This window comes from Klebsiella sp. CN_Kp113 (assembly GCF_040064585.1).
Taxonomy (GTDB): domain Bacteria; phylum Pseudomonadota; class Gammaproteobacteria; order Enterobacterales; family Enterobacteriaceae; genus Klebsiella; species Klebsiella michiganensis.
The window spans coordinates 57672-113337 of sequence record NZ_JBEAID010000010.1; the positions used below are offsets into that span (position 1 = coordinate 57672).

A 55666-nucleotide genomic window follows, 5' to 3' on the forward strand; every position below is an offset into this window, starting at 1 on the left:
ATAGGTAAACTGCGGAGTGGTTTCCAGAAGCTGGAACGGCTCAGTTGACTTCAGCTCTTTCGGATAATCCAGAAGCAGCGCTTGCTCAACATCACCACCGCGGGTGTTGATGGTCAGGTCAAGCACATCGGTTTTTACCGTAATCAGTTTCCCCTGGCCACTGGCCGGTACGCCCTGGTCGGCGGCGCTACCCGTTGCTGTGGTCGTTGTCTGCGTGGTCTGCTGCTGGGGTTGAGGATTGTTATCCTGCTCCCAGGCTTGCCAGATCATGAAAGACACGAACAACAAAGCGATGATAAGAAGATTGCGTTGCGAATCCATCGTTAGTGTTCTCTGGTATCAAATGGTCCAGGCGGGACGGGATCGTCACCACCAGGGTGTAAAGGGTGGCATTTTAATACGCGTTTCACCGTCAACCAACTGCCTTTTATCAATCCAAACCTGCGCAATGCCTCAATTCCGTATTGAGAACAGGTCGGCGTGAAACGACAGTGCGGCCCGAGTAGCGGACTAATCAGGCGCTGATAGACCCGAATCAGGCCTATCAGGACCCGCGAGCCAGGCGACAGTGGCGGCGCCATAATTTTTCCAACGCTTCCGAGAGAGCACGGTTATCGAGGTCGGCAACCCCTTTCTTCGCCACCACCACGAAATCCATTGGCGGGAGTTCATGTTGACGTAAACGGAAGCTTTCACGCGTCAGACGTTTAATCCGATTGCGTTCATGCGCGCGCTTGACGTTTTTCTTGGCGACGGTAAGACCGATGCGGGGATGCCCCAGCGAATTTTGGCGGCCGAGGATGGTGATTTGCGGCGTGCCAGCCCGTAATGGCTGCTGGAAGACGAAAGTGAAATGACTGGGAGTTAACAAGCGTAACTCCCTGGGAAATGCGAGCTTAACCACTCAGGGTTAGCTTTATTACTTGGAAACGGTCAGACGAGCGCGGCTTTTAGCACGACGACGTGCCAGAACCTGACGACCATTTTTAGTAGCCATACGAGCACGGAAGCCGTGAGAACGGTTGCGCTTCAGTACAGACGGTTGAAAAGTGCGTTTCATGGCGATTTCTACCTAAACTTGAATAATTTCACTGACTTTCGCGTAAATCCGAACGAATTTCGAACGGCCTACGCCTCAGCGTGGGTGATTAAAGAGGCCGGATTGTAATAATTGTACACTCCGGAGTCAATTCTCTTTCCTTATTTCTCGCACCTTGCCGCACAAAAAACAGGCGATGGCACGCTGCGGAAAACGGGCTTTACGCGCCGGGTGGTGGATTATACGACCTGGTGGATAAAGCGCAAGGATCGCAAAGGATCTTTGTTAGATCGATTAAGCCCAAAACCAGGATAGTTCATTAATTTTTCCAATATGCGGCTGAAATCGTGCCCCACTCCAGCCAGGATCGATTACACTTACCCAGCTTCGATCCTTCCTGTGGATAAATCGGGAAGAATCTGTTGAGAAACACAAGATCTCTTTCTCAGTTTAGGCTATGATCCCCGGTCCCGATCGGGATCCAGAGATCCGCATCGGGTAATAACCGCAGATAGCGGTTCGCACGTCACCCCTTTTGTGCAGGGGCTTTTCGGCTATGCAGGGTCTTGTCGACGTGTGCCAACAATCACGATTGTTTCAGTTTCTCTTTATATATCGATTTTTGTTCGAGTGGAGTCCGCCGTGTCACTTTCGCTTTGGCAGCAGTGTCTTGCCCGATTGCAGGATGAGTTACCAGCCACAGAATTCAGCATGTGGATACGCCCTTTGCAGGCGGAATTGAGCGATAACACGCTGGCACTGTATGCGCCAAACCGTTTTGTGCTCGATTGGGTAAGGGATAAATACCTCAATAATATCAATGGACTCCTCAATGATTTTTGCGGTGCGGATGCCCCACAGCTGCGGTTTGAGGTGGGCGCTAAGCCTGCCGTTCAGATGCAGAGAGGTACGGTAAGCGTTGCGGCCGCAGCACCTGCGCAGCAGATCCAGACGGCGCGCGTTGCGCCCACTATCGTGCGTCCGGGCTGGGATAACGTTCCGGCGCCGGCAGAACCGACCTACCGCTCTAACGTCAACGTCAAACATACGTTTGATAACTTCGTCGAAGGTAAATCCAACCAGCTGGCTCGCGCGGCGGCGCGTCAGGTTGCGGATAACCCCGGCGGCGCGTACAACCCGCTGTTTCTTTATGGCGGCACCGGCCTGGGTAAAACGCACCTTTTACATGCGGTGGGTAACGGAATTGTGGCGCGTAAACCCAATGCAAAAGTGGTTTACATGCACTCCGAGCGTTTTGTACAGGATATGGTAAAAGCCCTGCAAAACAACGCCATTGAAGAATTTAAGCGCTATTACCGCTCCGTTGACGCACTGCTGATCGATGACATTCAGTTTTTTGCTAATAAAGAGCGCTCGCAGGAAGAGTTTTTCCACACCTTTAACGCCCTGCTGGAAGGCAATCAGCAGATCATCCTGACGTCGGATCGCTATCCGAAGGAGATCAACGGGGTTGAAGATCGTCTGAAATCACGCTTCGGATGGGGGCTGACGGTTGCGATCGAGCCGCCTGAGCTGGAAACCCGCGTGGCGATCCTGATGAAAAAAGCCGATGAAAACGACATCCGCCTGCCGGGCGAAGTGGCGTTCTTCATTGCCAAGCGCCTGCGCTCTAACGTACGTGAGCTGGAAGGGGCGCTGAACCGCGTTATCGCCAACGCCAACTTTACCGGCCGGGCGATCACCATCGATTTCGTACGCGAAGCGCTGCGCGATCTGTTGGCTTTACAGGAAAAACTGGTCACCATCGACAATATTCAAAAGACGGTGGCGGAGTATTACAAAATTAAGGTAGCGGACCTGCTGTCTAAACGCCGCTCCCGTTCGGTGGCGCGCCCCCGCCAGATGGCGATGGCGCTGGCAAAAGAGCTGACCAACCACAGTCTGCCGGAAATCGGCGATGCGTTTGGCGGCCGCGACCATACCACCGTCCTGCACGCTTGCCGTAAGATTGAGCAACTGCGTGAAGAAAGCCACGATATCAAAGAAGATTTTTCCAATTTAATCAGAACATTATCCTCGTGACGCTATGAAATTTACCGTAGAACGTGAACATTTATTAAAACCGCTGCAACAGGTGAGCGGTCCTTTAGGTGGTCGTCCGACGCTACCGATTCTTGGCAACCTGCTCCTTCAGGTTACCGATGGCGCGCTGTCGCTGACCGGTACCGATCTGGAAATGGAAATGGTCGCGCGCGTTGCGCTGATTCAGCCGCACGAAGCGGGAGCAACAACCGTTCCGGCGCGTAAATTTTTTGATATCTGCCGCGGCCTGCCTGAAGGCGCGGAGATTGCGGTACAGCTGGAAGGCGAGCGTATGCTGGTGCGTTCCGGTCGCAGCCGCTTCTCGCTCTCTACGCTGCCTGCAGCGGATTTCCCCAACCTTGATGACTGGCAGAGCGAAGTTGAATTTACCCTGCCGCAGGCGACCATGAAGCGCCTGATCGAGGCGACGCAGTTTTCGATGGCTCACCAGGACGTTCGCTATTACTTGAACGGCATGCTGTTTGAAACCGAAGGCAGCGAACTGCGCACCGTGGCGACCGACGGCCACCGCCTGGCGGTTTGCTCGATGCCGCTGGAAGAGTCCCTGCCCAATCATTCGGTGATCGTACCGCGTAAAGGCGTGATTGAGCTGATGCGTATGCTCGACGGTGGCGATACTCCGCTGCGCGTGCAGATCGGCAGCAACAATATCCGCGCTCACGTTGGCGACTTTATCTTCACTTCAAAGCTGGTGGATGGTCGTTTCCCTGACTATCGCCGCGTACTACCGAAAAACCCGGATAAGCACCTGGACGCCGGCTGCGATATTCTCAAGCAGGCCTTTGCCCGCGCGGCGATTCTTTCTAACGAAAAATTCCGCGGCGTGCGCCTTTACGTCAGTGAAAATCAGCTGAAAATCACCGCCAATAACCCGGAACAGGAAGAAGCGGAAGAGATTCTGGACGTCACCTATGCCGGGACTGAGATGGAAATCGGCTTTAACGTCAGCTATGTACTGGATGTGCTTAACGCGCTGAAGTGCGAGAATGTGCGTATCCTGCTGACCGATTCCGTGTCGAGCGTGCAGATTGAGGATGCGGCTTCCCAATCCGCAGCCTATGTCGTCATGCCTATGAGGCTGTAGAAAATATCGGGCTATCTTACTTGTTATTCTGGCTCCGGGCAGTGCTCGCAATCCTCACGTACTTTAGTACGCTCCGGTTGCTGCGCGCTGGCCGTAACCAGACTAACTGCGCCGATAACGCCCTGGTTATGAGCTGATATGTCGCTATCCCGACTTCTAATCAAAGACTTCCGCAATATTGAAAATGCGGATCTCGCCTTATCCCCCGGCTTTAACTTCCTGGTTGGCGCCAACGGCAGCGGCAAAACCAGCGTACTTGAAGCTATCTACACGCTTGGCCACGGTCGGGCGTTTCGTAGTTTGCAGATTGGCCGCGTGATTCGTCACGAGCAGGAGTCCTTTGTCCTGCACGGTCGCCTGCAGGGCGAAGAGCGAGAAGTATCTGTCGGCCTGACAAAAGATAAGCAGGGCGACAGCAAGGTGCGTATCGATGGTACCGACGGGCATAAAGTGGCGGAGCTGGCGCACCTGATGCCGATGCAGCTGATTACGCCCGAGGGGTTTACTTTACTCAACGGCGGCCCCAAATACAGAAGAGCGTTCCTTGACTGGGGATGCTTCCACAACGAAGTCGGATTCTTTACCGCCTGGAGCAACCTGAAGCGCCTGGTGAAGCAGCGCAACGCCGCGCTGCGTCAGGTCAGCCGCTATGCGCAGCTGCGGCCCTGGGATCTGGAGCTGATACCGCTGGCGGAGCAAATCAGCCGCTGGCGGGCCGAATACAGTGCCGCTATCGTCGAAGACATGGCGGATACCTGTCGGCAGTTTTTACCGGAGTTTGCTCTCACCTTCTCTTTCCAGCGCGGCTGGGAGAAAGAAACGGATTATGCCGAGGTGCTGGAGCGAAATTTCGAACGCGACCGCATGCTAACCTATACCGCCCACGGCCCGCACAAAGCGGATTTCCGCATTCGTGCCGACGGCGCGCCGGTAGAGGATACATTGTCACGCGGGCAGCTTAAGCTGCTGATGTGCGCCCTACGACTGGCGCAAGGCGAGTTTCTGACCCGTGAAAGCGGGCGGCGCTGCCTGTACCTGATAGATGATTTTGCCTCGGAACTTGACGACGCGCGGCGCGGGCTGCTGGCCAGCCGCTTAAAAGCCACGCAGTCGCAGGTTTTCGTCAGCGCCATTAGCGCTGAACACGTTATGGACATGTCGGACGAAAATTCGAAGATGTTTACCGTGGAAAAGGGTAAAATAGCGGATTAACCTAAGATGAAATGAGCGAGAAACGTTGATGTCGAATTCTTATGACTCCTCCAGTATCAAAGTCCTGAAAGGGCTGGATGCGGTGCGTAAGCGCCCGGGTATGTATATCGGCGACACGGATGACGGCACCGGTCTGCACCACATGGTATTCGAGGTTGTGGATAACGCTATCGACGAAGCGCTCGCAGGTTACTGTAAAGACATCGTTGTTACTATCCACAGCGACAACTCCGTCTCCGTACAGGATGACGGCCGCGGTATTCCGACCGGTATTCACCCGGAAGAGGGCGTGTCGGCGGCGGAAGTGATCATGACCGTTCTGCACGCGGGCGGTAAATTCGATGATAACTCGTATAAAGTTTCCGGTGGTCTGCATGGCGTAGGCGTTTCCGTTGTTAACGCCCTGTCGCAGAAGCTGGAGCTGGTCATTCAGCGCGATAACAAAATTCACCGTCAGATTTATGCCCACGGCGTGCCGCAGGCGCCGCTGGCGGTTACCGGCGAAACCGAAAAAACCGGCACCATGGTTCGCTTCTGGCCGAGCTACGAAACTTTTACCAACGTGGTCGAATTCGAATACGAGATTCTGGCAAAACGCCTGCGCGAGCTGTCGTTCCTGAACTCCGGAGTGTCGATTCGCCTGCGCGACAAGCGCGACGGTAAAGAAGATCATTTCCACTACGAAGGCGGTATCAAAGCGTTCGTCGAATATCTGAACAAAAACAAAACGCCGATCCACCCGAATATCTTCTATTTCTCCACCGAAAAAGACGGCATCGGCGTTGAAGTTGCGCTGCAGTGGAACGATGGTTTCCAGGAAAACATCTACTGCTTTACCAACAACATTCCGCAGCGCGACGGCGGTACCCACCTTGCAGGCTTCCGTGCGGCAATGACCCGTACCTTGAACGCCTACATGGATAAAGAAGGCTATAGCAAAAAAGCGAAAGTCAGCGCCACCGGCGACGATGCCCGTGAAGGCCTGATTGCCGTGGTCTCCGTGAAGGTGCCGGATCCGAAATTCTCCTCGCAGACCAAAGACAAGCTGGTCTCTTCCGAGGTGAAATCGGCGGTCGAACAGCAGATGAACGAACTGCTGAACGAATACCTGCTGGAAAACCCGTCTGACGCCAAAATCGTGGTCGGTAAAATCATCGACGCGGCGCGCGCGCGCGAAGCCGCACGTCGCGCGCGTGAAATGACTCGCCGTAAAGGCGCGCTGGATCTGGCTGGCCTGCCGGGCAAGCTGGCGGACTGCCAGGAACGCGACCCCGCGCACTCTGAACTGTACTTAGTGGAAGGGGACTCTGCGGGCGGCTCTGCGAAACAGGGGCGAAACCGTAAGAACCAGGCGATTCTGCCGCTGAAAGGTAAAATCCTTAACGTTGAGAAAGCGCGCTTTGACAAAATGCTCGCGTCTCAGGAAGTGGCGACGCTGATTACCGCGCTGGGCTGCGGCATTGGCCGCGATGAGTACAATCCGGACAAACTGCGCTACCACAGCATCATCATCATGACCGATGCGGACGTCGACGGCTCGCACATTCGTACGCTGCTGCTGACCTTCTTCTATCGCCAGATGCCGGAAATCGTTGAGCGCGGACACGTCTACATTGCCCAGCCGCCGCTGTACAAAGTGAAGAAAGGCAAGCAGGAACAGTACATTAAAGACGACGAAGCGATGGATCAGTACCAAATCTCCATCGCACTGGATGGCGCCACTTTGCATACCAACGCCAACGCGCCGGCCTTAGCCGGCGAGCCGCTGGAGAGACTGGTTGCCGAGTATAACGCCACGCAGAAAATGATTACGCGTATGGAACGTCGTTATCCTAAAGCCCTGCTGAAAGAGCTTATCTATCAGCCGACGCTGGCGGAGGCCGACCTGGCGAACGAGCAGACCGTAACGCGCTGGATCAACGCCCTGGTGAGCGAGCTGAACGAGAAAGAGCAGCACGGCAGCCAGTGGAAATTTGATGTCCGCGAGAACGCCGAGCTGCAGCAGTTTGAGCCGATCGTTCGCGTGCGTACCCACGGCGTGGATACCGACTACCCGCTGGATCACGAGTTTGTCACCGGGCCGGAATACCACCGTATCTGCGCGCTGGGCGAAACGCTGCGCGGTCTGATTGAAGACGATGCCTTTATTGAGCGCGGCGAACGTCGTCAGCCGGTGGCCAGCTTCGAACAGGCGCTGGACTGGCTGGTGAAAGAGTCCCGTCGCGGACTCTCTATCCAGCGCTATAAAGGTCTTGGTGAGATGAACCCGGATCAGCTGTGGGAAACTACCATGGATCCGGACAGCCGCCGCATGCTACGCGTGACCGTCAAGGACGCGATTGCCGCTGACCAGCTGTTCACGACCCTGATGGGGGACGCCGTTGAACCGCGTCGCGCCTTTATCGAAGAGAACGCCCTCAAAGCGGCAAACATCGATATTTAATCGTCGTACACCGCCATACTCAGGCCGCGCGTTTAGCGCGGCTTTTTTGTGGGCGCAGGCCTGTCCAGCGACATTATGGACGGTAAACGGCTGGCGAGCGTATCGACGGCAATTCTCACCCTCAGCGGTAGATGCGGCGTCTGTTGCCAGACCGCGTGAACGTCGAAGCGCACATCCGGCGCCTGCTTTAACAGCGGAACGAGTTTTCCCTGATGAATTTCTTTGCTGACCATCCAGCAGGGCAGCCATGCAATGCCGTGTCCGGCCAGCGCAGCATCGCAGATCGCCTGCAAATCATCCATATTGAGCGATGAACGGGGAGTGAAGGTGTGCGAGGCACCTTCGCTATCCATAAGCTGCCAGGAGAGCACTCTGCCTGCCTGCAGATAGTTAATGGCCGCATGATGGAGTAAATCATCAACGCTTTGCGGCGTGCCCTTCTTCAGCAGATAATCCGGCGCGGCGCACAGCACCATGCGGTGTTCTCCCAGCCTTCTGGCGACCAGAACGCTGCTGTCCTGAAGCGTGCCGTTACGCACCGCCATATCAAACCCTTCCTCGACGAGATCCACCACGCGATCGCTGAATGACATCTCCAGCTCAAGGCCTGGATGTTCCTGCGCCAGCGCGATCAGCAGCGGGGCGACGCACTGGCGGCCAAACAGCACCGGCATGGCCACGCGCAGGCGGCCACTGACCTGCTGTTTCCCCGTTTCCAGCAGCGATTCTGCGCCCCGAATTTCCTCCAGCGCGCGCAGGCAGTGTTCATAAAAAAGGGCGCCGTTGTCGGTCAGGCTCTGGCTGCGGGTCGTTCGTTGAAACAGACGTACCCCCAGTCGCTCCTCAAGGCGAGCGATGCTCTTTCCTACCGCCGAACGCGACAAATGCAAACGGATTGCGGCCTGAGCAAAACTCCCAGCCTCAACGGCGGCCACAAAAACCGGAATATCCTTCAGCGTATCGGTCATGGATTGTATCTTTTCTTTCATCAATAATGGGAAAAATTATCGCCACTGGCGACCCTGAGTCAACGGTAGACTGTCGCTCCTGAAGCTTATTTAATGGCAGGAGAGAAAAAATGACTGAGACAATGCAACGCTGGTCCATGGACGCCCTCGGGCGCGACAACCTCAAACTCATCCAGGCGCCTGTTCCGCAGCCAGGGCCGGGTGAAGTCTGCGTACGGGTGAACGCCGTTGCGCTCAACTATCGCGATAAAATGGTCATTGAAGGCACCATGCCGATTGCGCTTTCCTTCCCGTTTACGCCGGCGTCCGATATGGCGGGAGTGGTGGAAAGCACGGGCGAGGGCGTCACGCGTTTCACACCCGGCGCTCGCGTCATCTCGACCTTTTTCCCGGAGTGGATCGACGGTAGGCCAACAGCGGACGCCCGCACTTTGCCCTATAAAACGACCGGCGGTTACTTCCAGGGCATGCTGTCTGAGTACGTGATTGTGAATGAAAACGGGCTGGTGGCCGCCCCGGAAACCCTGGATGACGCAGAGGCCAGCACGTTACCGTGCGCCGGGCTTACCGCATGGTTCGCGCTGGTGGAGCGCGGTCATTTACGCGCCGGGCAATCGGTACTGGTGCAGGGCACGGGCGGTGTGGCGATATTCGCTTTGCAAATTGCCAAAGCGCAGGGGGCAGAGGTTTTTGTCACGTCCGGGAGCGATGAAAAACTGGCGCGGGCCAAACAACTCGGCGCCGATTATGGCATCAACCGGCTTAAAGGCGACTGGGCTGAAGGGATATACGAACTGACGAACGATCGCGGCATCGACCACATCATTGAAACCGTTGGCGGGGAGAACCTGAGGCATTCCCTGCGCGCCGTGGCGGTTCATGGGCGTATTTCGGTCATCGGCGTGCTGGCCGGCAGTGAAATCTCGCTGCCCGCGGGCGAACTGTTGCTGAAATCCCCGGTGATTCAAGGTATTGGCGTGGGGCACCGTCGCGCACTGGAAGATTTTGTCCGCGCCGTTGACGTGACCAGGCTGAAACCGGTGATTGAGCACCGTTACCGCTTTAACCAGCTTGCACAGGCGCTTGAACACCTCGATCGCGGTGCGTTTGGCAAAATCGTGCTCACCCGCGAGTAAGACCCCGTTCCCCGGATCTTGCCTAAAAGGGGGGGTTCTGCTGCGCAATGTAGCTCTATTTTTGTGGGCTTAATCGCGTTAGCATGAGTAAGGACTCATCTTACCCGGGGATTTCATGGCTATTAAACTGATTGCAATCGATATGGACGGCACGCTGCTGCTGCCTGACCATACTATCTCTCCTGCGGTGAAAACCGCGATTGCCGCAGCCCGTGAACGCGGCGTCAACGTGGTGCTGACCACCGGCCGTCCTTACGCTGGCGTGCACAGCTATCTGAAAGAACTGCATATGGAGCAGCCTGGAGATTACTGCATCACCTATAACGGTGCTTTAGTGCAGAAGGCGAGCGACGGCAGTACCGTTGCGCAAACCGCGCTGGGCTACGACGACTACCGCTATCTGGAACAGCTGGCCCGCGATGTCGGCTCCCATTTCCACGCGCTCGATCGTAACACCCTGTATACCGCGAACCGCGATGTGAGCTATTACACGGTACATGAATCCTACGTGGCGACGATCCCGCTGGTCTTCTGCGAAGCCGAAAAGATGGATCCGAATATCCAGCTGCTGAAAGTGATGATGATCGATGAGCCGGCGATTCTGGACAAAGCTATCGCCCGTATTCCGGCTGAGGTGAAAGAGAAGTACACCGTGCTGAAAAGCGCGCCGTACTTCCTTGAAATTCTTGATAAACGCGTCACCAAAGGTACCGGCGTGAAATCGCTGGCCGATGCGCTGGGCATCCAGCCGGAAGAGGTGATGGCGATTGGCGATCAGGAAAACGACATCGCGATGATTGAATACGCTGGCGTCGGCGTGGCGATGGATAACGCGATTCCGGCCGTCAAAGAAGCGGCAAACTTTATCACCAAATCCAACCTGGAAGACGGTGTGGCATATGCTATTGAAAAATATGTCTTAAACTAAAAATCTCTTTCTGAAAAACCCGCGTTAATCGCGGGTTTTTTTATGCCTTGAGTTTACCCCGCCGCAAAATCACCAAACCGAATTGTCGTTTTTGTGATCTAAATTGTAGTACAACATGTTTGTGTTGTACTACATTGTGTCCATGGCGATGACGAGTGACATCACGTTAGTACTACAAAGTTGCGGTTAAAACCGCCTGTCGCGGTAAAGTAGAGAGACATCCAGAGCACAAGGACTTTCCATGACTCTCAATAAAACCGATCGCATCGTCATCACGCTGGGCAAGCAGATTGTCAGCGGCAAATACGTTCCCGGCTCTGCGCTGCCCGCTGAAGCCGACCTGTGTGAGGAGTTTGCCACCTCGCGCAATATCATTCGCGAAGTGTTCCGTTCGTTGATGGCTAAGCGGCTGATTGAAATGAAGCGCTATCGCGGCGCGTTCGTTACCCCGCGCAACCAGTGGAATTATCTCGACACCGACGTTTTACAGTGGGTGCTGGAGAGTGATTACGACCCGCGGCTGATTAGCGCGATGAGCGAGGTACGTAACCTGGTTGAACCCGCGATCGCCCGCTGGGCGGCAGAGCGCGCGACGTCGAGCGACCTGGCGCAAATAGAAGACGCGCTCAACGACATGATCGCCAATAACCAGGACAGGGAAGCGTTTAACGAAGCGGATATTCGCTATCACGAGGCGGTGCTGCAGTCGGTGCATAACCCGGTTCTGCAGCAGCTCAACGTGGCGATCAGCTCGCTACAGCGGGCGGTATTTGAAAGAACGTGGATGGGCGATGAGGCCAACATGCCGAAAACGCTCCAGGAACATAAGGCGCTGTTTGACGCCATCCGGCATCAGGACAGCGAAGCGGCGGAGCAGGCGGCGCTCACCATGATCGCCAGCTCGACACGAAGGTTAAAGGAAATCACATGACATCTCGCTACATCGCAATTGACTGGGGATCGACCAACCTGCGCGCCTGGCTCTATCAGGGCGAACGGTGCCTGGAGAGCAGGCAATCGGAAGCAGGCGTCACGCGTCTGAACGGACACTCCCCCGCCGCGGTGTTTAGCGAAATAACCCGGGGCTGGCGCGACGGCGTGACCCCGGCGGTGATGGCAGGAATGGTCGGCAGTAACGTCGGCTGGCAGGCGGTACCCTACTTGCCGGTTCCCGTTCATTTCTCCGCCATTGGTGAACAATTAACTGCCGTTAGCGACAACGTCTGGATTATTCCCGGACTCAGCGTCTCTCGCGACGATAACCATAATGTGATGCGCGGCGAAGAGACTCAGCTCCTCGGCGCGCGGGCGATAGCCCCTTCTTCCGTCTACGTGATGCCCGGCACCCACTGCAAATGGGTGCAGGCAGACCGCCAACAAATTAACGACTTTCGCACGGTGATGACCGGCGAACTTCACCACCTGCTGCTGCGCCACTCGCTGGTCGGCGCCGGGTTACCGGAGCAGGTCTCCGCTCCTGACGCGTTTAATGCCGGGCTTGAGCGCGGCCTGCATTCGCCAGACATCCTGCCGCAGCTTTTTGAAGTTCGCGCTTCACACGTGCTGGGTTCGCTGCCGCGCGCGCATGTCGGCGAGTTTCTGTCGGGACTGCTGATTGGTGCGGAAGTCGCCACCCTGAGCCAACGCTTTCGCGACCAGCAGGTCACCATTGTCGCCGGCGAGGCGCTGGCGAACCGCTATCAGCAGGCCCTGAGCGCCATTGGCCGTCAGACCACCGTGGTGTCGCGCGACAACGCATTTCAGACAGGAATAAGGAGCATCATCCATGCAGTGGCAAACTAACTTACCGCTTATCGCTATCCTGCGCGGGATTACGCCGGAAGAGGCGCTGGCGCACGTGGGGGCGGCGATCGACGCCGGCTTCGACGCCGTTGAAATTCCGCTCAACTCACCGCAGTGGGAAAAGAGTATTCCTGCCGTTGTTGAGGCTTATGGTGATAAGGCGCTGATTGGCGCGGGCACCGTGCTTAATGCAGAGCGGGTGGACCAGCTTGCCCGAATGGGCTGCAGGCTTATCGTCACGCCCAATATTCAGCCCGAGGTCATTCGCCGAGCGGTGAGCTACGGCATGACGGTTTGTCCCGGATGCGCGACGGCGACGGAAGCGTTCGCCGCGCTGGACGCCGGGGCTCAGGCGTTGAAAGTCTTCCCATCTTCGGCTTTTGGCCCTGACTACATCAAAGCGCTAAAGGCCGTTTTGCCGCCGGAGGTGCCCGTTTTTGCGGTGGGCGGCGTGACGCCGGAAAATCTGGCGCAGTGGATAAAAGCAGGCTGTACCGGTGCCGGGCTGGGCAGCGATCTCTATCGCGCTGGCCAATCCGTAGAGCGTACCCAACGGCAGGCGGCAGCATTTGTTAAAGCGTATCGAGAGGCAGTGCAATGAAAATAACCAAACTCACCACGTATCGTTTACCCCCGCGCTGGATGTTTCTAAAAATTGAAACCGACGAAGGCGTGGTTGGCTGGGGCGAGCCCGTGATTGAAGGGCGCGCGCGCACCGTAGAGGCGGCGGTGCATGAGCTCGGCGAATATCTCATAGGCCAGGATCCGGCGCGGATTAACGACCTGTGGCAGGTGATGTACCGCGCGGGCTTTTACCGCGGCGGCCCGATTTTAATGAGCGCCATCGCCGGTATCGACCAGGCGCTGTGGGATATTAAAGGCAAAGTGCTGAACGCGCCGGTCTGGCAGCTAATGGGCGGCCTGGTGCGTGACAAAATCAAAGCCTACAGCTGGGTTGGCGGCGACCGTCCGGCAGAGGTGATTGATGGCATCAAGAAGCTGCGCGGTATTGGTTTTGATACCTTCAAATTAAACGGTTGCGAAGAGCTGGGGCTGATCGATAATTCTCGCGCGGTGGATGCGGCGGTGAATACCGTGGCGCAAATTCGCGAAGCGTTCGGCAATGAAATTGAGTTCGGTCTCGATTTTCACGGCCGCGTTAGCGCGCCAATGGCGAAGGTGCTGATTAAAGAGCTGGAGCAATATCGCCCGCTGTTTATTGAAGAGCCGGTTCTTGCCGAGCAGGCGGAATATTATCCGCGGCTGGCGGCGCAAACCTCGATTCCTATCGCGGCGGGCGAACGCATGTTCTCGCGCTTCGAGTTTAAACGCGTGCTGGAAGCCGGTGGGCTGGCCATTCTCCAACCCGATCTGTCGCACGCGGGCGGTATTACCGAGTGCTATAAAATCGCCGGAATGGCCGAAGCCTACGACGTGGCGCTGGCGCCGCACTGCCCGCTGGGGCCTGTTGCGCTTGCCGCCTGCCTGCACGTCGATTTTGTCTCCTATAACGCCGTCTTCCAGGAGCAAAGTATGGGCATTCACTATAACAAGGGCGCGGAATTACTCGACTTTGTGAAAAATAAAGACGACTTCAATATGGAAGGCGGTTTCTTTAAACCATTAATGAAGCCCGGGCTTGGCGTAGAAATCGATGAAGCGCGGGTCATTGAATTAAGTCAGAATGCGCCGGACTGGCGTAATCCGTTGTGGCGGCATGAGGATGGTAGCGTCGCCGAATGGTAAATGCGCGTCATACTTTGCGCTGCTGATGCGTTGGCTGCATTTTCTTATCCCAGTCACATACTAATGTATGCTCCTGGGAATGCGAAAATTTGCCGCCTTTCCCCAGCACAAATTATTTAGCGCATTACGGTTAAGTTATTAATAAAAAATTTAAATAAACCCTCTGTAAATTACCGGGCATGGTGAGCGGCCTCGCTATGCCCAAAATCTGGAGACAGATTGCGATGGATATTTCAGTTACAGCTGCAAAACCCGGGCGTCGTCGTTATTTGACGCTGATTATGATCTTTATTACCGTGGTGATTTGTTATGTTGATCGCGCCAACCTTGCCGTGGCATCGGCGCATATTCAGGAAGAGTTTGGTATTACCAAAGCGGAAATGGGATATGTATTTTCCGCCTTCGCGTGGCTGTATACGCTTTGCCAGATCCCCGGCGGTTGGTTCCTTGACCGCGTGGGATCGCGACTAACCTACTTTATCGCTATTTTTGGCTGGTCAGTGGCGACGCTACTGCAGGGATTTGCCACGGGACTGATGTCGTTGATTGGTCTGCGCGCGATTACCGGGATCTTTGAAGCCCCGGCGTTTCCCACTAATAATCGCATGGTGACCAGCTGGTTTCCGGAGCACGAGCGCGCATCAGCCGTCGGTTTTTACACCTCAGGCCAGTTTGTCGGGCTGGCATTCCTGACCCCGCTATTAATCTGGATTCAGGAAATGCTGAGCTGGCACTGGGTATTTATCGTTACCGGCGCTATCGGGATCGTATGGTCACTGATTTGGATTAAGGTTTATCAGCCGCCGCGTCTGACGAAAAGCATCAGCAAAGCCGAGCTGGATTATATTTGCGACGGCGGTGGTCTGGTGGACGGCGATGCGCCCGTTAAAAAAGAGGCGCGGCAGCCGCTGACCAAAGCCGACTGGAAGCTGGTATTCCATCGCAAACTGATAGGCGTTTACCTTGGGCAGTTTGCCGTGACCTCGACGCTGTGGTTCTTCCTGACCTGGTTCCCTAACTATCTGACCCAGGAAAAGGGGATTACGGCGCTGAAAGCGGGCTTTATGACCACAGTTCCGTTCCTTGCCGCCTTTGTTGGCGTGCTGCTCTCCGGCTGGCTGGCGGACAGGCTGGTGAGAAAAGGTTTCTCATTAGGCGCCGCGCGTAAAACCCCGATTATCTGCGGCCTGCTGATCTCGACCTGCATCATGGGCGCAAACTATACCAACGATCCGGTGTGGATTATGGTCCTGATGGCGCTGGCCTTCTTCGGTAACGGCTTCGCCTCCATTACCTGGTCGCTGGTCTCTTCGCTTGCGCCGATGCGGCTTATCGGGTTGACCGGTGGAATGTTTAATTTCGTCGGCGGGCTGGGCGGTATCACCGTTCCGCTGGTGGTGGGCTATCTGGCCCAGGACTATGGTTTTGCTCCTGCGCTGGTTTATATTTCCGTTATTGCGCTGGTGGGCGCGCTCTCTTACATCCTGCTGGTGGGGGATGTCAAACGAGTAGGCTAATTCTTTCCGATACGATACCCTGATGCGAAAGTCTCGCATCAGGGTATGTTTATGAAACAAGTCACCTTTGCTCCCCGTCATCATCAACTTACCAACACGCGCGCCTGGACGGCGGACAGCCGGTGGCTGGTCTTTGACGTTCGTCCCTCTGGCGCCTCTTTTACCGGCGAAACCATCGAGCGGGCGAATGTCGAGACGGGAGAGGTTGAGATCCTCTACCGTGCCGGACAGGGCGCGTACGTTGGCGTGGTGACCGTTCATCCATCGATAGATAAATATGTCTTTATCCACGGCCCGGAAAACCCTGACGAGCGCTGGCATTACGATTTCCACCATCGTCGCGGCGTGGTCTCCTGGCAGGGCGAAACGCACAACCTCGATGCGATGGATATTTCCGCTCCCTATACTCCCGGCGCGCTGCGCGGCGGCAGCCATGTGCATGTCTTCAGCCCGAGCGGCGAATTTGTCAGCTTTACCTATAACGACCACGTGCTGCATGAACGCGATCCGGCGCTGGATTTGCGCAACGTTGGCGTGGCGGTTCCCTATGGCCCGGTAGTACCGCGTGGGGATCATCCACGAGAATACGGCGGCAGCCACTGGTGCGTGCTGGTCAGCCGCACAACGCCGACCCCCGCGCCGGGCAGCGACGAGATTAATCGCGCCTATGAAGAGGGCTGGGTGGGCAACCGGGCGCTGGCGTTTATTGGCGATACGCTGGCGGTAAATGGCGACAAAGTGCCGGAGCTATTTATTGTCGAGCTGCCGGAGAGCGAACAGGGCTGGAAGCAGTCTGGCGATGCGCCATTGGCAGGAACGGAAACCACGATGCCGGCTCCCCCTGCCGGCGTTATTCAGCGTCGCTTAACGTTTACCCACCAACGCCGTTACCCGGGACTGGTGAATACGCCGCGTCATTGGGTGCGCGCTAATCCGTCGGCAACGGACATCGCTTTTCTGATGCGCGACGAGGCCGGCGTGGTGCAAATGTGGCTTATCTCGGCGCAGGGAGACAAGCTGCGGCAGCTGACCCACAGCCGATCCGATATCCAGTCGGCGTTTAACTGGCATCCATCAGGAAAATGGCTGGGCTTTGTGCTGGAAAACCGCATCGCGCTTTGTGATGCGCGGAGCGGGGAAATCGGCTTTTTGACCGATGAGCATGCCAATCCGCCTTCGGCCGACGCGGTCGTCTTTTCGCCAGACGGCAAACAGCTTGCCTGGATGGAAGAGGTGGACGGTTACCGCCAGCTGTGGGTAACCGCAACGGCGCGCTAAATCAGGGGTTCGGCATTGGCGCTGGCGGGATCACTGCGTTGGTCGCCAGCGTCTCTTTTTCGCTCTTTTCCACGCGCGATTTAACCGAGCTATCGGTGCGGAACATATCCCACGGTAGCAGCAGCGTGTCCATAACGGCCGTGAGCGGCATATCCAGCGCCACCAGGGATTTCGTACCCCAGTTGGCATCGCTATCTCCCAGCATTTGCGCGCTGGCGCGCGTTCCCGGATAGGTTCCTTCCTTACCGCCGGTATGTGACATCACGCTGGAGCAACCGCCTAAACTTATCATCCCGCTAAACAGGACCAGCTTTAACAGACCGTTTTTCATCATTTTTCCGTCATCGTTACGGGCGTTGATAGAACCTTCTATGTACAAAATCATGCAGGGCGCAGCCAACAGAGCCGCGGCCTGAAGAATGGCGTACATATCGGTTATATCGGGCCATTCCATGGATGCATAGTGCCATTGCGCCGCACTGTGGCAGGCGTCGCACTTTGCCTTTTGTGCTGTCCCTCCAGTCTAAGCAATAGACCGCAAACTGCAAAAAAAATTGCCCTTTTCCCCTTGAAAAGGTCATGGATATACCCATTTTAGGAATGTGTCTCCCGGAGAATACGCCGAATGGGTATTCCGGGTAATAACGGCCTGTCCATGATGGAAGGTCAGATAATTCTCGCTGATTTCAGGAGCTATGTATTATGCGTAATTTCGATCTCTCCCCGCTGTATCGTTCTGCTATTGGTTTCGACCGCCTTTTCAATCTGTTAGAAAATAATCAAAGCCAGAGTAATGGCGGCTATCCTCCGTACAACGTTGAGTTAGTAGACGAGAACAACTACCGCATCGCGATTGCCGTTGCAGGTTTTGCCGAGAGCGAACTGGAAATTACCGCGCAGGATAATCTGCTTATCGTAAAAGGCGCCCATGCCGCCGAGCAGAAAGAGCGCACTTACCTGTATCAGGGCATCGCTGAACGCAATTTTGAGCGTAAATTCCAGCTTGCGGAAAATATTCATATTCGCGGCGCCAACCTGGTAAACGGTCTGCTGTATATCGACCTTGAGCGAGTTATTCCTGAAGCGAATAAGCCGCGCCGTATCGAGATCAACTAATTTGTTGGGCCGCGAAGGCGGCCCGGTATTCATTCAAAAAAACTGCCCGCCGTCAGGGGGCAAAGGCGAATCCACAGGATTTGCAGATATCCACTCGCTTCTTAGAAGGAGAAAGACTATGCGTAACTACGATTTATCCCCGCTGCTGCGTCAATGGATCGGTTTTGACAAACTGGCCAACGCGCTACAAACCGCCGGTGAAAGCCAGAGCTTCCCGCCCTATAACATCGAAAAAAGCGACGACAACCACTATCGCATTACCCTTGCGCTGGCCGGTTTCCGTCAGGAAGATTTGGATATCCAGCTTGAAGGCACGCGCCTGACGGTAAAAGGCGCGCCGCAGCAGCCGGAAAAAGAGACCAAATGGCTGCATCAGGGGCTGGTTAACCAGGCGTTTAGCCTGAGCTTCACGCTCGCCGAAAATATGGAAGTCTCCGGGGCAACCTTTACCAACGGCCTGCTGCATATCGATTTGACCCGCAACGAGCCGGAACAGATCGCACCGCAGCGCATCGCCATCAGCGAGCGCCCCGCGTTAGATAGCTAATTAAGCTAACCACCTATAAAGCCCCGATGTTCGGGGCTTTTTTGTGCGTGATACGCATTACTTTGTCCTTTCTTGCTGTGTTCAACAAAATGGCCGTTGGCTGATCCCGTGATTATTGTGCGCCAGGCGGCATACAGCCTGGTGAGTACCGGTCATAATCCTCATTGTGAGTAATGTTATACACAGGGAAGAGACGATGAGTGATATAGCATTGACCGTTAGCGTATTGGCGCTGGTGGCGGTCGTCGGATTGTGGATCGGCAATGTAAAAGTGCGCGGTGTCGGCTTTGGTATCGGAGGCGTGCTGTTTGGCGGTATTATCGTCGGCCACTTTGTGGACCAGGCGGGCATTACGCTCAGCAGCCCTATGCTGCACTTTATTCAGGAATTTGGCCTGATTCTCTTCGTGTATACCATCGGTATCCAGGTGGGGCCGGGCTTCTTCGCCTCGCTGCGCGTCTCCGGCCTGCGGCTGAACCTCTTCGCTATTCTGATCGTCATTCTCGGCGGCCTGGTCACCGCGGTCCTGCATAAACTGTTCGATATCCCTCTTCCCGTGGTGCTCGGCATCTTCTCCGGCGCGGTAACCAACACGCCTGCGCTGGGGGCCGGGCAGCAGATCCTGCGCGATCTTGGCGTGCCTCTTGATACCGTCGATCAGATGGGGATGAGCTACGCCATGGCCTATCCGTTTGGCATCTGCGGCATTTTGCTGACCATGTGGCTGGTGCGACTGTTTTTCCGCATCAACGTCGAGAAAGAAGCCCAGCAGTTTGACGAGGTCAGCGGCAACGGCCACGCGCATCTCCAGACCATCAACGTCAGGGTTGAAAACCCCAACCTGAACAATATGGCGATTCAGGATGTGCCGATGCTTAACAGCGACAAGCTAATCTGCTCGCGCCTCAAGCGTGAGGAGATGCTAATGGTGCCCGCGCCGAATACCCTGATTCAGCTTGGGGACCTGCTGCACCTGGTCGGGCGACCGGAGGATTTACACAATGCCCAGCTGGTGATTGGCAAGGAGGTTTCCACTTCGCTCTCCACGCGTGGCACCGATCTGAAAGTCGAGCGCGTGGTGGTCACTAACGAAAAAGTATTGGGTAAACGCATACGCGATCTGCACTTTAAGCAGCGCTATGACGTGGTGATCTCGCGACTCAATCGCGCCGGGGTTGAGCTGGTCGCCAGCAGCCATGCCAGCCTGCAGTTCGGCGATATTCTTAACCTCGTCGGCCGTCCGGAGGCGATTGACGCGGTGGCCGCCGAGCTAGGCAACGCCCAGCAAAAACTGCAGCAGGTGCAGATGCTGCCGGTATTTATCGGTATCGGCCTGGGGGTGCTGCTGGGCTCCATTCCGCTGTTTATTCCGGGGTTCCCGGCGGCGCTGAAGCTGGGCCTGGCAGGGGGGCCGCTGATTATGGCGCTGATCCTCGGGCGTATCGGCAGCATCGGTAAGCTCTACTGGTTTATGCCGCCCAGCGCTAACCTTGCGCTGCGCGAGCTGGGCATTGTGCTGTTCCTCGCGGTGGTTGGCCTGAAATCCGGCGGCGATTTTGTGGCGACGCTGATTGACGGTGATGGCATGAGCTGGATTGTCTACGGCATCTTTATCACCGCTATCCCACTGCTGGCTGTTGGTATTCTGGCGCGGATGCTGGCGAAGATGAACTACCTGACCCTGTGCGGGATGCTGGCCGGTTCAATGACCGACCCGCCCGCGCTGGCCTTTGCCAACAACCTGCATGCCACCAGCGGCGCGGCGGCGCTCTCTTACGCGACCGTTTATCCGCTGGTCATGTTCTTACGTATTATCACGCCGCAGCTACTGGCGGTGCTGTTCTGGGGGATAGGTTAACGGATTCTCCGCCTGGACGCGCCGCAGGTGGTAGTCCACCTGATACTCGCTGGCGTTACGGAACATCACCGAATAGTTAAGAAACTCGCCGCTGTCGCTGTAGGAAAGGGAGGTTATACGCAGCAGCGGCGTCTGCTCCGGCACGTTCATCGACTGCGCCAGCTGCCTGTCCGCCAGCACCGGCGACAGCGTTTCATAGTTGCCGCTAATGGTTATGCCACACTCCTTCTCGATGTAATCGAACTTCGACCCTTCCAGATGCACCAGCGACAGATTGCGAAAAAGCTTCACCGGCATATAGCTGTCCTCCAGCATTAGCGGCTTGCCATCGACATAGCGCACCCGGCGCGAGAAGTAGATCCGTTCATCAATTTGTATCCGTAGCAGGCTGGCGATAGCCGGGGGGGCGGGCATCACCTCAAAAACCAATACCCGGCTGACCACCTCTTTACCCTGCTTGCGCAGCACCTCGGCCAGCCCGGTCAGATTGCTGGTTTCATGATGCAGGTCTTTGCGGGCGACGTAGGTGCCGGAGCCGTGCCGACGCACCACCAGTCCCCAGGTGACCAGCAGATCGATGGCTTTGCGGATAGTCATGCGTGCGACGCCGAACTCTTCCGCCAGCTTTTTTTCCCCGGGGAGCGGGCTGCCGACTTCGAAATCGGAGGAGTTGAGGCGCAAACGTAATCTGTCGGCGATGGATTTGTAGATCACCAGTAGACCTCTATTCACTCAGTTGAAAACGATGATGCACGGATTATTAGCTTTAAAAATAGAGTTAATACATATGGATAAATACTCTTCGTTACAGAGGCGTAATCAGCGCAATTCAGAATGTCTAATTTTTAATTAAAAAGTAGACAACATTGGCGCAATTAAAACCATGAAAGCGATCACGAATCGTAACGGCGCCGCATGTTGTCGACCGGGCAAATTTCTATTCTCGTTTCAGGCCAGTACAAATAATTACCCTGAATCATTCACCGCGGTACGTGAAGCATGCCGGGTATGGATAAGGCCACTCACCCTATGAGTTGTTATATGAGGATTTTCAAATGCTCAGTCAAATACAACGCTTTGGCGGCGCCATGTTTACCCCGGTTTTACTCTTTCCTTTCGCCGGGATCGTGGTGGGTATCGCCATTATGCTGCGCAACCCGATGTTCGTCGGGGAAGCGCTCACAGCACCCGATAGTTTATTTGCTCAGATCGTTCACATTGTTGAAGAGGGCGGCTGGACCGTCTTTCGTAATATGCCGCTGATTTTCGCCGTCGGTCTGCCGATCGGCCTGGCGAAACAGGCCCAGGGCCGGGCCTGCCTGGCGGTACTGGTCAGCTTCCTCACCTGGAACTACTTCATCAACGCCATGGGAATGACCTGGGGCCACTTCTTCGGCGTCGATTTTTCCGTGGAGCCGACGCCAGGCAGCGGCCTGACGATGATGGCCGGGATTAAAACGCTCGATACCAGCATTATCGGCGCGATTGTTATCTCCGGGCTGGTGACCGCCCTGCATAACCGCTACTTCGATAAACCGCTGCCGGTGTTTCTGGGGATTTTCCAGGGCTCCTCGTTTGTGGTGATTGTCGCCTTCCTGGCGATGATCCCCTGCGCCTGGCTGACCCTGCTTGGCTGGCCAAAAGTGCAGATGGGCATTGAATCGCTGCAGGCCTTCTTACGCTCGGCCGGGGCGCTGGGGGTCTGGGTCTATATTTTCCTTGAGCGCATTCTGATCCCGACCGGTTTACATCACTTTGTCTACGGACCGTTTATTTTCGGCCCGGCGGTAGTGGAAAGCGGTATTCAGGTTTACTGGGCGCAGCATTTACATGAGTTCAGCCAGAGTACCGAGGCGCTGAAAACCCTCTTCCCGGAAGGCGGATTCGCGCTGCACGGTAACTCGAAGGTCTTTGGTTCTGTGGGTATCGCGCTGGCGATCTACTACACCGCCGCGCCGGAAAATCGCGTGAAAGTCGCCGGTCTGCTGATTCCCGCCACCTTGACCGCCGTACTGGTGGGAATAACCGAGCCGTTAGAGTTCACCTTCCTGTTTATCTCGCCGCTGCTGTTTGCCGTCCATGCGGTGCTGGCGGCCACTATGGCGACGGTGATGTATATCTGCGGCGTGGTAGGCAACTTTGGCGGCGGCCTGCTCGACCAGTTCCTGCCGCAAAACTGGATCCCCATGTTCCACAACCATGCCTCAATGATGTTTATCCAGATAGGCGTTGGCGTGTGCTTCACCGCACTCTACTTCGTCATCTTCCGCACGTTGATTCTGCGCCTGAACCTGAAAACGCCGGGCCGCGAAGAGAGTGAAATTAAGCTCTATAGCAAAGCGGATTATCAGGCCGCGCGCGGCAAAACCAGCGCCGCGGGGGCCGCGGACACCAAACTGGGCCAGGCCGCCGGCTTCCTGCAGGCGCTGGGCGGAGCGGGCAATATCGAAAGCATTAATAACTGCGCCACCCGACTGCGCATCGCGCTGGTCGATATGGCGAAGACGCAAAGCGACGACGTCTTTAAAGCGCTGGGCGCCCACGGCGTAGTCCGCCGCGGCAACGGAATTCAGGTCATCGTCGGCCTGCACGTCCCTCAGGTCCGTGACCAGCTGGAAACCCTCATCAAAGATTCTCTACAGACCGAACAAACCACCATGACGGAGGCAGTATCATGAAAAAATTCTCAGTTGTTATCGCAGGCGGCGGCAGTACCTTCACCCCGGGCATCGTGCTGATGCTGTTAGCGAACCAGGATCGCTTCCCGCTGCGGTCGCTGAAATTTTACGACAACGACGGCGCGCGTCAGGAGACCATCGCCGAGGCGTGCAAAGTGATCCTCAAAGAGCAGGCGCCGGAGATTGAATTCAGCTATACCACCGACCCGCAGGCGGCTTTTACCGACGTTGATTTCGTGATGGCGCATATCCGCGTGGGCAAATACCCGATGCGTGAAAAAGATGAAAAAATTCCGCTGCGCCACGGCGTGCTGGGGCAGGAAACCTGCGGCCCTGGCGGTATCGCCTACGGTATGCGCTCCATCGGCGGCGTCCTGGAGCTGGTGGACTATATGGAAAAATATTCGCCGAACGCCTGGATGCTGAACTACTCCAACCCGGCGGCCATTGTGGCGGAAGCGACCCGTCGCCTGCGTCCGAACGCCAGAATTCTCAACATTTGCGATATGCCGATCGGTATCGAAGGGCGGATGGCGCAAATCGTCGGCCTCAAGGACCGCAAGCAGATGCGCGTGCGCTACTATGGGCTGAACCACTTCGGCTGGTGGACCTCGATTGAAGATCTGCAGGGTAACGATCTGATGCCGAAACTGCGCGAACATGTGGCGAAATTCGGCTATGTTCCGCCATCAAACGATCCCCATACCGAGGCGAGCTGGAACGACACCTTCGCCAAGGCGAAGGACGTGCAGGCGCTGGATCCGGATACGATGCCGAATACTTACCTTAAGTATTATCTGTTCCCGGACTACGTCGTGGCGCACTCCAATCCGGAACGCACCCGCGCCAACGAGGTGATGGATCACCGTGAGAAAAACGTCTTTAGCGCCTGCCGGGCCATTATTGCCGCGGGCCACTCGTCCGCAGGCGATCTGGAAATTGACGAACACGCGTCCTACATCGTCGATCTGGCGGCGGCGATTGCCTTTAATACTCAGGAACGCATGCTGCTGATTGTGCCGAACAACGGGGCGATTCATAACTTTGACGCCGATGCGATGGTGGAAATTCCGTGCCTGGTTGGCCACAACGGACCGGAGCCGTTGACGGTAGGCGATATTCCCCACTTCCAGAAAGGGATGATGAGCCAGCAGGTTGCGGTGGAAAAACTGGTGGTGGATGCCTGGGAACAGCGCTCTTATCACAAGCTGTGGCAGGCCATTGCGCTGTCGAAAACCGTGCCGAGCGCATCCGTTGCGAAAGCGATTCTTGATGACCTGATTGCGGCCAATAAAGCGTACTGGCCGGAACTGCATTAATCCTGCTGACCGGCAGCCACAGGGTGCCGGTTATTCATTTATCGGCCTGATAGCTCGACTTTATACGGTTATCAGGCCTGAGCTTCCTCTGAAACGGGGCGATTATTAATGCCCTCCGCTTTGGCAGTCAGGTAGAATCGGCGGTATTTTACGCAACCGGGAATCCATCAAGGAGTCATGATGAAAATATCCCGCCTTGGTGAAGCGCCGGATTACCGCTTCTCGCTGGCGAATGAACGTACCTTTCTGGCGTGGATCCGCACTTCGCTTGGCTTTTTAGCCGGTGGCGTCGGCCTGGACCAGCTGGCGCCGGATTTCGCTACGCCGCTGATTCGCGAAATTCTGGCGCTGCTGCTGTGCCTGTTTGCCGGCGGTCTGGCGATTTACGGCTATATACGCTGGCTGAGCAACGAAAAGGCGATGCGGCTGAAACAGGATCTTCCCTATACCCGCACGCTGCTGCTGATCAGTATTCTGCTGACCCTCGTCATCGTGGTGGTGATGGCGCTGGTGCTCTATGCCGGATAATCGCCGGGCGCGTCGCGAGAGCGATCCGGGCCTGCAGCCGGAGCGTACGTCGCTGGCCTGGTTTCGCACCCTTTTAGGCTATGGCGCGCTGCTGGCGCTGGCGATTAAGCACCACTGGCATCAGGCGGGGATCGCATTCTGGATTTCGCTGTGCATATTGCCGTTCGCCGCCCTTATCCTCTGGCGCTATACCCGCAGCCGCAATCTGATGAACGTTGAGCAAAGCGATTTTGCTCAGCCGCAGGCGGTTCGTGACAAATTTTTGATCGCATTCGCAGTACTTTCCCTGTCATTGTTGTTTGCTGTAACCCATATACGACAGGTGATTTTGTTTATTAAGGATATGACATGACAGGATGTCAGGCCGATTACGGTGCCGATCGGCACTGCGGTAACTGCAAATCGCTGGCGAGCGATCTTCCGGTACAGGAAGTCATTATCGATCGTCAGGCGTGCCAACGCCCCGAGCGTGTCTACCATCAGCTGAGCGCTCAGGGAGCCGTGGCCATCAAGTTTATTCCCCATCTGCAACCTTCCGACGCCCGGCTGTGGGGGGATTTCCTCTGCGCGGTGTTTGCGATTTGGGTTAAAGAAGATGCTAACCGCATCGTCGTGCCGCTGTTTGAGGCCACGCTGCGCGCCTGGCGCGGCGAGTCGGTGCAGTATGCCAACAATCCGCCGGGGCCAGCCTGCGCGGGCTGCGCCTGGCTAAGATTATGCGGTGGGGGCTGCCCGCAGCTGCGTCTGGAGGATGGCTCCAATGCGCTATGCGAGGGTTACCGGCAGTTTTATAGCTGGAGCGCCCCCTATATGCGCGTTCTGCGCGATCTACTCAATCAGCACCGTTCGCCGGTTGAGCTTATGCATCTGCTGCGCTAAAAAATGGCGACGAAAGAAGCTTCGTCGCCATCGCGTTGACCTGACGGGAGGTTTACCGTCCTTTTGCCAGATACTGCGCCATCTCCTCTTCCGGCACCATGCCGCCGCCGGTTGCCCACACAAGGTGGGTCGCATTGCGCATCTGCCCGGCGGTGAAACCGTGCATCTGCTGATACGCCTGGCTGGCGCAGACCCGCTGCGGCCCGGCCATGCCGGCCAGCGCGGACGGCTCCAGGCGAATACCTTCTTCCTCGGCTAACCAACCCAGCATGTCGTACATTGTCTGGTCATCGAGAGAGTAGAACCCATCCAGCAGGCGCTCCATTGCCCTGCCAACGAAACCGGAAGCGCGGCCTACCGCCAGACCGTCCGCGGCGGTCAGATTATCAATTCCCAGATCCTGAACCGAAATCTGGTCATGCAGGCCGGTATAAACCCCCAGCAGCATGCAAGGGGAGTGGGTCGGTTCGGCGAAGAAGCAGTGGACGTTATCGCCAAATGCCAGCTTCAGGCCAAACGCCACGCCGCCGGGGCCGCCGCCAACGCCGCACGGCAGATAAACAAACAGCGGATGACTGGCGTCCACCACGCGCCCTTCGCGGGCAAACTGCGCTTTTAGCCGCTCGCCGGCCACGGAGTAGCCGAGGAACAGGGTGCGCGAGTTCTCATCATCGATAAAGAAGCAGTTCGGGTCGGACTCGGCGGCTTTACGCCCCTGCTCAACCGCCACGCCGTAATCCTCTTCATACTCCACCACCGTCACGCCGTGGCTGCGCAGTTTGGCCTTTTTCCATGCCCTGGCGTCGGCGGACATATGGACCGTCACCTTGAAGCCGATGCGCGCGCTCATTATGCCAATCGACATCCCCAGGTTGCCGGTGGAGCCAACGGCGATGCTGTACTGGCTGAAGAACGTCCTGAACTCGGGGGTCAGCAGCTTGCGGTAGTCGTCGGCTGTGTTTAACAATCCCGCGTCGATCGCCAGTTTTTCCGCGTGGGTCAGGACTTCATAAATGCCGCCGCGGGCCTTAATCGAGCCGGAAATCGGCAGGTGGCTGTCTTTCTTCAGCAGCAGATCGCCAGCAATGGGCTGACGAAAGGTTTTTTCCAGCCGGACCTTCATTGCCGGGATGGCCACCAGCTCGGATTCGATAATACCGCCGGTGGCGGCGGTTTCCGGAAAGGCTTCCGCCAGATAGGGCGCAAAACGGTCGAGGCGGGCGTGGGCGTCCTGAACGTCTTCTGTCGTCAGGCCAACGTAGGGTAACCCCTCCGCCAGCGACGTCGTTGACGGGTTAAACCAGGTGGTTTCTTTCAGGGCTATCAGCTCCTCCAGTAGAGGAAACTGGGCGAGTAAAGTGGTCATGTCAGCGTTTTTCATATTACGTCTCTTTGCGCTCAGATGATGAAAGAAAGCAGGAATGTACCGGCCAGTGCAAGCAGCGAAGCGATAAAGGTCGCCGTGGTATAGTATTTGAACGTTTCGTTAAGGCTTGCCCCGCAGTACTGCTTAACCAGCCAGAACAGGGAATCCGTCACGATAGTGCAGCCAATCGCGCCGGAGCCGATGGCGATAGCGATGATTTCAGGGCTCACGCCGGGATAGAGCGGCAGCATCGGCGCGACGATGGCGGTTGCGCCCATCATGGCGACGGTGGCGGAACCGACGGCGGCATGCAGAATCAGCGCCACCAGCCAGGCCAGCAGAATCGGGTGCATATCGAGGTTCGACAGAATCACCGCCAACGTATCGGCCAGGCCGCTGGTTTTCAGAATGGCGTTAAAGGCCCCGCCTGCGCCGATAATCAGCAGGATATTGGCGATAGAACCGAAACAGTTTTCCGTATGCGTCAGCAGGGTGCTCATGCCCATATTCTGGCGGATGCCCAGCACGTAGTAGGCCACAAAGACGGCGATAAACATGGCGGTGATCGGGTTGCCGATAAACTCCAGCAGCATATACAGCGTGCCGCCTTTGGTCATATTCAGTTCGGCGATGGTTTTTACCAGCATCAGGCCGATCGGCAGCAGCACCGTAAACAGCGTGGCGCCCAGCGACGGCAGGGTCTCTTCTTTGCGTACTTCGAGGTTGGCAAACTCAGCCGGCACCGCTTTAAACGGCAGGCGGTTGCCGAGCAGCCGCAGGAACAGCGGGCCGCCGACCAGCGAAGCCAGCAGGCCCACCAGCAGACCGTAAACGATCACCGTTCCGATATCCGCGCCCAGCTTGTTGGCGACGAACAGCGCAGCCGGATGCGGCGGCACCACGCAGTGCACCGCCATCAGCGCCGTACACAGCGGGATGGCCAGCTTCAGCAGCGACGTGTTGGTCTTTTTGGCAATGGAAAATGCCAGCGGAATCAGCAGCACCACGCCCACTTCAACGAACAGGGTGATCCCGCAAATCAGGCCCACCAGCACCATAATGACGTCGGCGGACAGCCAGCGGCAGCGCTGGAGCGTCAGGCCGATACGTTCCGCTGCGCCGGAGACCTCCATCATTTTGCCGAGAATCGTTCCCAGCCCAATCACCGCCGCAAGGAAGCCCAGCGTGCCGCCAATCCCGCTCTCAATGGCGTTAACCATATCCAGCGGGCTCATGCCCATCATGGCGCCGACGAAAAAGCTTGCCAGCAGTAGCGCCAGAAACGGGTGAAACTTCAGTTTGACGATAGTTAATACAATCAACACGATGCTGATCAGCAGCGTGCTCACAACCCAGATCTGAGATTCCATACCCCACCTCGCCTGTGAATAATCTATGGGTATTGAACAGAAAAACGGCACGCGCTGACAAACGATATAAACGGCCCTTCAGGTGAATTAGATTGAATCAAAAAGGTGATTTTGCTCTAAAATTGTCTGTTATGTGTGCTATGCATCACTTTTATTCATCTTTAACGCGCAGCTGGCGCGAAAAATTTCTTACACTCGGCGGGGAATAGTGAAGGAGTAAGAGATGGAGACGCTAAAAGAGTTAGGCACTCGCCTGCTTAACGGCTGGCAGCTATCGAAGCTGTATACCTTTGAAGTCGCCGCCCGGCATGAGTCGTTTGCGCTGGCGGCGGAGGAGCTGTCGCTGACGCCCAGCGCGGTGAGCCACCGTATCAATCAGCTGGAAGAAGAGCTGGGGATCCAGTTGTTTGTGCGTTCGCACCGCAAAGTAGAGCTGACGCATGAAGGTAAGCGGGTGTTCTGGGCGCTGAAGTCCTCGCTGGATAGCCTGAACCAGGAAATTCTGGATATTAAAAACCAGGAGCTGTCGGGGACGTTAACGGTCTATTCGCGCCCGTCCATCGCCCAGTGCTGGCTGGTTCCCGCGCTCGGCGATTTTACCCGCCGCTATCCGTCGATCTCGCTTACCGTGCTGACCGGCAACGATAACGTCAATATGCAGCGCGCGGGCATCGATCTGGCAATCTACTTCGATGATGCGCCTTCCTCGCAGCTGAGCCACCATTTTCTGATGGATGAGGCCATCGTACCGGTCTGCACGGCGGATTACGCGCGCCAGCATCAGCTACAGCAGAACCCCGGCAATCTTCGTCACTGTACGCTGCTGCACGATCGTCAGGCGTGGAGCAACGATTCCGGCACCGATGAGTGGTTCAGCTGGGCGCAGACATTTTGCGTAGATTTGCCGCAATCGTCGGGTATTGGCTTCGATCGTTCGGATTTAGCGGTGATTGCCGCGATGAATCACGTTGGCGTGGCGATGGGGCGTAAGCGGCTGGTGCAAAAGCGCCTGGAGAGCGGCGAGCTGATCGTACCGTTCGGCGAGATGACCCTGAAGTGCCATCAGCACTACTACGTGACGACCCTGCCGGGCCGTCAGTGGCCGAAAATTGACGCCTTTATCCACTGGCTGCAGAGTCAGGCGCAATTATGATGACCGGCTTAGTTTCATCCCGGTGGCGCTGCGCTGACCGGGCTACGGGTTTACCTCCGTTTGCGGGCCGGTAGCCCGGACAGGCGCGTCAGGCGCCGCCTCCGGGAAATATGCCGGGGCTGATAATTCGCCACCGCTTCCCGGCTTGCGCTGCGCTTAGCCGGACTACGGGTTCATCGGCGTCCGTCATTTTGTAGCCCGGGTAAGACGCCCCGCGTCGCGACCCGGGGAACCCGCAATGAAGCCTTAAACCGGCTGCTGGTGTTGATGAAAGCGCGACGCCAGCGGCAGCCAGCACAGCAGAATCAGCAATCCCATCAGCATCATCAGCAGGCCGAGGCTGCCCTGACCGGTTTGCGGCATCATCGCCGACAGCCACGCCAGCACGCCGGAACCGATATTCTGCAGCCCGCCCACCAGCGCCCCGGCGGTGCCGGCGAGGAACGGGAAGGGCTCCATCGCGCCGCTGGTTGCCAGCGGGAACAGCATCCCCGCGCCAAAAAAGAATAGCGCGGCGGGAACCAGCAGGGTCCAGACGGTCATCACGCCCAGCAGGCCAGGGATCCACATCAGCACCCCCGCCAGCAGGCAGCAAATCACCGACTGCCACATCAGCGTCGGGAAGCGTTTGTTCGGCCGGCCGGCAAACCAGGCGCCAAAGAACGCCGCCGGGATCGGCAGAATAAACAGAATGCTGACCGACATACTGCTCAGACCCAGTACCGCGCCCATCAGCACGCCGGAACAGGCTTCGAACACGGCAATGCCCGCCAGGCCGCCGATCAGCATCAGCAGATAGCAGTTGAACGCGCCGGTACCGAACAGCGTTTTATAGTTGGTGATGAGCCGGGTACGCGGCGCGCCGGTGGGCCGGGTTTCCGGCATCCAGCGCGCCATGCTGAAGGTGACGCCGGCGCAAAGTACCAGCAGAAATACGAAGCAGGCCCGCCAGTTCCATAAGGTATCGAGAATGCCGCCAATCAGCGGCGCGAGCAGCGGGCTAACCAGAATCCCCATATTCAGCAGGCTATTGGCGTGCCTGAGCTGCGCCCCTTCATACAGATCGCGCGGCAGGGTTCGCGCCATCACGCCGCCGACGCCGGTACCCATCCCCTGCATTGCGCTGGCGGCAATCAGCACCGGCAGGCTATGGGTGGTAATGGCAACCAGCGTCGCCAGCATAAAAATGGACATTCCCACCAGGATCACCGGGCGGCGGCCAACGCGATCGGAGAGCGGGCCGTAGAAAAGCTGCGAGACGCCGTAGGTCAGCAGATAAGCGGCCATCACGCTCTGCACCGCGCCTTCGCGAACGTTGAGCGATATCGCCATATCGGCAATCGCCGGAATATAAATGGTCTGCGCCATCTGGCCTACGGCCACCAGCAGCACCAGCATCAACAACAAATTGAAGTTCTTATGCCGTTTCATGTCGATGAATACTTTGTATAAAGTTGAAGATGAAGAATATGTGACTGGCACACCCGCTAAACGATGGAGGAATCTACCACATAAAAATGACAGAACAACCCTGTAAGGGGGGATTGTCGGGGATGTTCAGGCAGGTTTTGTAAACGAAAGTCGGCAACTAATGTTGCCATGTGTGGATTAAGACAGCCGCAGCAGAATCGCCCCGGCGGCAATGCCGCAGGCGGCGGCGATGCGCAATGGAACTACCTTCTCTTTCAACAGGATAAACGCGATAACTGCGCCAAAAAGAATCGAGGTTTCGCGCAGGGCGGCCACCACCGCCAGCGGCGCCTGGGTCATTGCCCACAGCGCCAGGCCATAGGAGCCCATGGTACCGACGCCGCCGACCATGCCTTTCTTCCAGTGCTGGCGCAGATAGCGGCTGGCCTGCGGGCGCCGGGCAATCATCGCCCAGCACAGCAGACAGAAGCCGTTCATAAAAAAGGTCCACAGGGTATAGCCCAGCGCGGTTTCTGAAAGCCGCACACCGGTTCCGTCAACCAGCGTGTAGCCCGCAATGAAGCAGGCGTTGATCAGCGCCAGTACGATACCCCGGCTCGAACTGGCGCGCCCGTTAAAGGCCATCGCCAGAATCGCCAGGCAGATGACGCCGATGCCCAGCCACGCCAGCGGGGAGAGAGTGTCGCCAAGAAAGGCGACGCTGATTATCGCCACCAGTAGCGGGGCGGTCCCGCGCATCAGCGGATAGGTCTGGCTCATATCCGAGACCTGATAGGTTTTTGCCACCAGCACCGTATACACCACCTGTAGCGCGCAGGAGACGGCAAGAAACGGCACGCTGGCGAGCGTGGGTTGGGGGGCAAAAGGGAGCAGAACCAGGGCGATGAGCGAGGCAGAGCCGCTAACGCCTACCGCTGCGTACATTTTATCGCCGCTGGCTTTAACGATAGCGTTCCAGCTGGCGTGAAGCAGGGCGGCGAACAGCAAAATACAGAATACGGTAATGGTCATTGCGGCCTGGCGCTGGGGAATAAATCGTCAACGGACTGTAACATGCGCACTCTTCAGCAGCCAGTGGCGGCTAGAGCGAACAGAACAGACGATGGGTGACCCGGGGTTCATCATATATCGGGCGAAATCCCAGATTTTCATAAAACGACCAGGCCGTTGACGGCGCATGGGTGTTGAGAAAATCAAAGCTGCTGCCGGAGTGGGTGATAACCGAGACCAGCAGCTGATGCCCGATCCCCTGCCGACGATGGCGATCGGCGATATACAAATGGCGGATGCGACCGGCCCGCGGCTGCTGGCTAAAAGGGTCGATGTTAAGCCCGCACACGCCGACCAGCTGCCCGTGCGCAAAAGCCCCCAGCAGCTTTTCTCCCGGCGCGTTAAAACGGTTTTCCCCGTTCTGCCAGTTCTCCGCCAGGCGACGCAGCATGTTCAGGTTTTGCGCCAGGCTTTCGGCGCGGAGCGCCGAAAAACCGGGTTCGTCCGGGGTGATAGCGGCGATCAACAACGGTGCCATAATTTTTCTCCGTCAGGTTAGCCTGTAGAGGGGCGGTTTCCCGCCCCTCTCAGGTGCGACTTGAACCTGAATCAGCGGAACTGCTTCAGGACTGCATCAAGTAGTTGCAACACGGCAACCATGAGTTTCAGGATCAGAACAACGATATCCACTCCGCCCATACGCGTCTCCTCTGGTTCAGGAGCACAACCGGCTGGCGTACCTTTCCGCCGCCTGTTGCCAGCCAGGGTATACCCGTCATATTCAGGCGCCACCTGCCGGTGGCGGACTCAATAATTCGGGGTATTTGTTGACGTAACACAGTGTGCTCTTCTGGGGTTAAGGCGCTGACGGCACCACCCGTTTCAGCCAGGACTTTTTTGCGCCGGTAAAAGTGCGGCCCCAGATTCCCCCTGCGTACCCCCTCAGTATAGAATGAATACTGTATATATGAACAGTATTTTTTGGACAAATTTGTATATGCGATCCATACTCTAAATCAGCAAAAACCATCGTGAAAATTGCGCCTTCTTCCCCGATCGCGTATACTTTTTTCGTTGACGTAATACAGTGTGCTTGCGGCTACCAACCGTAAAAACACCGAACAGAAAACCTCGCCGCGGCGGGGTTTTTTGTTTTTATCCCGCCGCAAATTAATGTGATCTTCCGCGCAGTTTCTCCTGGTTGAAAATAAATCCATTGTGAAATGACAAAAGCTGTGTTTGTATAAATTCATTCCTTTTTTGAGACAACAGGTCCCTCATGAACGCTACCACGCTGACTTCGACCCTACTACTAACCGCGCCTGCCGCGGTGGTCGTCGTGTCTGTGGTGGTCGTCGTCGGCAACGCGCCGTAGGGTCCGGAACAACACGAATTCCAAACCCCGCCGGCGCAAACCGAGCGGGGTTTTTCGTTTCATGCCCCCCGGTAAGTCGGCCCAGAATAAAAGGACTGGAGCATGGCAAGTTCGGGCACAACATCACAAAAAATGCGCTTCACTGGCGCACAGTTAGTCGTTCATTTACTGGAGCGTCAGGGGATCACCACGGTCAGCGGCATTCCGGGCGGCTCCATCCTTCCCATTTACGATGCGTTAAGCCAAAGCACGCAGATCCGCCATATTCTGGCGCGTCACGAGCAGGGCGCGGGGTTTATTGCCCAGGGCATGGCGCGCACCGAGGGCAAACCGGCGGTGTGTATGGCCTGTAGCGGCCCGGGAGCCACTAACCTGATCACCGCTATCGCCGACGCCCGTCTGGATTCGATTCCGCTGGTGTGCATTACCGGCCAGGTTCCGGCCTCAATGATCGGCACCGACGCTTTCCAGGAAGTCGACACCTACGGTATCTCTATCCCCATCACGAAACATAACTATCTGGTCCGCAACATTGCTGAGCTGCCGCAGGTGATAAGCGACGCGTTTCGCATCGCGCAGTCCGGGCGACCAGGGCCGGTGTGGATAGATATTCCTAAGGATGTTCAGGCCGCGACCATTGAGCTTGACGCCCTGCCGGAACCCGGCGCCCGTACGGCGCCTCCGACGTTCGATAGCGCCAGCGTGCGTGAAGCGGCGGCGATGATTAACGCCGCGCAGCGTCCGGTACTCTATCTGGGCGGTGGGGTGATCAACGCGCCTGAGCCCATTCGCCAGCTGGCGGAAAAAGCCAACCTGCCAACCACCCAGACCCTGATGGCGCTGGGGATGCTGCCGAAAGCGCATCCGCTGTCGCTGGGCATGCTGGGGATGCACGGCGCGCGCAGCACCAATTTTATTTTGCAAGAGGCTGATTTATTGGTTGTTTTAGGCGCCCGTTTTGATGACCGGGCGATTGGTAAAACCGAGCAGTTCTGCCCGAACGCGAAAATTATCCACGTTGATATCGACCGCTCTGAGCTGGGTAAAATCAAACAGCCGCACGTAGCGATTCAGGGCGATGTTGGCGAAGTGCTGGCGCAGCTGATCCCGCAGGTCGAGACGCAGCCGCGCAGCGAATGGCTGCAGCTGGTGGCCGATCTGCAGCGGGAGTTCCCCTGCACCATTCCGCAGGAGCAAGACCCGCTTACCCACTATGGCCTGATTAACGCCGTTGCCGCCTGCGTTGACGATGAGGCAATCGTGACCACCGACGTCGGCCAGCACCAGATGTGGGTCGCGCAGGCGTATCCGCTCAACCGCCCGCGCCAGTGGCTGACCTCCGGGGGCCTCGGCACCATGGGCTTTGGTCTGCCTGCCGCGGTAGGCGCGGCGCTGGCTAACCCGCAGCGCAAGGTCATCTGCTTCTCCGGCGACGGCAGCCTGATGATGAACATTCAGGAAATGGCTACCGCGGCGGAAAATCAGCTGGACGTAAAAATCATCCTGATGAATAACGAAGCGCTGGGGCTGGTTCACCAGCAGCAGAGCCTGTTCTATAAGCAGGGCGTGTTCGCCGCGACCTATCCTGGCATGGTCAACTTTATGCAGATCGCCGCCGGTTTTGGTCTGCAAACCTGTGATTTAAATAACGAAGCCGATCCGCAGGCGGCGTTGCAGGCGATTATCGACCGCCCGGGTCCGGCGCTGATCCACGTGCGTATCGATGCCGAAGAAAAAGTGTATCCGATGGTACCGCCGGGTGCGGCCAATACTGAAATGGTGGGGGAATAAGCCATGCAACAAGCGACTCATGAAAACGTTATTCTACAGCTCACCGTGCGCAACCACCCTGGCGTGATGACCCACGTTTGCGGCCTGTTTGCCCGCCGCGCATTTAACGTGGAAGGCATTCTTTGTCTGCCGATCCCGGACAGCAACCAGAGCCGCATCTGGCTACTGGTCAACGACGATCAGCGCCTCGGGCAGATGATTAGCCAGATCGAAAAGCTGGAAGACGTTGAGAAGGTGGTGCGCAATCAGTCCGATCCCTCCATGTTCAGCAAAATCGCGGTGTTCTTCGAATAATCGCTCGCGGCTTGATCCGCGGCGCGCGATAAACAAAATCACTCAAGCCGCATCAGGGCGGCAAGTCTGAGAATCCCCCGGGAGCTGAGTGAAGTCAGTGACTGGGGGGAACAGAGGCAGCTTGAAGGATGACGTTTATACCGTTAAGGTAAGCGCGTTTTTTATCCTCCCCAGGAATCGCCATGACCACAATCGCCCTTATTGACGATCATCTTATCGTCCGCTCCGGCTTTGCCCAGCTGCTGGGGCTGGAAGCCGATTTTCAGGTCGTCGCCGAATTCGGTTCCGGGCGCGAAGCGCTGGCGGGGCTGCCCGGCCGCGGCGTGCAGGTCTGTATCTGCGATATCTCGATGCCGGATATCTCCGGGCTTGAGCTGTTAAGCCAGCTACCGAAAGGGATGGCGATCGTGATGCTGTCGGTGCACGACAGCCCGGCGCTGGTGGAGCAGGCGCTGAACGCCGGCGCGCGCGGCTTTCTCTCCAAGCGCTGCAGCCCGGATGAGCTGATCGCCGCCGTCCGCACCGTGGCGGCCGGCGGCTGCTACCTGACGCCGGATATCGCCATGAAGCTGGCGGCCGGGCGACGGGATCCGCTCACCAAACGCGAACGCGAGGTGGCGGAAAAGCTGGCGCAGGGGATGGCGGTAAAAGAGATTGCCGCCGAGCTGGGCCTGTCGCCAAAAACCGTGCACGTTCATCGCGCCAATCTGCTGGAAAAGCTGGGCGTCAGCAACGACGTCGAGCTGGCGCGCCGCATGTTCGATAGCTGGCAATGAACGCCTTTCTCTCCCGGCTGCTCTCGGTTATCGGCTGTTGCTTTATCTTTTCCGCCGCGTGGTTTTGCCTGTGGAGCATCAGCCTGCACCTGGTGGAGCGTGCCGACCTTGCGGTGCTGCTTTTCCCCTTTGGCCTGCGTCTTGGCCTGATGCTGCAGTGTCCGCGCGGCTACTGGCCGGTTCTGCTGGGCGCTGAGTGGCTGCTGATCTTCTGGCTGACGCAGGAAGTGGCGCTGGCGCACCCGATAATATTGATGACCGGAAGCCTGTTGACCCTGCTGCCGGTGGCGCTGATTTCGCGCTATCGTCAGCAGCGCGACTGGCTCACCCTGCTGCGCCAGGGAGGGGCGCTGATCGCCGCTGCGCTGCTTCAGTCGCTGCCGTGGCTGCCGGAAGGCAAGGAGGGGCTGAACGCGCTGCTGCTGACCCTGACCGGCGGCCTGACGCTGGCGCCTACCTGCCTGGTTATCTGGCACTACCTTACCAGTACCGTCTGGCGGCCGCTGGGGCCATCGCTGGTCTCGCAGCCGGTAAACTGGCGCGGGCGGCATCTTATCTGGTATCTGCTGCTGTTCAGCGTCAGCCTCTGGCTCCAGCTGGGGCTGCCCGCCGAGCTCTCGCGATTTACGCCCTTCTGCCTGGCGCTGCCGATTATCGCCCTGGCCTGGCACTACGGCTGGCAGGGCGCGCTGATCGCGACCCTGATGAACGCCATCGCGCTGATTGCCAGCCAGAGCTGGCACGATCATCCGGTGGATTTGCTGCTTTCGCTGCTGGCGCAAAGCCTGACGGGCCTGCTGCTGGGCGCTGGCATTCAGCGGCTGCGCGAGCTGAATCAGTCGCTGCAAAACGAGCTGGTGCGCAACCAGCGGCTGGCGGAACGCCTGCTGGAAACCGAAGAGAGCGTGCGCCGCGAGGTGGCCCGCGAGCTGCACGATGATATCGGCCAGACGATCACCGCCATCCGTACTCAGGCGGGGATCGTCCAGCGTCTGGCGCCCAACAGCGCCAGCGTCAGGCAGAGCGGCCAGCTGATTGAGCAGCTTTCGCTCGGCGTCTATGATTCGGTGCGCCGCCTGCTGGGCCGCCTGCGCCCGCGCCAGCTGGACGACCTGACGCTTGAACAGGCGGTGCGTTCGCTGATGCGCGAAATGGAGCTGGAGGACCGCGGTATGGTCAGCCATCTGGCGTGGCGTATTGATGAGTCGCTGCTGAGCGAAAACCAGCGCGTCACCCTGTTCCGCGTCTGCCAGGAAGGGCTGAATAATATCGTCAAACACGCCAGCGCCAGCGCCGTCATGCTGCAGGGCTGGCAGCAGGAGCAGCGGCTGATGCTGGTGCTGGAGGACGACGGCTGCGGCCTGCCGCCGGGCTCCGGTCAGCAGGGCTTCGGCCTGACTGGCATGCGCGAGCGCGTCAGCGCGCTGGGCGGCACCTTAACCATCTCCTGCACCCACGGCACCCGCGTCTGCGTCAGCCTGCCGCTGCGCTACGCCTGAGGAGCGACGATGTTTGCCTTTTTGAAATCCCCGCCCGATGCTCCGCCGATTACCGACAAACCGGCGCTGGACGCGCGCTACCGCTACTGGCGTCGGCATATTCTGCTGACCATCTGGCTGGGCTATGCGCTGTTTTATTTTACGCGTAAAAGCTTTAACGCCGCCGTGCCGGAAATCCTCGCCAGCAACGTGCTGACGCGCAGCGATATCGGCCTGCTGGCAACGCTGTTCTACATCACCTACGGGCTGTCGAAATTTTTCTCCGGTATCGTCAGCGACCGCTCTAACGCCCGCTATTTTATGGGCATCGGTTTGGTCGCTACCGGCGTGGTGAATATTCTGTTTGGCTTTTCCACTTCGCTGTGGGCCTTCGCGCTGCTGTGGGCGCTGAACGCCTTCTTCCAGGGCTGGGGCTCGCCGGTGTGCGCCCGTTTGCTGACGACCTGGTATTCGCGCACCGAACGCGGCGGCTGGTGGGCGCTGTGGAATACGGCGCATAACGTCGGCGGGGCGCTGATCCCGATGGTGGTTGGCGCGGCGGCGCTGCACTACGGTTGGCGAACGGGGATGATGATTGCCGGCATGCTGGCGATCCTCGCCGGGCTGTTTCTCTGCTGGCGGCTGCGCGACCGGCCGCAGGCGGTAGGACTGCCCGCCGTGGGCGACTGGCGGCACGATGAACTGGAGATTGCCCAGCAGCAGGAAGGGGCTGGCCTGACCCGTAAAGAGATCCTCACCAAATACGTGCTGCTGAATCCCTATATCTGGCTGCTCTCGCTGTGCTACGTGCTGGTGTACGTGGTGCGCGCGGCGATTAACGACTGGGGCAACCTGTATATGTCGGAAACGCTCGGCGTCGATCTGGTCACGGCGAATTCGGCGGTCACCATGTTCGAGGTGGGCGGCTTTATCGGCGCGCTGGTGGCGGGCTGGGGCTCGGATAAACTGTTTAACGGCAACCGCGGGCCGATGAACCTGATTTTCGCCGCCGGTATTTTGCTGTCGGTGGGCGGCCTCTGGCTGATGCCGTTCGCCAGCTACGTGATGCAGGCGGCCTGCTTCTTCACGACCGGCTTTTTCGTTTTTGGCCCACAGATGCTGATCGGCATGGCGGCGGCGGAGTGCTCGCACAAAGAGGCGGCGGGGGCGGCAACCGGCTTTGTTGGCCTGTTTGCCTATCTTGGCGCATCGCTCTCCGGCTGGCCGCTGGCGCAGGTGATGGAAATCTGGCACTGGAGCGGTTTTTTCGTGGTTATCGCCATTGCCGCCGGTATTTCCGCCCTGCTGCTGCTGCCGTTTTTAAACGCCCAGGCGCCGCGAGAAGCGTGACCCACTTCACCTTTCTTCGCCGAAGGGCGTAAAACTAAGAAATTTTCCCGGTTTCGCCTGGACGCTGTCTCAGGCGAGTCTCCCGGCTGATTTTTACAATGCCTGCCATTCGCAGGTACTAAATCAGCTCAGGAGTCACCCAATCATGCTGGCCTTCTTAAACCAGGTGCGTAAGCCAACCCTGGACCTGCCGCTCGAAGCGCGGCGCAAAATGTGGTTCAAACCGTTCATGCAGTCGTATCTGGTGGTTTTCATCGGCTATCTGACCATGTACCTGATCCGCAAAAACTTTAACATCGCGCAGAACGACATGATCTCCACCTACGGGCTGAGCATGACGCAGCTGGGGATGATCGGTCTCGGATTCTCAATCACCTACGGCGTGGGTAAAACGCTGGTTTCTTACTACGCAGACGGTAAGAACACCAAGCAGTTTCTACCGTTTATGCTGATCCTTTCGGCCATCTGTATGCTTGGCTTCAGCGCCAGCATGGGTGCAGGGTCGACCAGCCTGTTCCTGATGATCGCCTTCTACGCTCTGAGCGGCTTTTTCCAGAGCACCGGCGGCTCATGCAGCTATTCGACTATTACCAAGTGGACGCCTCGCCGTAAGCGCGGCACCTTCCTCGGCTTCTGGAATATTTCTCACAACCTCGGCGGCGCCGGCGCGGCGGGCGTAGCGCTGTTTGGCGCCAACTACCTGTTCGACGGCCACGTGATCGGGATGTTTATCTTCCCGTCGATTATCGCGCTGATCGTCGGTTTTATCGGCCTGCGCTTCGGCAGCGACTCCCCGGAATCCTACGGCCTCGGTAACGCCGAAGAGCTGTTTGGCGAAGAGATCAGCGAAGAGGATAAAGAGACGGAAGAAAACGCCATGACCAAATGGCAGATCTTCGTCGAGTACGTACTGAAGAACAAAGTCATCTGGCTGCTGTGCTTCTCCAACATCTTCCTGTACGTGGTGCGCATCGGTATCGACCAGTGGTCCACCGTTTACGCTTTCCAGGAGCTGAAGCTCTCCAAAGAGGTGGCGATTCAGGGCTTTACCCTGTTTGAAGTGGGCGCGCTGGTCGGCACGCTGCTGTGGGGCTGGCTGTCGGATCTGGCAAACGGTCGTCGCGCTCTGGTGGCCTGCATTGCGCTGGCGCTGATTATCGCCACGCTGGGGGTTTATCAGCACGCCAGTAACCAGTACGTTTATCTCGCCTCGCTGTTTGCGCTGGGCTTCCTGGTGTTTGGCCCGCAGCTGCTGATCGGCGTTGCCGCGGTAGGTTTCGTGCCGAAAAAGGCGATTGGCGCTGCCGACGGGATCAAGGGCACCTTCGCCTATCTGATCGGCGACAGCTTCGCCAAGCTGGGCCTCGGGATGATTGCCGACGGTACGCCGATTTTCGGCCTCACCGGCTGGGCGGGCACCTTTGCGGCGCTGGATGCGGCGGCGATTGGCTGCATCTGCCTGATGGCCATCGTCGCGGTATTTGAAGAACGTAAAATCCGCCGTCAGAAAAAGACGCAAACGTTGCAGACTGCCTGAGTCATTGGGTGTGAGTCACGTTGCCCGGCCCCTGCGCCGGGCTTTTTTATGCCTCTTGCCGGGCGGTTTGATGATAGCGATACGGGGCCGCGATAAGTCACATTATGGTACGTCCGGCAGTCGACAGCGGGCAATTTCCCATTATGATAGTGGGGCTGCGATTGAATGAGAGGATGCATGATCTGGTTAGGACTGGCCACGCTGATAGTGGTATTTGTTGTGGGATTTCGGGTGCTTACCTCTGATTCACGCCGTGCGATTCGTCGTCTGAGCGAACGATTAGGCATTACGCCGGTACCGCTGGAATCGATGATCGATCAGCTGGGAAAAACCGCCGGCAACGAGTATCTGCGCTACCTGGAGCGGCCGAATGAAGCGCATTTGCAAAATGCCGCGCAGGTGCTGCTGATCTGGCAGGTCGCTATCGTCGACGGCAGCGAGCAGAACCTGCACTACTGGTATCGGCTGATGAAAAAGTCCCGCCTCGCGGCGCCGATTACCGAAGCGCAAATCCGCCTGGCACAAGGTTTTCTTCGCGAGCTGGAGCCGGAAGTGAGCGACCTGCACGCTTTGCAGGAGCGCTATAACGCGCTGTTTTTGCCGGAGGATGGCGTCCACTGGCTGCACTGATATCACTTTCCGGTGCACTGTTGGCTTCGTTAAACGTCACGCCGACGAGGCCACCGGTGCATAAGTCATCGCAACAAAGCCATCATGCCAGTACCTCTAACCCATGTTTTTGCACGATGGTGAGTAATTTCAGTGCCAGCCCACCGGGGCGTTTTGCCCCGCTTTCCCATTTTTGGACCGTGGAAACGCTGGTGTTCAGATAGCGGGCAAAAACCGGCTGACTGACGTTGAGTTGGTCACGTAGAGCCTTAATTTCACCAGGTTGGAAATCGCTTACGCGGCTGATGCATGTTTCATCAAAGCTGCGCATTGTCTCCTGCGCGATCGCATCAACACTGTATAAACCTGCTGCAGCGCTATGGATAGCTTCAAAGGCGGGGCTTTTGAATTTAGTTTTTGCAGTCATGACAAATCTCCACCAATTCTTTTCTCTTAACCAATGCCGCCATTTTCTCCTCGCTGAGAAGGGAATAATGCCTGGCTAACTCACGGAACGCCGCGAGTTCTCGGTTATCGATATTGGCGATATCCTGTTTGGCGTATAAAAATGTGTAAAACCAATGCTCAGCGCCCTTTGCCAGAATAATTGCGCGATCGCGATTTTTATTGAGGCGTTTTTTGTAAACGCCGCCACCAAGGTTATCTGCTTTTCCCTGGAGAGTGGCTTCAATCGCTTTGCAGAGTTCGCCATCATCAATCGCATGGGCCCGGGCTTCCCTGGTAAACCATTTCGTTTTAAAAACACGCATTGGCTGACATCCTGTAACCATAAATATAGCACTAAGTGCTATGTTATTTCTTCCTCTTACTGTTCTGAAATACCTAAGAACGTGATTTTCCGGTTATGCGAGCAGCTACGCAGGAGCTTTGCAAGGCCTGAAAAGTTGTCAAAACGTTAAATTCGTCACATTTAAAATGTTACACTGCGCGGCTTCCCCGTGTTCAACCATGCAGGTAACTTATGACTCCTTCGAATGCCTCTACGCCACAGGCTCATCAGTCGGCGCGACCCAACTGGTCGGCGGTTTTTGCGGTGGCCTTCTGCGTGGCCTGCCTGATTACCGTTGAGTTCCTGCCGGTAAGCCTGCTCACGCCGATGGCGCAGGATTTAGGCATCTCCGAAGGGGTTGCCGGACAGTCGGTCACCACCACGGCGTTCGTGGCGATGTTTGCCAGCCTGTTTATCACCTCGATCATCCGCAGTACCGATCGCCGCTATGTGGTGATTCTGTTTTCGGTTCTGCTGACCCTTTCCTGCCTGCTGGTCTCTTTTGCTAACAGCTTTGCGTTATTGCTGCTCGGCCGCGCCTGCCTCGGGCTGGCGCTGGGCGGTTTTTGGGCGATGTCGGCGTCGCTCACCATGCGGCTGGTGCCGATGCGCGTGGTGCCCAAAGCCCTGTCGGTCATTTTTGGCGCGGTATCGATAGCGCTGGTGATCGCCGCGCCGCTGGGCAGCTTTCTCGGTGGGATTATCGGCTGGCGTAACGTCTTTAACGGCGCCGCGGTGATGGGGGTGGTCTGTACGATTTGGGTGCTGAAGGCGCTGCCGTCTCTGCCGGGCGAGTCGACCTCGGCGCAGCAAAATATGTTCGGCCTGCTAAAGCGCCCCGGCGTGATGGCCGGGATGTGCGCCATTTTTATGGCCTTCGCCGGCCAGTTCGCCTTCTTTACCTATATTCGCCCGGTGTATATGACGCTGGCGGGCTTTGACGTTGACGGCCTGACGCTGGTGCTGTTGAGCTTCGGCATCGCCAGCTTCGTCGGCACCTCGCTCTCTTCGATGCTGCTCAAAAGATCGGTGAAAGCGGCGCTGGCGGTTGCCCCGGTGGTGCTGGCCATCAGCGCGGCGGTGCTGGTACTGTGGGGGGAGAGTAAAATCGTGGCGTCGACGGTTGCCGTTATCTGGGGCTTTGCCTTCGCGTTGATACCGGTTGGCTGGTCAACGTGGATCACCCGCTCCCTGTCCGATCAGGCGGAGAAAGCCGGGTCGATTCAGGTGGCGGTGATCCAGCTGGCCAACACCTGCGGCGCCGCGGTTGGCGGCGTGGCGCTGGATCACCTTGGTCTGCTCTCGCCGCTGGTCCTCTCCGGTACGTTGATGCTGCTGACCGGCCTGCTGGTGGCGACGAAAGTACGAGTGTAATGGGGCCGCAGTCAGGCGAATCGTCAATAAAACTACGGGCGTTCGCCCTGCGCCAGACGACGGTTGATGTCGGCAATCACGCCCGGCAAATCCGCCAGCGTATCTACCACATAGTGCGCCCCGGCGGCGTACAGCTTCCCGGCGGCGTGCTCGCGGCGGGCGGCGATCTCTTCGGCGCTCATCTGCTGATATTCCTCCCAGCTGGCGCCGAATTCGTTACCGGAAACCGCCAGACCCACGCTCCACATTCCGGCGTTTAATCCTTCGGTAATGCCGGGAGCGGAATCATCAACCTTGACGCAGTGGGCTACCGAGTCGATGCCGAGGACAATGACGTTCTGTAACGCCATCCACGGGCCTGGCCGCCCCCCGACGGCGAGGTCGTCCGTCGCCACCCAGTGGTCAGGCGCATAGCCCTGCGCGGCGGCGGCCGGCGCCAGCTTTTCCATCACCAGACGCGGATAGCCGGAACAGGAGCCAATTTTTATGCCTTCGGCGCGCAGCGCGGCAATGGTGTCGACAACCCCGGCGATCGGCGCAGAAAAATCGACAACTTTGGCAATCTGCAGCGGCATAAAAGCAGCATAGATCGCGTCGATATCGGCAGCGTTCATCGCCCGGCCAAACTTCGCTTGCCAGCGGGCGTCCACGGCGGGCAGTTTCCCCAGCGCTTCAATATGCTGCCATTTGCCGAGACCCATCGGCACCCTGGCTTCTTCGAGCGTAATCTCCACGGCAAAAGCCTGACGGAAGGCCTCAACGAAAATCTGCGTCGGCGCGAAGGAGCCAAAGTCGACGGTGGTGCCTGCCCAATCAAGAATAACGGCGTTAATACGGTTCATGACGGTTCCTTAGCATTGCCAGTACATGGCGTTTTTGATGGCCGCCAGCAGGGCGGTGATGTCGGCGTCGTACACTTCGCCGATGTTGCCGATACGGAAGCAGTCGCTTTGCGACACCTTGCCCGGATAGATCACGAAACCCTGCTCTTTAAGCCGCTGGTAGAAATCCTTAAAGCGATACTGCGGCGCATCCGGGGAGTAAAACGCGGTGATGATCGGCGAGTGCAGGCTATCGTCGAGCAGCGGCTGAAAGCCTAGCGTACGCATTCCCGCCACCAGACGCCGCTGGTTCGTGCTGTAACGCTGATGACGTGCGCGCACGCCGCCTTCCTCCGCCAGCTCCTTCAGCGCCTGGGCAAAGGCCAGCACGGTATGGGTCGGTGAGGTGAAGCGCCACTTGCCGTGGTTATCCTCCATGCAGCGCCACTGGGCGTACAGATCCAGCGACAGCGAGCGCGAGCGGCCCTGGCAGTTTGCCAGTTCCGCCTCCCGGGCAATGACGAAGGCAAAGCCCGGCACACCCTGAATGCATTTGTTGGCGGAGCTGATCAGATAATCGATATTCAGGGCGGCGACGTCCATGGGAATGCCGCCGAAGCTGCTCATGGCATCGACGATGTAGCGTTTGTCGTAACGTTTCGCCAGCGCGGCGACCTCTTCGATCGGGTTGAGCATGCCGGTCGTGGTTTCGCTATGCACCATGGCGATATGGGTGATCGCCGGGTCGGTTTGCAGGATCCGTTCGATCGCCGCCGCGTCCGGCCGCGCCACTTCGCCGCAGTCGTAGGGATGGTGCGCAATGCACATCAGTTTCGCCATCTCGATCATGCGCGCGCCGTAGGCGCCGTTGCTGATAATCAGCACTTTCCCCTGCGCGCCGATCGCGCTACCGAGCACCGCTTCAACCGCGTAGCTGCCGCTGCCTTGCAGCAGCACTGAGGTGTAGCCGTTAGCGGGCGTCGCCAGTTCCACCAGCCGTTGGCGAATGACCTGAACGACGCCGAGATTGTAGTCGTCGTCCCAGGTACAGCTATCGAACAGCATCGCCTCTTTTACCGTACGGGAAGTGGTTAGCGGTCCGGGCGTCAGCAGCAGATAATTACGCGAAGTCATTGTTTTCACCATTTGGTCTATACCAGATGTTTTTTATAATGACGATCGTGCCCCGAAAAGGTCAAAGGGAAAGTAGCGCTGCAACAAAAAATTCATCTGGTTATGTATAATGAGCGCATCAAATTTGGCCGCGAGCGAACATGAAATCACCCTCTGGCGAGACGCCACAGTATCTGCTGATCAAGGCGCAGCTTCAGGCGCGTATTCAAAACGGCGCGTTGAAGAGCGGCGATAAGCTGCCGTCCGAGCGCGAGCTGTGCGCGCTGTTCAACACCACGCGTATTACGGTGCGTGAGAGCCTGGCGCAGCTTGAGTCCAGCGGCGTGATTTATCGCGCCGACCGCCGCGGCTGGTTTGTTACGCCGGAGCGCTTGTGGTTGGATCCGACGCAGAATACCAACTTCCACAAGCTGTGCCTGGAACAGGGGCGGGAGCCGAAAACGGTGCTGCTCGACGGTCGTCTGGCCGCCGTTCCGCTGGACGTTATGGCGCCGCTGGCGCTGCAGCCGTTCGACCAGATCTACCTGCTCACCCGACTGCGCCATGCTGACGGGCGGGCAATCTGCTACTGTGAAAATCACTGCCTGCCGGCCAGGGTTCCGGAGCTGCTGCGCCATGATTTAAACGGCAGCCTGACCGAAATTTATCAGACCCACTATGACCTGATATATACCAGTATGCATCTGTCGTTCTGGCCCACCTCAATGCCGCCCCAGGCCGCGGAAGCCCTGGGGGTGATGGAAGGGCGGCCGGCGCTGCTCTTGCGCCGCCTCAACTACGATCAGCACGGGCGAATTCTCGATTACGATATTGAGTACTGGCGCCACGACAGCCTGCGTATTGAAGTCGATACCCATTGATTTTATTGGTCCAGCCCGAGCGTTTTCCCGGGTTGCGGCTGGCGCCTTACCCGGGCTACGGGTTTACCGCCGTTTGCGGACGGGTAGCCCGGGTATTGAATGCCTGTCGCGGGCGCCCCAGTGGCGCTGCGCTGACCGGGCTACGGGTTTACCGCTGACTGCGGACGAGTAGCCCGGACAGGCGCGTCAAGCGCCGCCTCCGGGAGGGAGTCTTCTGCTCCGGCGTCATCCTTTCGCCACACTTCATTCATCGTTTTGTCATAAACCCCGGGTAGCGTGAAAAACAATCTGGTCTACACCAGAATGACTAACTACTCGATGAGGCATATACGATGAAACTCTCCCGACTTGCCCTGCTGTCCCTGTTCGCGCTGACCAGCTCTCCGGTCTGGGCAGATGGCATCGTCACGGTTTACTCCGCTGACGGCCTGCACGATGGTGATAACAGCTGGTACCAGCACCAGTTCGCCGCTTTCACCAAAGCAACGGGCATCAAGGTGCAGTACGTGGAAGGCGGTTCCGGGGCGATTGTTGAACGCCTGGCAAAAGAGCGCACCAACCCTCAGGCCGATGTGCTGGTGACGGTGCCGCCGTTTATCCAGCGTGCCGCGAAAGAACAGCTGTTGGCCGAATTTCAGCCGCAGGACAGCGCCCGGATCCCGGGCGTACACGACCGCTACTCGCCGCTGGTGAATAACTATCTGACCTTTATCTATAACAGTAAGCTGCTGAAAACCGCGCCGGCCAGCTGGCAGGATTTGCTCGATAGCCGCTTCAGGAACAAACTGCAGTACTCGACGCCGGGGCAGGCGGGTGACGGTACGGCGGTCATGCTACAGGCGTTTCACAGCATGGGGAGCAAAGAGGCGGGGTTCGATTATCTCGGTAAGCTCCAGGCCAATAACGTTGGTCCGTCTGCTTCCACCGGTAAGTTGACCGCGCTGGTCAATAAAGGCGAGCTGTACATCGCTAACGGCGATCTGCAAATGAACCTGTCGCAGATGGCGCGTAATCCGAATGTGCAAATCTTCTGGCCAGCGGACGCGCAAGGCGAACGCAGCGCGCTGGCGCTGCCCTATACCATCGGCCTGGTGCAGAACGGTCCGAACGGCGAAAACGGTAAAAAGCTGATTAACTTCCTGCTCGATAAATCCGCTCAGTCCAGCGTCAGCGCGCTCTCCTGGGGTCTGCCGGTGCGCAGCGACGTGACGCCGGAAGACGCTAACTTTAAAGCGGCGAAAGCGGCGCTTAACGGTGTGAAAAGCTGGGAACCCAACTGGGACGACGTTGCGGTTTCGCTGTCGGCGGATATTGCCCGCTGGCATAAAGTGACGGACAGCGAGTAAGCGTGATGTTAATGAAAACGACCGCTCCCCCCACCCCGTCGCTGGCGGGGACGTCCGGAATTACTCTCGACGCGCTGCGCGTTTCTTATCACGGCAACGTGGTGCTGAAGCCGCTGACATTAACCATTGAACCCGGTGAGGTGCTGGCGCTGATCGGCCCTTCGGGCTCCGGGAAAACCACGGTGCTGCGGGCGATAGCCGGTTTTGTGCAGCCTGCCGGTGGTCGAATTTTGCTTGGCGACACGGATATCACCCACCTGCCGCCGTATCAACGCGGCCTTGGTATGGTGGTTCAAAACTACGCCCTGTTTCCGCACATGAAGGTAGAAGATAACGTCGCCTTCGGCCTGCGGGCGCAGAAGCAGCCCAAAGCGCAGATCGCTGAACGGGTTCAGGAAGCCCTGAAAATCGTCGGCATGGCGGATTACGCCAGCCGCTATCCGCACCAGCTTTCCGGCGGCCAGCAGCAGCGCGTCGCGATTGCCCGCGCCATCGCCGTGCGTCCGCGGGTATTGCTGCTTGATGAGCCGCTCTCGGCGCTGGATGCGCAAATCCGTCACAACATGGTGGAGGAAATTGCCCGTCTGCACCGCGAACTGCCGGAGCTGACCATTCTCTACGTCACCCACGATCAGACTGAAGCCCTGACCCTGGCGGACAAGATTGGCATCATGAAAGACGGCTCGCTCATTGCCCACGGCGAAACCCATCAGCTTTACCACTATCCGCCTAATCGTTTTAGCGCTGAGTTTCTCGGACGTGCCAATATCCTGCAGGCGACGGCGCTGACAGATACCGCGGGACCTGGCCTGGTCAGCGTCAGCTGCGGCGGCGGATTGATCGCCGCGTTCAGCCGCGGCGGCCAGCATGGCAACAATAAGCTGCTCTGTATTCGCCCGCAGCATATGAGTCTCGCGCCGCGATCGGCCACCAGCAACCGGCTGAACGCCATCCTGACCTCCGTGCACTGGCAGGGCGATTTGACCCATCTGCTATGCGACGTGGCGGGGGAGGCGGTGCGTATCGTGATGACCCACGTGAACCCGCTGCCGCGTGCGGGCGACAGGCTGGCGCTCTATTTTGAACCCAACGATGCGGTCCTGATTGAGGTGTCATAATGTCGCAGATCTTAACGCTCCCGCGTCGCTCTGTTCATCTGCGGCCCTTACTGTGGCTGCTGCCGCCGCTGCTGGTGCTGGCGACCCTGTTTTTCTACCCGCTGCTGCTCATCGGCGAACAGGCGCTGCGCGATACCGAGGGTCATCTGGGCCTCGAAACCTTCTGGCAGGTGGTGGAGTCCCGGCGCTTTCTCAGAGCATTGCTCAATACCTTGCAAATCGCGGTTATCGCGACATCAGGCTGCCTGCTGCTCGGCAGCGTACTGGCGCTGATTCTGGTGTTTATCCCGTTTCCCGGTAGCCAGCTGATTAGCCGGATAATTGATACCTTTATTGCGCTGCCGACCTTTCTCATCACCCTGGCTTTCACCTTTATTTACGGCTCCGCTGGTCTGCTGAACGGGACGCTGATGTCGCTGTTTGCTTTTGAACTGCCGCCGGTGGATTTTCTCTATTCGATTCAGGGGGTCATACTGGCGGAAATGACCGTCTTCACCCCTCTGGTGATGCGCCCGCTGATGGCCGGGCTGCGGCAGATTGATAAAAGCCAGCTTGAAGCGGCGAGCATCCTCGGCGCGCATCCGCTGCGGGTCATCGGCCAGGTGATTTTTCCGGCGGTGCTGCCGGCGCTAATGGCGGGCGGCAGCCTGTGTCTGCTGTTGACCACCAACGAGTTCGGCATCGTGCTGTTTATCGGTGCCAAAGGGGTAAATACTCTACCGATGATGGTCTACAGCAAGGCTATTCTCGAGTCGGACTACAGCGTCGCCTGCATGATTGCGCTGATTAATATTCTGCTGTCGCTGGGGCTGTTTATGCTCTATCGGCTGGCCGCCGCGCGTACCGGCGTGAGGAGCTAACGATGTTGATTTGGTCGCGTAAAGGCCGTACGGCGGCGGGAGCGCTGGCGGTGACGCTGTTTGCCGGGTTTTTCTTCCTGCCGCTGGCGGTGATTTTGATGTCCAGCCTGAGCCAGCAGTGGAACGGCCTGCTGCCGTCCGGCTTTACCCTCGGACACTTTGTTAACGCGTTTCGCGGCGCCGCGTGGGATGCGCTCTTTTCCAGTCTGATGGTCGGGTTTTGCGCCAGCCTGTTTGCTCTGCTGTGCGGCATGTGGGCTGCGCTGTCCCTGCGGCAGTACGGTGCGAAGCTGCAAAAATACCTTGGGCTGATGTTCTATCTGCCAAGCGCCATCCCATCCGTTTCTGTGGGTCTTGGCATTCTGGTGGCCTTCAGCCAGGGACCGCTGCAGATGAACGGCACCTTTTGGATCGTTCTGGCGGCGCACTTCGTGCTGATTTCCGCGTTTACCTTCAGCAACGTTTCCACCGGTCTGGCGCGGATTTCCGCCGATATTGAAAACGTCGCCTCCAGCCTCGGGGCATCGCCGTGGTATCGTCTGCGCCACGTCACGCTGCCGCTGATGACGCCATGGATGATTTCGGCACTGGCGTTAAGCCTGTCGCTATCGATGGGGGAGCTGGGCGCGACGGTGATGATCTACCCGCCGGGCTGGACAACGCTGCCGGTGACGATTTTTAGCCTGACCGATCGCGGCAATATTGCCGATGGTTCGGCGCTGACCATCGTGCTGGTGGGCGTCACGCTGCTGCTGATGATTAAGCTTGAACGCATCGCCCGCCGGATGAGCCAGAGGTAATCTCCGGCTCCTTTTGCAAACCGCCTAAGCCAGCGGTAGCCGGGGTAAGGCGTTACGCCGCAACCCGGGGAATGCGCCGGGATGAATATATCGATGCGGCTTCTTCCCGGCTCGCGCTGCGCTTAGCCGGGCTACAGGTTACGATCTGATAGCCCGGATCGGGCTCTGACGCCGCGACCCGGGATGGTTTCACTCTCTTAGAACCACGCCTCAAACATGCCGCCGACGTTCAGCGAATCCAGCTGCTCGTCTTTGGTGCCGTTAACCTTCGCGGTGCGCTTGTTATCCACCTGGCCGCCGGTCACGTAGAAGCGCAGCATCGGGCGGAACTCCGGCCCCATACCGATGGCGATGTTCTGCGACAGCGTCAGCTTCCAGCCGTGGTTATCGCCGCCCTGGTCGTAATCGACGCGCTGGTAGCCCGCTTCCAGCCAGGTGGAGTGCACATCGTTCCAGAAGTACATCGGACGGACAATGGCGCCGTAGTTTTTACGGTTATCGGTGTTGTCCTTGCCGTTGTCATAGTCGTGGAAGGCCAGCAGATATTCGATCTGCGCCTGCTGGGTGAATTTATGCAGCCCTTCAAAGCTGGCGTAAATCGCGGTCAGGTCATCGGTTTTGTTGTAGACGCTGTTATCCGAGTTATCGGAGTAGCGCAGGATCACTTTATTGACGCCGCTGTCGTTGGTGTGGCTGAGCACCAGCCCGCCCTGCCAGGCGTCGAGACGTTCGTCGCTGTCCACCGCTTTCGAATCGAAACCGTAGTTGGCGTAAACCTCAACGTCGATCGGCCCGGCCTTGATGTTGTGGGTTTTGGTGGTCAGGGCGTAGTGGCCGTTATCGCCGGTACCGGAGCCGCCGGTACAGGTGATGCGCGACGGGTTGGCCTCGTCGGCCATCACTTCCGGGCTACAGGACTCCACCTGCGACACTCCCGCCACGTCAAACTGCACGCCGCCGATATCAAAGTTCTTCACCCCGGCGCCCTGGCCGTCGTGGTTCATCCAGAAGTAGTCGTTGATCCCCTGTTGCGGGCGCTGATGGAAGTCGCGGCCGGCCCAGATATAGGCGTTGGGGTTAGACTCCAGCACGTTGGTGACGCCGACGTAGGCTTTTTTCAGGTTAACTTCATCGCTCCAGTGGTCAAACATGACGTTGATATCCCAGATAGCGCCTTTACTGCTCTTGAAGGCTTTGGTTATCTGGAATTCGCCGCCGTTGCCTTCGTTGCCTAAACGGCCGATCGCCGAAGCGCCGTTATAGGAGCCATCCACGCCGACAAACTTCTGATCGCCGGTCTGGAACTGCGCGCCGTAGCGGGCGTAGCCGCTGAACTTCAGGCCGAAGGGGATCGCCATATCCGGCGTGGCCGCGGTGGTCTGCGGGTTGGTGATAACATCCACTTTTTTATCAGCCGCGGCGTCGATTTTCGCCTGGCGTTCGGCCAGGGCTTTATCGACGGCTTTCGCCACAATGGCGTCGATCTGTTCTTGAGTAAATTCTTGTGCGAATACGGAAATTGGGCACAGCGCGGCGACGACCGCCATGGTTAATGGCAGCATTTTTACAGTTTTCATCATTATCTCGCTTTTAATAATTTATATATATCCTAAATAGTTCGAGTTGCAGGACAAAACGGTTAACCGTTTTGAACAGCGCTTGCGCTGGCCCCGTAAGGGGCGAGGCCTTAGGCCGAGTAACGCGGCAAGGGAGTGAATCCCGATGAGCTTACTTTGGTAAGTGATTCGGGTAAGCGAGCGCAGCCAACGTACATGCAGCTTGAAATATGACGGATATATTTAGATAATAGCTATCCCGCCAGGATAAGCTGGTATATTTAGTTCGGGTACAGTTGCTAAATATTGATATAAATTAACGCTGGTATAAATGAATTAACTCTTCCGAAAATTCACGGACGAGCAGTGAATTCATTAAGTGATCCTGAGCATGGACCATAATTAACGTCATCTGCTGGCGCGCTTCGCCAGCGTCCTGCTCGATAAGCCGGGTCTGCATCTGGTGCGCCCGGCGGGCGTAGCCATCGGCTTCATTCAGAAGCAAGCGCGCTTCATCTATATTACCGTTGCGGGCGCAATGGAGCGCTTCAAAACATAATGAGCGTGACTGGCCCGCATTAACGATAATTTCCATTACCGCATCTTCTAATTCAATCATGATAGATCCTGAGGTCATTAACTTTATTCTTTAAATAATGCAGTGAAAGTCCCTTTTCCACATTATTTATGCCGTCATTTTAAATATAATATTAAATATAGAGATTAATTATTGGCTGACCGTTTCGGCAACCGGCACTGCGGCTTTTGCTTTTTCAACTTCAGTTTTCATTAACGAGCGTTCATAGGCGCGCAGGAAGGGCAGGTAGATTACCGCCGACATCACCATGCAAATTAAACACATCACCACCGGGCTTAGCGTCCAGTTTGCAGCCCATGATGCGCCGATAGGCGCCGGCGTCGTCCACGGCGTCAGCGAAACGACCTGGCTGAGCCAGCCGAGGCGCGTCGCCCCGTAAGCCAGAACGGCGTTAATCATCGGCACAAAGACGAACGGGATAAACATCATCGGGTTCATGATAATCGGCGCGCCGAACAGAATCGGTTCATTGATATTAAAGAAGCTCGGTACGATACCCATTTTGCCAATGGTGCGCAGGTGGGTGACGCGGCTACGCAGCAGCAGGAACGCCAGCGGAAGCGTGGAGCCGACGCCGCCAATCAGCAGGTAGTGGTCCCAGAAACCCTGCAGATAGACATGCGGCAGAGCCGCACCGGCCGCCAGCGCTGCCTGGTTCGCCGACAGGTTGGCCATCCAGAAGGGGTTCATAATGCCGGTCACGATCAGCGAGCCGTGGATCCCGGCGAACCAGAAGATCTGGCACATCAGGACGGAAAGCAGAATCGCCGGCAGGGAGTCAGAGGCGGAAACCAGAGGCTCCAGCAGATGCATAATCGCCTGCGGCAGGATCATACCGGTCTGCGCTTCGATAAACAGATTCAGCGGATGCAGGGTCGCGATCACCACCAGCACCGGGATAAGGATTTCAAACGAACGCGCAACGCCGGTCGGCACTTCTTTCGGCAGGCGAATCGTAATGTTGTTCTGCTTTAGCCAGGCGTAAACGCGAGTGGAATAGATGGCGGTGATCAAGGCGGTAAAAATACCCTGACCAGAGAGGTACTGGGTGGAGATTTTGCCATCGGCGTACGGCGCGGCAACCAGTAAGAAAGCCATAAACGCCAGCAGACCGGACATCACCGGGTCGAGCTGGAACTGGCGTCCCAGGCTGGCGCCGATCCCTACCGAAATAAAGAACGTCATCACGCCCATGCTGAGGTTAAACGGCAGCATCAGCTGTTCGCGATACTGCTGGGAGAAGTCCAGCCAGCCGCGGGCGAAACCGTTAGTGGTATCCGGGGAAAAAGGCGGAAAGATAAATACCAGCATGAATGAGCCGATGATCATAAACGGCAATGCGGCAGTGAAACCATCGCGAATCGCGATAACGTATTTCTGCTGCCCAAGGCGTCCTGCCAGCGGGGTAATTGATTGCTCGATCGCGGCAATCATGGACTGATACAGAGAACTCATTTGCACACCTCTTAATGCGCTTCAATCAGCGACAGGGCATAATCCAGGACGTTGTCTCCCCGCTGCATTCCGTAATCCATGGCGTTAATCGGCTGGACCGGAATATTCAGGGGAGCGGCTTTCTCAGCTAAGTTTTTCAGCATGTATTTCACCTGTGGTCCAAGAAGCACCACCTGGTATTGCGGAAACTGCATGTCAAATTCGGAAACTCCGTAGGCGTCAATCTGCACCGGCAGGTTACGTTCCTTCGCGGCATCAACCATCTTTCTGACCAACAGGCTGGTGGACATTCCGGCAGAGCAGCACAGCATAATCTTGTACATCGACGATCGTCCTCAAAATGTAAAAAGTTATTGCGTGGATGATTTGATATCAGACGGAAACCGGTTTCCATTTATAAAAAACAGAACTGTGATAACCGTCAAGATCTGTCAGTCAAAGGGCGTGTTAATTAGATTTGGCTCACAAATTTTCCTGGTTTTTGCTACGATTTTCCATGAAACGGAAAATCGGTTTCCAAATAAAAAGGGAAACGGATATACTGCCGCTGGTTATTATTGAAGCGATTCAGGTTTAAGGATTTACAGGGATCGGATTGGCCCTGTCAGGGGAAAATAATGTCTACAATCAACGATGTATCACGGTTAGCTGGGGTGTCTAAAGCCACAGTCTCTCGGGTGTTGAGTGGTTCGCGCGGCGTAAAGGAAGCCAGCCGACAGGCGGTATTGCAGGCGGCGGAAGCGCTTAACTACCGGCCGAATATGATCGCGCAATCTTTGCTGAGTCAGACCACCGGCTGCATCGGCGTCATTTGCGCCCAGGACAACATTAATCAAACCACCAGCTATCTCTACGCGCTGGAAAAACAGCTCAGCCAGCACCAGATGCATCTGCTGCTGCGTTTTGCCAATAGCCGCGGCAGAGTGCTCCATTCGCTGGAAGAGTTGACCTGCGGCCTCTGCGATAATGTGTTAATCATCGGCGCGCGGTTTCCGCTCAATATCGACCGGCCCGACGTAGTGCTGATTGACTGCCTGGAAAGTGACGCAACGAATAGCATTCAGTTTGACCACGCCTTTGCGGCGGAAACGGCCTGCAACTATCTGATAAGCCAGGGGCGGCGGCAGATTGCGCTGATTCATCCTCAGGCTAACGGCTTTGCTGACCAGGTTCTGCTGGGCTACAAGCACGCGCTGGAAAAGAATTTTCTGCCGTTCAATCGCAACCTGGTTTTTCTCGACAGCCATTCGCCGTCCGTGGCGGTTCAGGAGCTGGTGAACAACGCAACCAC

57 protein-coding genes and 1 other annotated feature (2 of these 58 only partly in view) are annotated in these 55666 nt (G+C 57.3%); of the genes, 36 read left to right on the top strand and 21 right to left on the bottom strand.

Going from position 1 to position 55666, the window contains the following annotated elements; genetic code table 11:
• The 4 genes in view from yidC to rpmH are tightly spaced (at most 15 nt apart) and all read right to left on the bottom strand, a layout consistent with a single transcriptional unit that may run on beyond the window.
• Positions 1 to 321: the 5' portion of a membrane protein insertase YidC gene (gene yidC, locus ABLV30_RS04530; RefSeq protein WP_348865559.1), read on the bottom strand. 1326 nt of this gene lie to the left of the window's left edge; only the first 321 of its 1647 coding nucleotides appear in the window; its start codon is at positions 319 to 321; its stop codon lies beyond the left edge, outside the window.
• A gap of 2 nt (positions 322 to 323) precedes the next feature.
• A complete protein-coding gene (gene yidD, locus ABLV30_RS04535; protein ID WP_004871831.1) occupies positions 324 to 581 on the bottom strand; it encodes a membrane protein insertion efficiency factor YidD in 258 nt (85 codons plus the stop codon).
• Positions 545 to 904, bottom strand: a complete 360-nt coding sequence (gene rnpA, locus ABLV30_RS04540) for a ribonuclease P protein component (RefSeq protein ID WP_004871829.1) — start codon at positions 902 to 904, stop codon at positions 545 to 547. The genes yidD and rnpA overlap by 37 nt, the downstream gene beginning before the upstream one ends.
• A gap of 15 nt (positions 905 to 919) precedes the next feature.
• Positions 920 to 1060, bottom strand: a complete 141-nt coding sequence (gene rpmH / locus ABLV30_RS04545; RefSeq protein WP_004871828.1) for a 50S ribosomal protein L34 — start codon at positions 1058 to 1060, stop codon at positions 920 to 922.
• A 621-nt stretch (positions 1061 to 1681) separates the two neighbouring features.
• Between rpmH and dnaA the strand changes: the two genes are divergently transcribed.
• From dnaA to gyrB, 4 genes are all read left to right on the top strand, one after another.
• Positions 1682 to 3082 (top strand): chromosomal replication initiator protein DnaA, encoded by a 1401-nt coding sequence (gene dnaA, locus ABLV30_RS04550; protein ID WP_004871826.1) that lies wholly within the window; start codon positions 1682 to 1684, stop codon positions 3080 to 3082.
• A gap of 4 nt (positions 3083 to 3086) precedes the next feature.
• On the top strand, positions 3087 to 4187 hold the full coding sequence (gene dnaN / locus ABLV30_RS04555; RefSeq protein WP_004107206.1) for a DNA polymerase III subunit beta: 1101 nt from the start codon (positions 3087 to 3089) through the stop codon (positions 4185 to 4187).
• Between the two features lie 138 nt (positions 4188 to 4325).
• A complete protein-coding gene (recF, locus tag ABLV30_RS04560) occupies positions 4326 to 5399 on the top strand; it encodes a DNA replication/repair protein RecF (protein ID WP_109240711.1) in 1074 nt (357 codons plus the stop codon).
• 28 nt (positions 5400 to 5427) lie between these two features.
• On the top strand, positions 5428 to 7842 hold the full coding sequence (gene gyrB / locus ABLV30_RS04565) for a DNA topoisomerase (ATP-hydrolyzing) subunit B (RefSeq protein ID WP_004126944.1): 2415 nt from the start codon (positions 5428 to 5430) through the stop codon (positions 7840 to 7842).
• A gap of 32 nt (positions 7843 to 7874) precedes the next feature.
• On the opposite strand, the gene ABLV30_RS04570 is transcribed toward gyrB, so the two are convergent.
• Positions 7875 to 8810 carry a LysR family transcriptional regulator gene (locus ABLV30_RS04570; protein ID WP_025107559.1) on the bottom strand — a complete coding sequence of 312 codons (936 nt, stop codon included), beginning with the start codon at positions 8808 to 8810 and terminating at the stop codon, positions 7875 to 7877.
• 110 nt (positions 8811 to 8920) lie between these two features.
• On the opposite strand from ABLV30_RS04570, the gene ABLV30_RS04575 reads away from it, so the two are divergent.
• The 8 genes from ABLV30_RS04575 to ABLV30_RS04610 all read left to right on the top strand — a co-directional run bounded on the left by ABLV30_RS04575 (position 8921) and on the right by ABLV30_RS04610 (position 17218).
• On the top strand, positions 8921 to 9946 hold the full coding sequence (locus ABLV30_RS04575) for an NAD(P)-dependent alcohol dehydrogenase (protein ID WP_046877119.1): 1026 nt from the start codon (positions 8921 to 8923) through the stop codon (positions 9944 to 9946).
• Positions 9947 to 10061: 115 nt separating this feature from the next.
• The gene (gene yidA / locus ABLV30_RS04580) at positions 10062 to 10874 is read left to right on the top strand and encodes a sugar-phosphatase (RefSeq protein WP_004855697.1); all 813 of its coding nucleotides are present in this window, start codon (positions 10062 to 10064) and stop codon (positions 10872 to 10874) included.
• Positions 10875 to 11115: 241 nt separating this feature from the next.
• Complete coding sequence (dgoR, locus tag ABLV30_RS04585; protein WP_032751803.1) at positions 11116 to 11805, top strand: D-galactonate utilization transcriptional regulator DgoR; 690 nt, start codon at positions 11116 to 11118, stop codon at positions 11803 to 11805.
• Complete coding sequence (locus ABLV30_RS04590) at positions 11802 to 12677, top strand: 2-dehydro-3-deoxygalactonokinase (RefSeq protein ID WP_348865560.1); 876 nt, start codon at positions 11802 to 11804, stop codon at positions 12675 to 12677. Before dgoR ends, ABLV30_RS04590 begins: the two co-directional genes overlap by 4 nt.
• Complete coding sequence (locus ABLV30_RS04595) at positions 12661 to 13278, top strand: 2-dehydro-3-deoxy-6-phosphogalactonate aldolase (RefSeq protein WP_014227330.1); 618 nt, start codon at positions 12661 to 12663, stop codon at positions 13276 to 13278. The genes ABLV30_RS04590 and ABLV30_RS04595 overlap by 17 nt, the downstream gene beginning before the upstream one ends.
• Positions 13275 to 14423, top strand: coding sequence for a galactonate dehydratase (dgoD, locus tag ABLV30_RS04600; RefSeq protein ID WP_025107562.1), 1149 nt, complete (start codon positions 13275 to 13277; stop codon positions 14421 to 14423). Before ABLV30_RS04595 ends, dgoD begins: the two co-directional genes overlap by 4 nt.
• Before the next feature lie 179 nt (positions 14424 to 14602).
• Entirely contained in the window at positions 14603 to 15940 is a 1338-nt protein-coding gene (locus ABLV30_RS04605) for an MFS transporter (protein WP_224237366.1), read from the top strand.
• A gap of 51 nt (positions 15941 to 15991) precedes the next feature.
• Complete coding sequence (locus ABLV30_RS04610) at positions 15992 to 17218, top strand: DUF3748 domain-containing protein (protein WP_196096619.1); 1227 nt, start codon at positions 15992 to 15994, stop codon at positions 17216 to 17218.
• Between the two features lies 1 nt (position 17219).
• Here the strand turns inward: ABLV30_RS04610 and ABLV30_RS04615 are convergent, their stop codons facing one another.
• A complete protein-coding gene (locus ABLV30_RS04615; RefSeq protein WP_162097183.1) occupies positions 17220 to 17549 on the bottom strand; it encodes a YceK/YidQ family lipoprotein in 330 nt (109 codons plus the stop codon).
• A gap of 303 nt (positions 17550 to 17852) precedes the next feature.
• Positions 17853 to 17927 (top strand) — a sequence feature (ROSE (Repression Of Heat Shock gene Expression) occurs in the 5'-region of heat shock genes and acts as an RNA thermometer to modulate expression.).
• On the opposite strand from ABLV30_RS04615, the gene ibpA reads away from it, so the two are divergent.
• The 3 genes from ibpA (at position 17921) to ABLV30_RS04630 (ending at position 20739) form a co-directional block, all read left to right on the top strand.
• Complete coding sequence (gene ibpA, locus ABLV30_RS04620; protein ID WP_004126917.1) at positions 17921 to 18334, top strand: small heat shock chaperone IbpA; 414 nt, start codon at positions 17921 to 17923, stop codon at positions 18332 to 18334. (Overlaps the previous feature by 7 nt.)
• Positions 18335 to 18452: 118 nt before the next feature.
• A complete protein-coding gene (ibpB, locus tag ABLV30_RS04625; RefSeq protein ID WP_014227324.1) occupies positions 18453 to 18881 on the top strand; it encodes a small heat shock chaperone IbpB in 429 nt (142 codons plus the stop codon).
• A gap of 196 nt (positions 18882 to 19077) precedes the next feature.
• Complete coding sequence (locus ABLV30_RS04630; RefSeq protein WP_196096618.1) at positions 19078 to 20739, top strand: putative transporter; 1662 nt, start codon at positions 19078 to 19080, stop codon at positions 20737 to 20739.
• On the opposite strand, the gene ABLV30_RS04635 is transcribed toward ABLV30_RS04630, so the two are convergent.
• The gene (locus ABLV30_RS04635; RefSeq protein ID WP_014227323.1) at positions 20707 to 21453 is read right to left on the bottom strand and encodes a GntR family transcriptional regulator; all 747 of its coding nucleotides are present in this window, start codon (positions 21451 to 21453) and stop codon (positions 20707 to 20709) included. The two genes, ABLV30_RS04630 and ABLV30_RS04635, sit on opposite strands and share 33 nt — an antisense overlap.
• Before the next feature lie 341 nt (positions 21454 to 21794).
• Here ABLV30_RS04635 and ABLV30_RS04640 point away from each other — a divergent pair, with 341 nt between their 5' ends.
• The 5 genes from ABLV30_RS04640 (at position 21795) to ABLV30_RS04660 (ending at position 26143) form a co-directional block, all read left to right on the top strand.
• Positions 21795 to 23417 (top strand): alpha-glucoside-specific PTS transporter subunit IIBC, encoded by a 1623-nt coding sequence (locus ABLV30_RS04640; RefSeq protein ID WP_046877114.1) that lies wholly within the window; start codon positions 21795 to 21797, stop codon positions 23415 to 23417.
• Positions 23414 to 24736 carry a 6-phospho-alpha-glucosidase gene (locus ABLV30_RS04645; protein WP_004855669.1) on the top strand — a complete coding sequence of 441 codons (1323 nt, stop codon included), beginning with the start codon at positions 23414 to 23416 and terminating at the stop codon, positions 24734 to 24736. The genes ABLV30_RS04640 and ABLV30_RS04645 overlap by 4 nt, the downstream gene beginning before the upstream one ends.
• A gap of 180 nt (positions 24737 to 24916) precedes the next feature.
• Entirely contained in the window at positions 24917 to 25264 is a 348-nt protein-coding gene (locus ABLV30_RS04650; protein ID WP_004855665.1) for a DUF202 domain-containing protein, read from the top strand.
• Positions 25254 to 25616: a DUF202 domain-containing protein gene (locus ABLV30_RS04655; RefSeq protein WP_014227322.1), complete on the top strand. Its 363-nt coding sequence runs from the start codon at positions 25254 to 25256 to the stop codon at positions 25614 to 25616. Before ABLV30_RS04650 ends, ABLV30_RS04655 begins: the two co-directional genes overlap by 11 nt.
• On the top strand, positions 25613 to 26143 hold the full coding sequence (locus ABLV30_RS04660; RefSeq protein WP_265801182.1) for a radical SAM protein: 531 nt from the start codon (positions 25613 to 25615) through the stop codon (positions 26141 to 26143). The genes ABLV30_RS04655 and ABLV30_RS04660 overlap by 4 nt, the downstream gene beginning before the upstream one ends.
• A 52-nt stretch (positions 26144 to 26195) precedes the next feature.
• Here the strand turns inward: ABLV30_RS04660 and dsdA are convergent, their stop codons facing one another.
• Together dsdA and dsdX are read right to left on the bottom strand one after the other, a co-directional pair.
• Positions 26196 to 27524 (bottom strand): D-serine ammonia-lyase, encoded by a 1329-nt coding sequence (gene dsdA, locus ABLV30_RS04665; RefSeq protein WP_257198289.1) that lies wholly within the window; start codon positions 27522 to 27524, stop codon positions 26196 to 26198.
• A gap of 17 nt (positions 27525 to 27541) precedes the next feature.
• Positions 27542 to 28879: a D-serine transporter DsdX gene (dsdX, locus tag ABLV30_RS04670; protein ID WP_004116631.1), complete on the bottom strand. Its 1338-nt coding sequence runs from the start codon at positions 28877 to 28879 to the stop codon at positions 27542 to 27544.
• A gap of 223 nt (positions 28880 to 29102) precedes the next feature.
• Here dsdX and dsdC point away from each other — a divergent pair, with 223 nt between their 5' ends.
• Positions 29103 to 30032, top strand: coding sequence for a DNA-binding transcriptional regulator DsdC (dsdC, locus tag ABLV30_RS04675; protein WP_025107568.1), 930 nt, complete (start codon positions 29103 to 29105; stop codon positions 30030 to 30032).
• A gap of 246 nt (positions 30033 to 30278) precedes the next feature.
• On the opposite strand, the gene emrD is transcribed toward dsdC, so the two are convergent.
• From emrD to tisB, 4 genes are all read right to left on the bottom strand, one after another.
• A complete protein-coding gene (gene emrD, locus ABLV30_RS04680; protein WP_004855651.1) occupies positions 30279 to 31463 on the bottom strand; it encodes a multidrug efflux MFS transporter EmrD in 1185 nt (394 codons plus the stop codon).
• A gap of 177 nt (positions 31464 to 31640) precedes the next feature.
• Positions 31641 to 32474 carry a DMT family transporter gene (locus ABLV30_RS04685; protein WP_257198290.1) on the bottom strand — a complete coding sequence of 278 codons (834 nt, stop codon included), beginning with the start codon at positions 32472 to 32474 and terminating at the stop codon, positions 31641 to 31643.
• A gap of 70 nt (positions 32475 to 32544) precedes the next feature.
• Complete coding sequence (locus ABLV30_RS04690) at positions 32545 to 32991, bottom strand: GNAT family N-acetyltransferase (RefSeq protein ID WP_032751821.1); 447 nt, start codon at positions 32989 to 32991, stop codon at positions 32545 to 32547.
• 71 nt (positions 32992 to 33062) lie between these two features.
• Positions 33063 to 33152, bottom strand: a complete 90-nt coding sequence (gene tisB, locus ABLV30_RS04695) for a type I toxin-antitoxin system toxin TisB (protein WP_004107126.1) — start codon at positions 33150 to 33152, stop codon at positions 33063 to 33065.
• A 580-nt stretch (positions 33153 to 33732) separates the two neighbouring features.
• Here tisB and ivbL point away from each other — a divergent pair.
• The 8 genes from ivbL to ABLV30_RS04735 all read left to right on the top strand — a co-directional run bounded on the left by ivbL (position 33733) and on the right by ABLV30_RS04735 (position 41684).
• A complete protein-coding gene (ivbL, locus tag ABLV30_RS04700) occupies positions 33733 to 33828 on the top strand; it encodes an ilvB operon leader peptide IvbL (protein WP_004107123.1) in 96 nt (31 codons plus the stop codon).
• Positions 33829 to 33930: 102 nt separating this feature from the next.
• On the top strand, positions 33931 to 35619 hold the full coding sequence (gene ilvB / locus ABLV30_RS04705) for an acetolactate synthase large subunit (RefSeq protein WP_109240716.1): 1689 nt from the start codon (positions 33931 to 33933) through the stop codon (positions 35617 to 35619).
• Between the two features lie 3 nt (positions 35620 to 35622).
• Entirely contained in the window at positions 35623 to 35913 is a 291-nt protein-coding gene (gene ilvN / locus ABLV30_RS04710; RefSeq protein ID WP_004855635.1) for an acetolactate synthase small subunit, read from the top strand.
• A 182-nt stretch (positions 35914 to 36095) separates the two neighbouring features.
• Positions 36096 to 36689, top strand: a complete 594-nt coding sequence (gene uhpA / locus ABLV30_RS04715; protein ID WP_004107112.1) for a transcriptional regulator UhpA — start codon at positions 36096 to 36098, stop codon at positions 36687 to 36689.
• Positions 36690 to 36706: 17 nt separating this feature from the next.
• Positions 36707 to 38188, top strand: a complete 1482-nt coding sequence (gene uhpB / locus ABLV30_RS04720; protein WP_265801293.1) for a signal transduction histidine-protein kinase/phosphatase UhpB — start codon at positions 36707 to 36709, stop codon at positions 38186 to 38188.
• A gap of 9 nt (positions 38189 to 38197) precedes the next feature.
• Positions 38198 to 39517 (top strand): MFS transporter, encoded by a 1320-nt coding sequence (locus ABLV30_RS04725; RefSeq protein WP_032751824.1) that lies wholly within the window; start codon positions 38198 to 38200, stop codon positions 39515 to 39517.
• Positions 39518 to 39662: 145 nt separating this feature from the next.
• Positions 39663 to 41054 (top strand): hexose-6-phosphate:phosphate antiporter, encoded by a 1392-nt coding sequence (uhpT, locus tag ABLV30_RS04730; RefSeq protein WP_004107098.1) that lies wholly within the window; start codon positions 39663 to 39665, stop codon positions 41052 to 41054.
• 177 nt (positions 41055 to 41231) lie between these two features.
• The gene (locus ABLV30_RS04735) at positions 41232 to 41684 is read left to right on the top strand and encodes a DUF1198 domain-containing protein (RefSeq protein WP_009653860.1); all 453 of its coding nucleotides are present in this window, start codon (positions 41232 to 41234) and stop codon (positions 41682 to 41684) included.
• An 82-nt stretch (positions 41685 to 41766) separates the two neighbouring features.
• Here the strand turns inward: ABLV30_RS04735 and ABLV30_RS04740 are convergent, their stop codons facing one another.
• Positions 41767 to 42090 (bottom strand): DNA-binding transcriptional regulator, encoded by a 324-nt coding sequence (locus tag ABLV30_RS04740; RefSeq protein WP_004126838.1) that lies wholly within the window; start codon positions 42088 to 42090, stop codon positions 41767 to 41769.
• Positions 42074 to 42433, bottom strand: coding sequence for a type II toxin-antitoxin system RelE/ParE family toxin (locus tag ABLV30_RS04745; RefSeq protein ID WP_025107572.1), 360 nt, complete (start codon positions 42431 to 42433; stop codon positions 42074 to 42076). The genes ABLV30_RS04740 and ABLV30_RS04745 overlap by 17 nt, the downstream gene beginning before the upstream one ends.
• 212 nt (positions 42434 to 42645) lie before the next feature.
• Between ABLV30_RS04745 and nepI the strand changes: the two genes are divergently transcribed.
• On the top strand, positions 42646 to 43827 hold the full coding sequence (gene nepI / locus ABLV30_RS04750; protein ID WP_049084188.1) for a purine ribonucleoside efflux pump NepI: 1182 nt from the start codon (positions 42646 to 42648) through the stop codon (positions 43825 to 43827).
• 32 nt (positions 43828 to 43859) lie between these two features.
• Here nepI and phnX read toward each other — a convergent pair whose 3' ends face one another.
• Positions 43860 to 44669 carry a phosphonoacetaldehyde hydrolase gene (phnX, locus tag ABLV30_RS04755; protein WP_064357593.1) on the bottom strand — a complete coding sequence of 270 codons (810 nt, stop codon included), beginning with the start codon at positions 44667 to 44669 and terminating at the stop codon, positions 43860 to 43862.
• Positions 44670 to 44678: 9 nt separating this feature from the next.
• Positions 44679 to 45782 carry a 2-aminoethylphosphonate--pyruvate transaminase gene (phnW, locus tag ABLV30_RS04760; protein WP_048262986.1) on the bottom strand — a complete coding sequence of 368 codons (1104 nt, stop codon included), beginning with the start codon at positions 45780 to 45782 and terminating at the stop codon, positions 44679 to 44681.
• Positions 45783 to 45922: 140 nt separating this feature from the next.
• On the opposite strand from phnW, the gene phnR reads away from it, so the two are divergent.
• From phnR to phnV, 5 genes are all read left to right on the top strand, one after another.
• Positions 45923 to 46642 (top strand): phosphonate utilization transcriptional regulator PhnR, encoded by a 720-nt coding sequence (gene phnR / locus ABLV30_RS04765; protein ID WP_009653851.1) that lies wholly within the window; start codon positions 45923 to 45925, stop codon positions 46640 to 46642.
• A 332-nt stretch (positions 46643 to 46974) separates the two neighbouring features.
• Positions 46975 to 47988 carry a 2-aminoethylphosphonate ABC transporter substrate-binding protein gene (gene phnS / locus ABLV30_RS04770; RefSeq protein WP_014227308.1) on the top strand — a complete coding sequence of 338 codons (1014 nt, stop codon included), beginning with the start codon at positions 46975 to 46977 and terminating at the stop codon, positions 47986 to 47988.
• Between the two features lie 5 nt (positions 47989 to 47993).
• Entirely contained in the window at positions 47994 to 49106 is a 1113-nt protein-coding gene (gene phnT, locus ABLV30_RS04775) for a 2-aminoethylphosphonate ABC transport system ATP-binding subunit PhnT (RefSeq protein WP_064357595.1), read from the top strand.
• On the top strand, positions 49106 to 49966 hold the full coding sequence (phnU, locus tag ABLV30_RS04780; protein ID WP_265801190.1) for a 2-aminoethylphosphonate ABC transporter permease subunit: 861 nt from the start codon (positions 49106 to 49108) through the stop codon (positions 49964 to 49966). The genes phnT and phnU overlap by 1 nt, the downstream gene beginning before the upstream one ends.
• Positions 49967 to 49968: 2 nt before the next feature.
• Positions 49969 to 50766 carry a 2-aminoethylphosphonate ABC transport system, membrane component PhnV gene (phnV, locus tag ABLV30_RS04785; RefSeq protein ID WP_025107577.1) on the top strand — a complete coding sequence of 266 codons (798 nt, stop codon included), beginning with the start codon at positions 49969 to 49971 and terminating at the stop codon, positions 50764 to 50766.
• A 197-nt stretch (positions 50767 to 50963) separates the two neighbouring features.
• Here phnV and ABLV30_RS04790 read toward each other — a convergent pair whose 3' ends face one another.
• The 4 genes from ABLV30_RS04790 to ABLV30_RS04805 all read right to left on the bottom strand — a co-directional run bounded on the left by ABLV30_RS04790 (position 50964) and on the right by ABLV30_RS04805 (position 54698).
• Positions 50964 to 52343, bottom strand: a complete 1380-nt coding sequence (locus ABLV30_RS04790; protein ID WP_047722798.1) for a carbohydrate porin — start codon at positions 52341 to 52343, stop codon at positions 50964 to 50966.
• A 295-nt stretch (positions 52344 to 52638) separates the two neighbouring features.
• Positions 52639 to 52941: a PTS lactose/cellobiose transporter subunit IIA gene (locus ABLV30_RS04795; protein WP_265801192.1), complete on the bottom strand. Its 303-nt coding sequence runs from the start codon at positions 52939 to 52941 to the stop codon at positions 52639 to 52641.
• A gap of 108 nt (positions 52942 to 53049) precedes the next feature.
• On the bottom strand, positions 53050 to 54375 hold the full coding sequence (locus ABLV30_RS04800; RefSeq protein WP_014227305.1) for a PTS transporter subunit EIIC: 1326 nt from the start codon (positions 54373 to 54375) through the stop codon (positions 53050 to 53052).
• A gap of 11 nt (positions 54376 to 54386) precedes the next feature.
• The gene (locus ABLV30_RS04805; RefSeq protein ID WP_014227304.1) at positions 54387 to 54698 is read right to left on the bottom strand and encodes a PTS sugar transporter subunit IIB; all 312 of its coding nucleotides are present in this window, start codon (positions 54696 to 54698) and stop codon (positions 54387 to 54389) included.
• A gap of 294 nt (positions 54699 to 54992) precedes the next feature.
• Here ABLV30_RS04805 and ABLV30_RS04810 point away from each other — a divergent pair, with 294 nt between their 5' ends.
• Positions 54993 to 55666, top strand: partial view of a LacI family DNA-binding transcriptional regulator gene (locus ABLV30_RS04810; RefSeq protein WP_025107585.1) — the 5' portion only. The gene runs 268 nt beyond the window's last position; only the first 674 of its 942 coding nucleotides appear in the window; the start codon lies at positions 54993 to 54995; its stop codon lies beyond the right edge, outside the window.

Bases quoted from the DNA above. Each gene is read 5' to 3' on its own strand.
- ilvB (WP_109240716.1), top strand. From the start codon at position 33,931: ATGGCAAGTTCGGGCACAACATCACAAAAAATGCGCTTCACTGGCGCA.
- nepI (WP_049084188.1), top strand. From the start codon at position 42,646: ATGACTCCTTCGAATGCCTCTACGCCACAGGCTCATCAGTCGGCGCGA.
- ABLV30_RS04690 (WP_032751821.1), bottom strand. From the start codon at position 32,991: ATGGCACCGTTGTTGATCGCCGCTATCACCCCGGACGAACCCGGTTTT.
- ABLV30_RS04575 (WP_046877119.1), top strand. From the start codon at position 8,921: ATGACTGAGACAATGCAACGCTGGTCCATGGACGCCCTCGGGCGCGAC.
- phnX (WP_064357593.1), bottom strand. From the start codon at position 44,669: ATGAACCGTATTAACGCCGTTATTCTTGATTGGGCAGGCACCACCGTC.
- phnW (WP_048262986.1), bottom strand. From the start codon at position 45,782: ATGACTTCGCGTAATTATCTGCTGCTGACGCCCGGACCGCTAACCACT.
- ABLV30_RS04685 (WP_257198290.1), bottom strand. From the start codon at position 32,474: ATGACCATTACCGTATTCTGTATTTTGCTGTTCGCCGCCCTGCTTCAC.
- ABLV30_RS04805 (WP_014227304.1), bottom strand. From the start codon at position 54,698: ATGTACAAGATTATGCTGTGCTGCTCTGCCGGAATGTCCACCAGCCTG.
- phnV (WP_025107577.1), top strand. From the start codon at position 49,969: ATGTTGATTTGGTCGCGTAAAGGCCGTACGGCGGCGGGAGCGCTGGCG.
- phnT (WP_064357595.1), top strand. From the start codon at position 47,994: ATGTTAATGAAAACGACCGCTCCCCCCACCCCGTCGCTGGCGGGGACG.
- uhpA (WP_004107112.1), top strand. From the start codon at position 36,096: ATGACCACAATCGCCCTTATTGACGATCATCTTATCGTCCGCTCCGGC.
- dgoD (WP_025107562.1), top strand. From the start codon at position 13,275: ATGAAAATAACCAAACTCACCACGTATCGTTTACCCCCGCGCTGGATG.
- yidA (WP_004855697.1), top strand. From the start codon at position 10,062: ATGGCTATTAAACTGATTGCAATCGATATGGACGGCACGCTGCTGCTG.
- rpmH (WP_004871828.1), bottom strand. From the start codon at position 1,060: ATGAAACGCACTTTTCAACCGTCTGTACTGAAGCGCAACCGTTCTCAC.
- ABLV30_RS04790 (WP_047722798.1), bottom strand. From the start codon at position 52,343: ATGAAAACTGTAAAAATGCTGCCATTAACCATGGCGGTCGTCGCCGCG.
- ABLV30_RS04615 (WP_162097183.1), bottom strand. From the start codon at position 17,549: ATGAAAAACGGTCTGTTAAAGCTGGTCCTGTTTAGCGGGATGATAAGT.
- yidD (WP_004871831.1), bottom strand. From the start codon at position 581: ATGGCGCCGCCACTGTCGCCTGGCTCGCGGGTCCTGATAGGCCTGATT.
- dsdX (WP_004116631.1), bottom strand. From the start codon at position 28,879: ATGGAATCTCAGATCTGGGTTGTGAGCACGCTGCTGATCAGCATCGTG.
- ABLV30_RS04645 (WP_004855669.1), top strand. From the start codon at position 23,414: ATGAAAAAATTCTCAGTTGTTATCGCAGGCGGCGGCAGTACCTTCACC.
- uhpT (WP_004107098.1), top strand. From the start codon at position 39,663: ATGCTGGCCTTCTTAAACCAGGTGCGTAAGCCAACCCTGGACCTGCCG.
- phnS (WP_014227308.1), top strand. From the start codon at position 46,975: ATGAAACTCTCCCGACTTGCCCTGCTGTCCCTGTTCGCGCTGACCAGC.
- dsdC (WP_025107568.1), top strand. From the start codon at position 29,103: ATGGAGACGCTAAAAGAGTTAGGCACTCGCCTGCTTAACGGCTGGCAG.
- ABLV30_RS04630 (WP_196096618.1), top strand. From the start codon at position 19,078: ATGAGTGATATAGCATTGACCGTTAGCGTATTGGCGCTGGTGGCGGTC.
- emrD (WP_004855651.1), bottom strand. From the start codon at position 31,463: ATGAAACGGCATAAGAACTTCAATTTGTTGTTGATGCTGGTGCTGCTG.
- ABLV30_RS04590 (WP_348865560.1), top strand. From the start codon at position 11,802: ATGACATCTCGCTACATCGCAATTGACTGGGGATCGACCAACCTGCGC.
- ABLV30_RS04610 (WP_196096619.1), top strand. From the start codon at position 15,992: ATGAAACAAGTCACCTTTGCTCCCCGTCATCATCAACTTACCAACACG.
- ABLV30_RS04740 (WP_004126838.1), bottom strand. From the start codon at position 42,090: ATGACTGCAAAAACTAAATTCAAAAGCCCCGCCTTTGAAGCTATCCAT.
- ABLV30_RS04655 (WP_014227322.1), top strand. From the start codon at position 25,254: ATGCCGGATAATCGCCGGGCGCGTCGCGAGAGCGATCCGGGCCTGCAG.
- ABLV30_RS04640 (WP_046877114.1), top strand. From the start codon at position 21,795: ATGCTCAGTCAAATACAACGCTTTGGCGGCGCCATGTTTACCCCGGTT.
- ABLV30_RS04745 (WP_025107572.1), bottom strand. From the start codon at position 42,433: ATGCGTGTTTTTAAAACGAAATGGTTTACCAGGGAAGCCCGGGCCCAT.
- phnR (WP_009653851.1), top strand. From the start codon at position 45,923: ATGAAATCACCCTCTGGCGAGACGCCACAGTATCTGCTGATCAAGGCG.
- dgoR (WP_032751803.1), top strand. From the start codon at position 11,116: ATGACTCTCAATAAAACCGATCGCATCGTCATCACGCTGGGCAAGCAG.
- ibpB (WP_014227324.1), top strand. From the start codon at position 18,453: ATGCGTAACTACGATTTATCCCCGCTGCTGCGTCAATGGATCGGTTTT.
- ABLV30_RS04660 (WP_265801182.1), top strand. From the start codon at position 25,613: ATGACAGGATGTCAGGCCGATTACGGTGCCGATCGGCACTGCGGTAAC.
- phnU (WP_265801190.1), top strand. From the start codon at position 49,106: ATGTCGCAGATCTTAACGCTCCCGCGTCGCTCTGTTCATCTGCGGCCC.
- dsdA (WP_257198289.1), bottom strand. From the start codon at position 27,524: ATGAAAAACGCTGACATGACCACTTTACTCGCCCAGTTTCCTCTACTG.
- ABLV30_RS04795 (WP_265801192.1), bottom strand. From the start codon at position 52,941: ATGATTGAATTAGAAGATGCGGTAATGGAAATTATCGTTAATGCGGGC.
- ibpA (WP_004126917.1), top strand. From the start codon at position 17,921: ATGCGTAATTTCGATCTCTCCCCGCTGTATCGTTCTGCTATTGGTTTC.
- gyrB (WP_004126944.1), top strand. From the start codon at position 5,428: ATGTCGAATTCTTATGACTCCTCCAGTATCAAAGTCCTGAAAGGGCTG.
- ABLV30_RS04800 (WP_014227305.1), bottom strand. From the start codon at position 54,375: ATGAGTTCTCTGTATCAGTCCATGATTGCCGCGATCGAGCAATCAATT.
- ABLV30_RS04595 (WP_014227330.1), top strand. From the start codon at position 12,661: ATGCAGTGGCAAACTAACTTACCGCTTATCGCTATCCTGCGCGGGATT.
- ilvN (WP_004855635.1), top strand. From the start codon at position 35,623: ATGCAACAAGCGACTCATGAAAACGTTATTCTACAGCTCACCGTGCGC.
- ABLV30_RS04605 (WP_224237366.1), top strand. From the start codon at position 14,603: ATGGTGAGCGGCCTCGCTATGCCCAAAATCTGGAGACAGATTGCGATG.
- ABLV30_RS04650 (WP_004855665.1), top strand. From the start codon at position 24,917: ATGAAAATATCCCGCCTTGGTGAAGCGCCGGATTACCGCTTCTCGCTG.
- dnaN (WP_004107206.1), top strand. From the start codon at position 3,087: ATGAAATTTACCGTAGAACGTGAACATTTATTAAAACCGCTGCAACAG.
- ABLV30_RS04735 (WP_009653860.1), top strand. From the start codon at position 41,232: ATGATCTGGTTAGGACTGGCCACGCTGATAGTGGTATTTGTTGTGGGA.
- ABLV30_RS04570 (WP_025107559.1), bottom strand. From the start codon at position 8,810: ATGACCGATACGCTGAAGGATATTCCGGTTTTTGTGGCCGCCGTTGAG.
- ABLV30_RS04725 (WP_032751824.1), top strand. From the start codon at position 38,198: ATGTTTGCCTTTTTGAAATCCCCGCCCGATGCTCCGCCGATTACCGAC.
- recF (WP_109240711.1), top strand. From the start codon at position 4,326: ATGTCGCTATCCCGACTTCTAATCAAAGACTTCCGCAATATTGAAAAT.
- tisB (WP_004107126.1), bottom strand. From the start codon at position 33,152: ATGGGCGGAGTGGATATCGTTGTTCTGATCCTGAAACTCATGGTTGCC.
- ivbL (WP_004107123.1), top strand. From the start codon at position 33,733: ATGAACGCTACCACGCTGACTTCGACCCTACTACTAACCGCGCCTGCC.